We start from the raw sequence: 55847 nt of genomic DNA on the forward strand, positions 1-55847 counted from the left end.
TTGATCTTGCCCATGCGCATGAAGGTCCCCACCACATGGGCGATGGGTTGCTCGGGATCATCCTGGTAGGCGTAACCGCGGGTGAAGATCACGTGCGGCGTAACCCGATAGCACTCGGCAAAACCGAACACGTCCTTGCCTGGCTCGGCCGGGTGCATGTAGTCGATGCGTAGGTCCAGCGTCGGGCAGATTTCGAAATCTGCCAGCACGCACACAGTGGAGATGCCGCAGGTGGTGTCCATCAAGGTGGTGATCGCACCACCGTGGATCACCCCGCTATCCGGGTTGCCGACGATATGCTGGCTGTAGGGCAGGCGCAGGGTCAGGCCTTCGGCGCTGGCCGCATGCACCTGCATGCCGAGCACCTGGCAATGACGCAGGGCCGACAGGAAGCGCTGGGCGCGCTCCAGAACGGGGGAAGTGCTCATCCTCATACCTCGTGATGGCGACGCAAAGTCGCGCATGATAGCGCCAGCCGGCAGATGCGGCACGGCTTGCCGAACGCAACGACAATGAACTTCTGGCGCTCTGCTCTTTCGAAAAAATGTACTGGCATTTTTTCCAAGGAGAACAACATGCAGAAAACATTCGCTTATGCCGTCATGCTAGCCGCCACACTGGGCCTCGCCGCGTGTGACAAGCCCTCCGAGGACGCCGCCGAAGACGCCCGCGAAGCGCGCTCCGAGGCGCAGGAGTCGATGAACGAAGCAGCCGAACACGAGAGAGAAGCGGTTGAAGAGCGTACCGAGGAAAATCGCGAGGAAGCGCTCGAGCAGATGCCGCCACCCGATAGCGAACCGACCAACCCGGTGCCTCCGCCAGCGGCTCCCGCCGGCCAGACCAATCAGTAATACTACTGATTTACCACGAAACGAAACCCGCGCTCTGCCGCGGGTTTCGTTTTTTTCAGGCCCAGGAACTTCGCTTCGCTTGTTCGCTCCAAGTCGCACGGATGGCGCCACACGGCATCATCCGCACTACACATGGAGATGTAACCATGCAAAAATCCCTTACCTATGCCCTGCTGCTCGCGGCCACGCTGGGCCTGGCGGCCTGTGAACAATCCCCTGAAGACAAGCTGGAGTCCGCCAAGGAATCCGTTTCCGAAGCGGCCGAGTCCATGGGTGAAGCGGCCGAACAAGCCGGTGAAGGCATTGAACAGAAAACTGATGAAGTGATGGGCACCGAGCCTACCACTGGCGAGAAGATCGAAGATGCGGCCGACGACGCGGCCGATGCGATCGAGGACGCCGGCGACGAGATCGGTGATGCGGCCGGCCGATAAGCCCCGTCACAGGAACGACAAGGCCCGCTTGAAGCGGGCCTTGTCGTTTCTGCTCGTCGCCTTTTACAGCGCCGGGCTGAGCATCAGCAACAGGCTGCAGACCAGACCCACCATCCAAACCAGACTACGCTGCCAGTGCAGGTCCCACCAGTAGAACAGCAGGTACAGCACACGGCTGACGACGAAGGTGATCGCCAACGCGTCGATCAGAAAGCCGTAGGTCTGGGTGGTGTGCGCCATCAGCACGCCGGCCGCGAATAACGGGAACGCCTCGATGCTGTTCAGATGAGCGGCCAGGGCGCGTGCGCCGAAGCCGGTCAGGCGTGCCTGCTGCGCGCGCGGATGATGGTTGTCGTAGCGCCCGCCACCCTCCGCAGCCATGGCCTTGGCCAGCGGCGCCTTGGCGACGAAGATCAACAAGGCGCTGATGAACACGCACCAGAACGGAATGCTCATTCACTCTTCTCCTTGGCCACATCGGCGGCCGGCGTTGGGGTATAGACCATCACTTCCAGCACATCCGAATGAAACTCTCGGCGATAAAGCACCAGGACCACACCCGAGGTCACCAGCATGAAAAACCACGGATTGATGAACCAGGCCAGCGTCGCCATACCGAAATAATAGGCGCGCAGGCCGAAGTTGAACTGGTTGGCGGCCATCGAGATCACCCGTGCCGTGCGCTCGCCGAAAGCCTTGCGCTCCTGCTCGGTCACGTGCCGCTCCCCCACCATCGGCGCCGAGCCCACCAGCACCGCAGCGAAGTTGTACTGACGCATGCACCAGCTGAAGGTGAAGAAGGCGTAGACGAAGATAATGCCCAGGCACAACAGCTTGATTTCCGACAGCCCACGGCTGGCCTGCTGCACGAAGGGTATATCGGCCAACAGCGAAAGCGCACGGTCGGAGGCACCCAGCACGGTGAGGATGCCGGCCAAAATGATCAGCGTGCTGGAGGCGAAGAACGACGCGTTGCGCTCGAGGTTGCCGATCACGTTGGCATCGGCAATGCGGTTGTCACGCAGCAGCATGCGGCGCATCCAGTCTTCGCGGTAAAGATGCAGGACGCTGGCCAGGCAGGGAGTGGTTTGCGCCTTGACCGAGGCGTAGCGGGTGTAGCCGCCCCAGCAGATGACGAACCAGAGTGCGGCCAGAACATGAGGCAGGTACGGATAGCTGTTGAGCATGCCAACTCCTTGTAAGACTGCTGCCGATTATAGCCAGGCCACCCGTTTTCTTGTTCCACAAAAAAGGCCGCCTTGTGGGCAGCCTTGTTTGTTTCGAGCCTGCGTCAGGCGGTAGCGCCCTGGCGCAGTCCGCGAAGGCGATCGAGCACCACCACCAATGCCAGGGTTATCGCCACCGGCAGCAACCAGCCCAGGCTCTGCCCGGCCAGCGGCAGTTGCCCGAACCAGGCTGGAACCTTGTCGGCCCACGGGGTCGCGGCCACGCCATCGGCAATGCCGAAAACCAGCGTAACGGCCATCACCGGCATGAACACCAGCGATTGGCAACGCCACAGGCGATTGGCCAGGCTCAGGGCGACCAGGACGATCGCCAGCGGGTACAGGCCAACCAGCACGGGAATGGAGAAGCTGATCAACTGCGTCAGGCCCTGATTGGCCACGCCGAGACTGAACAGCCCGAATACGATCACCACGCTGCGGTAAGACACCGGCAGCAGCTTACTGAAGAACTCGCCGCAGGCAGTCAGCAGGCCCACCGCGGTGGTCAGGCACGCCAGGGTGATGACCACGGCCAGTAGCAGGCTGCCAGTGGTGCCGAAGGTGTGCTGTACATAAGTGGTCAGTACCTGCACGCCATTTTGCGCATCACCGGCGATGCCCTGGCTGGTGGCACCCAGGTAGAACAGCGCCAGATAAACCAGCGACAGGCCGGTGGCCGCGATGATGCCGGCAATGACCGAATAACGGGTAACCAGCCCTGCATCGCTGATGCCGCGATCTCGGATGGCGCTGGCGATGACGATGCCGAAGACCAGTGCGCCCAGAGTGTCCATGGTCAGGTAGCCCTGCAAGAAGCCCTGTACCAGCGGCGCCTCGCGATAGCTCTCGGCAACCACGCCGATCTCGCCGGCCGGAGCGAACAAGGCAGCGCCACCGAGTACCAGCAGCGCAGCCAGCAGTACCGGCGTGATGAACTTGCCGATGCGATCGACCAGTTGCCCTGGATTGAGGGAAAGAAACAACACGGCAGCGAAATACACCAGGGTGTAAATCAGCAGCGGCGCGCCTTCGTCACCGGTGAATGGCGCGATGCCCATCTCGAACGACACCACGGCCGTACGCGGCGTAGCGAACAATGGGCCGATGGCCAGGTACACCGCTACCGCGAGGATGGCGCCGGCGATCTTGCCCAAAGGCGCGGTGAGCAGATCCATCCCCCCGCCAACACGTGCCAGTGCAACGACCGTCAGCAGCGGTAGACCGACGCCGGTCAACAGAAAGCCGATTGCCGCGGGAAGCAGGTTCTCGCCAGCGGCCAGACCGGCGCTGGGCGGGAAGATGATATTGCCGGCGCCCAGAAACAGGGCAAAAGTCATGAAGCCGAGGGCCAACAGGTCCGGGCCTTTCAAACGAGTCATAAGAAGAAATACCACAGGCAGGAAATCGAAGAGTTGCGGGGGTTTCCTTGAGGGATTCAGGAAACGTCGCCCGAGCGTTTGGCTCGAACCACTGCATGCATCGCCAGGCGCTTGTGGCGCCACGGACACGGTAAGCCGCGGATATTAACGAAAAGCGTCCTGCATCAGCACAGTTGCCGGGCGAGCTGTCGAACTGGCATAACTGACTGTCGCATGCTCGACAATAGCGCGGCGACGACAGCAACTGACCTGCCCGCCCTCTTTCCACCAAGAGCATGGGCGTCGCTGTGCTTGATTCACGATTTCGCTGCGAGCTTCGCGGAAATTCATGTCTACCCGAGCCTTCACAACCTCAACAGGCACCAAACAAAAAGGCCACCCTAAGGTGGCCTTTCTGCGAGAGTCAGAAACGCTTAGGCGTTCTTGACTTCCCAACCGGTCAGCTCGGCCAGGGCCTTGCCGATGTCAGCCAGGGAACGCACGGTTTTCACACCAGCGTCCTGCAGCGCAGCGAATTTCTCGTCTGCAGTGCCCTTGCCGCCGGAGATGATGGCGCCAGCGTGGCCCATACGCTTGCCGGGAGGAGCGGTCACACCAGCGATGTAGGAAACTACAGGCTTGGTGACGTTGGCCTTGATATAGGCAGCCGCTTCTTCTTCAGCCGAACCGCCGATCTCACCGATCATGACGATCGCTTCGGTTTTCGGATCTTCCTGGAACAGCTTCAGGATATCGATGAAGTTGGAGCCCGGGATGGGGTCACCGCCGATGCCCACGCAGGTGGACTGGCCGAAGCCGGCGTCGGTGGTCTGCTTCACGGCTTCATAGGTCAGGGTGCCCGAACGGGACACGATACCGACTTTGCCTGGCAGGTGGATGTGACCCGGCATGATGCCGATCTTGCACTCGCCGGGAGTGATCACGCCCGGGCAGTTCGGGCCGATCAGGCGTACGCCCAGCTCGTCGCAGATGACCTTGGCATCCAGCATGTCCAGGGTAGGAATGCCTTCAGTGATGCAGACGATCAGCTTGATGCCGCCGAAAGCAGCTTCCAGGATCGAGTCTTTGCAGAACGGAGCCGGTACGTAGATGACCGAAGCATCAGCGCCGGTGGCTTCCACGGCTTCCTTGACGGTGTTGAACACCGGCAGGCCCAGGTGGGTGGTGCCACCCTTGCCCGGAGTCACGCCGCCGACCATCTGGGTGCCGTAGGCGATGGCTTGTTCGCTGTGGAAAGTACCCTGCGAGCCGGTGAAGCCCTGGCAGATGACTTTGGTGTCTTTATTGATCAGGACGCTCATTACTTGCCCTCCGCAGCTTTGACGACTTGCTGAGCAGCGTCGGTCAGGCTGGTTGCCGCGATGATGTTCAGGCCGCTTTCAGCCAGGACCTTGGCGCCCAGCTCAGCGTTGTTACCTTCCAGACGGACGACCACTGGGACCTTCACGCCGACTTCTTTAACGGCGCCGATGATGCCTTCGGCAATCATGTCGCAACGAACGATACCGCCGAAGATGTTCACCAGAACGGCAGCGACGTTGCTGTCGGACAGGATGATCTTGAAGGCTTCGGTCACGCGCTCTTTGGTTGCGCCGCCACCTACGTCGAGGAAGTTGGCTGGCTTGCCGCCGTGCAGATTGACGATGTCCATGGTACCCATGGCCAGGCCGGCACCGTTGACCATGCAGCCGATGTTGCCTTCCAGGGCCACGTAGTTCAGCTCGAAGCTGGCAGCGTGGGCTTCACGAGGATCGTCCTGCGACGGGTCGTGGAAGGTCTTCAGCTTCGGCTGACGGTACATGGCGTTAGCGTCGATGTTGATCTTCGCGTCCAGGCAGTGCAGGTCGCCGTCGGCCTTGATGACCAGCGGGTTGACTTCCAGCAGGGCCAGATCGTGATCTTTGAACAGCTTGGCCAGACCTACGAAGATCTTGGCGAACTGAGCGACTTGCTTGCCTTCCAGACCCAGCTGGAAAGCCAGCTCGCGACCCTGGTACGGCTGAGCGCCGACCAGCGGATCAACGGTGGCCTTGAGGATCTTCTCAGGGGTTTCGTGGGCCACTTTCTCGATGTCCACGCCACCTTCGGTGGAAGCCATGAACACGATGCGACGGCTGGAGCGGTCCACTACAGCGCCCAGGTACAGCTCCTTGGCGATGTCGGTGCAGGATTCGACCAGGATTTTGCTGACCGGCTGACCATTGGCGTCAGTCTGGTAAGTCACCAGACGCTTGCCCAGCCAGTTGGCGGCGAAGGCCTTGGCGTCTTCTTTGCTCTTGACCAGCTTTACGCCACCGGCTTTGCCGCGGCCACCAGCGTGGACCTGAGCCTTGACGACCCACTCGCTGCCGCCGATTTTTTCGCAGGCTTCTGCGGCTTCTTCCGGGGTGTCTACCGCGAAGCCCTTGGATACGGGCAGGCCGTATTCAGCGAACAGCTGCTTACCCTGATACTCGTGAAGATTCATGCTTGTCTACCGTCTTCGTTTAGGTATTGCGCATTCGGCGCTGTACTTGTGATACCGCGCCACCTGTGACTGCCGAAGCAGTCCGCCGGGCCTTCCGCTGCGAGTCGAACTCGACGCGGGCCACCCGACGTGGTTCTGCTTGCAAACACCACCGTAGCGATGAGGCGATTACGTGACGCCCCACCTACCACGGCGGCTTACAACAACTTGAGTGGCCGCACGCGGCGGCCACCTGTGACGCTTAGCGCTTCTTGCGGTTGGCGATATGGATCGCACCACCGTTGACCGCCAGAGCCGCTTCGTGCAGCGCCTCGGACAGCGTCGGGTGGGAGAAGACCATCATGCCCAGGTCTTCGGCACTGGTGCCGAATTCCATGCCGATCGCGCCTTGCTGTACCAGCTCGGCGGCGCTTGGGCCGATCACGTGAACGCCCAGTACGCGGTCGGTTTTCGCATCAGCGATGACCTTGACCAGACCACCGGTATCGTTGGCAGCCATGGCGCGGCCGCTGGCTGCGAACGGGAAGGTGCCGACGTTGACGGCAACGCCTTCAGCCTTCAGCTGCTGCTCGGTCTTGCCGACCCATGCGATTTCCGGGTGGGTGTAGATTACCGACGGGATCAGGTCGTAGTTCATCTGTGCCTTGTGGCCCGCGATGCGCTCGGCAACCATCACGCCCTCTTCCGAGGCCTTGTGCGCGAGCATGGCACCACGTACCACGTCACCGATGGCGTAAACGCCCGGAACGCTGGTTTCGCACTGATCGTTGACGAAGATGTAGCCACGCTCGTCCAGATCCACACCGCTGTCGGCAGCCAGCAGATCGGTGGTCACCGGACGACGGCCTACGGCCACGATCAGCTTGTCGAAGGTCATCTTCTGCTCGCCATTGGCGTCGGTGAAGCTGACAACGACCTGCTTGTCCTTGACTTCCGAACCGGTCACGCGGGCGCCCAGGCGGATGTCCAGGCCCTGCTTGGTCAGGGTCTTCTGGGCTTCCTTGGCGATCTGCTCGTCGGCAGCGGCAAGGAACTTGTCCATGGCTTCCAGCACGGTCACCTGCGAGCCCAGGCGGGCCCAGACCGAGCCCAGCTCCAGACCGATCACGCCTGCGCCGATGACGCCGAGGGTTTTCGGTGCAGCCTGGAATTCCAGAGCGCCAGTGGAGTCGACGATCACGTCCTGATCAACCGGGGCCGGCGGAATCTCGACCGGCTTGGAGCCCGAGGCGATGATTACGTGAGCAGCTTCGACCACCTGAGTATTGCCGTCATTGCCGGTGACTTCGACCTGCTTGCCAGCCAGCAGCTTGCCGTGGCCTTCCAGCAGGGTCACGCCGTTGGCCTTGAACAGGCCGGCAACACCGCCGGTGAGGTTCTTGATGATGGTGTTCTTGCGCGCCACCATCGCCGGTACATCGATGGTCACGTCCTTGGCCTGGATACCGTGTACGGCGAAGCCTTCTTTCGCTTCATGGTACTTCCAGGAGCTGTCCAGCAGCGCCTTGGAGGGAATGCAACCGACGTTCAGGCAGGTGCCGCCGAGGGCGATCTTGCCGTCGCTGCCCTGGTATTTCTCGATGCAGGCGGTCTTCAGACCGAGTTGAGCTGCTTTGATGGCGGCTACGTAGCCACCAGGGCCGGCACCGATGACTACCACGTCGAATTTCTGGGTCATAACGTATTCCTTCTCGAATAAACCGGACGGCCCTGAGAACAGGGCCGTCGTGGAGGAGACTGGCTTTTAGATTTCCAGCAGCAGACGAGCCGGGTCTTCAAGCAAGTTCTTGATGGTCACCAGGAAGGTCACGGCTTCCTTACCATCGATCAGGCGGTGGTCGTAAGACAGCGCCAGGTACATCATCGGACGGATCACCACCTGACCATTGATCGCCATCGGACGCTGGATGATGTTGTGCATACCCAGGATGGCGGCTTGCGGCGGGTTGACGATCGGCGTCGACATCATCGAACCGAAGGTACCACCGTTGGTGATGGTGAAGGTGCCGCCGGTCATTTCTTCGATGGACAGCTTGCCGTCTTTGGCTTTCTTGCCGAAGGTGGCGATGCCGCTTTCGATTTCAGCCAGGCTCATCTGCTCGGCGTTACGCAGTACCGGAACCACCAGGCCGCGGTCGCTGGACACGGCAACGCCAATGTCGGCATAGCCGTGGTAAACGATGTCGTTGCCGTCGATCGATGCGTTGACTGCCGGGAAACGCTTCAGCGCCTCGGTAGCGGCCTTGACGAAGAACGACATGAAGCCCAGGCGCACACCGTTGTGGGACTTCTCGAACAGATCCTTGTACTTAGAACGCAGCGCCATGACTTCGGTCATGTCCACTTCGTTGAAGGTGGTCAGCATGGCCATGGAGGACTGGGCTTCAACCAGTCGCTCGGCGATCTTGGCGCGCAGGCGGGTCATCGGCACACGCTTCTCGGTGCGATCGCCAGCGGCAACGACCGGAGCGGCAGCAGCCGAAGCGGCGGCCGGCTTGGCAGCGGCGGCAGGAGCGTTCTTCTTGGCTTCGACAGCAGCGACCACGTCTTCCTTGGTCACGCGACCACCTTTACCGGTGCCGGCGATGCTGTTCGGGTCGATGCCGTTCTCTTCAGCCAGCTTGCGCGCGGCCGGCGAGAGGATGGAGTCGTCGCCAGCAGCGGCAGCCGGAGCAGCAGCCTGAGCCGGAGCGGCGGCAGCGGCCGGAGCGGCAGCCGGAGCAGCGGCACCAGCGCCACCTTCGGTCAGCTTGCCCAGCAGCTCGTTGGAAAGGACGGTGTCGCCTTCGTTCTTGATGATTTCAGCCAGGACACCATCGGCCTCGGCCAGGACTTCGATCACCACCTTGTCGGTTTCGATGTCGACGATCAGCTCATCGCGCTTGACCGCTTCGCCCGGCTTCTTGTGCCAGGTGGCCACGGTGCCGTCGGCAACCGATTCCGGGAAGGTTGGGGCTTTGATCTCGATAGCCATTGTATGCGTTTCCTTAAATTCGGTTTACCGGTAGGCGGCACCTGCCACCTACCGGATGAAGGCGTTAAACAGTAAAGGCGTCCTGCAGCAGTTTTTCCTGCTGCTCGGCGTGCATCGACGCGTAACCGCAAGCTGGCGCTGCCGACGCATCACGACCGGCATACTCCAGGAACAGCGACTTGTTGTGCGCAGTAGCGACGCGACGCATGTGGTGCTGGCTGCAATACCAGGCGCCCTGGTTCATCGGCTCTTCCTGACACCAGACGATGTGCTTGAGGTTCTTGTACGGCGCCAGTACCTCGGCCAGATCGTCTTCCGGGAACGGATAGAGCTGCTCGATGCGAACGATGGCGATGTCCTCGCGACCCTCGGCGCGACGCTTCTCCAGCAGGTCGTAGTAGACCTTGCCACTGCACAGCACCATACGCTCGACCTTGGCCGGATCCAGCGAGTCGATCTCGCCGATCACGGTCTGGAAGGAGCCTTCGGCCAGATCTTCCAAGGTCGAGATTGCCAGCTTGTGACGCAGCAGCGATTTCGGCGTCAGGACCACCAGCGGCTTGCGCAGCGGGCGGATCACCTGGCGACGCAGCATGTGGTAGACCTGCGCCGGGGTGGTCGGCACGCAGACCTGCATGTTGTGCTCGGCGCACAATTGCAGGTAACGCTCCAGACGCGCCGAGCTGTGCTCAGGCCCCTGCCCTTCATAACCATGCGGCAGCAGAACGGTCAGACCGCACAGACGGCCCCACTTGGTCTCGCCGCTGGAAATGAACTGGTCGAACACCACCTGAGCGCCGTTGGCGAAGTCGCCGAACTGGGCTTCCCAGATCACCAGCGCGTTCGGCGTAGTGGTGGCGTAGCCATATTCGAACGCCAGCACCGCTTCCTCGGAGAGGTAGGAGTCGTACAGCTCGAACTTCGGCTGACCTTCGTACAGGTTTTTCAGCGGAACGTAAGCCGAGGCGTCCTTCTGGTTGTGCAGCACCGCGTGACGGTGCGAGAAGGTGCCGCGGCCGATGTCCTGGCCGGTCATGCGAATCGGGTGACCTTCGACCAGCAGCGTGGCGTAGGCCATGGTCTCGGCGAAGCCCCAGTTGATCGGCAAACCGCCCGCGCCCATCTTCTGGCGGTCTTCGAGGATCTTCGAGACCTGACGCTGAACCAGGAAACCCTCGGGGATCTCCAGCAGCTTGGCGGACAGGTCCTGCAGGGTCTTCAGGTCGAAACGGGTGTCGTGACGCGCGGTCCAGGCATGGCCCAGGTACGGACGCCAGTCGACGAACAGCTCCTTGTTCGGCTCCTTGACCAGGCTCTTGACCACGTGCTGGCCGTTGTCCAGCGCAGTACGGTAGTCGTCGATCTTGGCCTGCACGTCGTCGCTGCTCTGCGCGCCGGATGCAACCAGGGCGTCGGCGTAGAGCTCGCGGGTGGTGCGCTGCTTGGCGATCTGCTGATACATCAGCGGCTGGGTGCCATTCGGCTCGTCGGCCTCGTTGTGGCCGCGACGGCGGTAGCAGACCAGGTCGATGACCACGTCGCGCTTGTACTGCATGCGGTAGTCGACGGCCAGCTGGGTAACGAACAGCACGGCTTCCGGATCATCGCCATTCACATGGAAGATCGGCGCCTGGATCATCTTGGCGACGTCGGTGGCGTACTCGGTGGAGCGCGCATCTTCCGGACGGCTGGTGGTGAAGCCAACCTGGTTGTTGATCACGATGTGGATGGTGCCGCCAGTCTTGTAGCCGCGGGTCTGCGACATCTGGAAGGTTTCCATGACCACGCCCTGACCGGCGAACGCCGCGTCACCGTGGATGGAGATCGGCAGAACCTTGTCGCCACTGGCGTCGCTACGACGGTCCTGACGGGCACGTACCGAACCCTCGACCACCGGGGAAACGATTTCCAGGTGCGAGGGGTTGAACGCCAGCGCCAGGTGCACTTCGCCGCCGGCAGTCATGACGTTGGAGGAGAAGCCCTGGTGGTACTTCACGTCACCGGAGGACAGACCTTCGGTCTTCTTGCCTTCGAACTCGTCGAACAGGTCGCGCGGGTTCTTGCCGAAGGTGTTGACCAGGACGTTCAGACGGCCACGGTGGGCCATGCCGATGACGATTTCTTTGGTGCCGTAGGAGCCCGAACGCTGGATGATTTCGTCCAGCAGCGGGATCAGGCTCTCGCCACCTTCCAGGCCGAAACGCTTGGTGCCCGGGTACTTGGTGCCCAGGTACTTTTCCAGACCTTCGGCAGCGACGACGCGCTCGAGCACGTGCGCCTGCACCTCGGCGGAAAACTGCGGACGACCGCGCACGCTTTCCAGGCGCTGGGCGAACCAGTTGCGCTGACCGGAATCGACGATGTGGGTGAACTCGGCACCGATGGTGCGACAATATGTCTGCTGCAGCGCATCGCGGATTTCGCGTAGCGTTGCCTCTTCTTTGCCGATGTACAGCTCGCCGGTGCGGAAAGTAGTGTCCAGATCCGCGTCGGTCAGGCCGTAGTGATTGATCGACAGGTCAGACGGCGCAGTGCGCACCCACAGACCCAAGGGGTCAAGCTGGGCGGCCTGATGGCCACGCATGCGGTAGGCCTGGATCAGGCGCAGTACTTCCACCTGCTTCTTTTCGTGCTCGCTGCTGACGGCCCCGGCGGAAACCGGCTGGGCGCGACGCGAATTCTTGGCGAGCAGGACGAAATGATCGCGAATGGTCGAATGCGATACGTCCGTTGCAGCGCTGCCGTCGGTCGGCAACTTCTGGAAGTAAGTGCGCCACTCTTCTGGCACAGCGTTGGGATCGTGCAGGTAGAGCTCATAGAGCTCTTCCACGTAGGCAGCGTTGCCACCGGATAGGTGGGCACTGTCCCACATGCGCTGCATCACGCTTTCTTGCATGCTTGGTCACCCTCGGTAAGGGGACACCACCGGCGCGAATACCGCATGGCTCCAATCAAAGTCATGTTGCTGCGACTCGGATGAAGCCACTTGGGTTCCCGCAGATAGTCCGGGTACCAGCCCGGATGCCCCTGCTGGTCGTCATATTTTTCGAGTATGAGCCGCGGCTTTGTGGGCTGCGGCTCTGGCTTTACTGCGAGCCGACCGGAGCCGGACCCGCAGGTGTTACAGGTATAGCAACTTGCGAATCAAGTACCGCTTTGCAGCAGCATGTTACGCACGTGGCCGATGGCCTTGGTCGGGTTCAGACCCTTCGGGCACACGTTCACGCAGTTCATGATGCCGCGGCAGCGGAACACGCTGAACGGATCGTCCAGCGAGGCCAGACGTTCGGCGGTCTTGGTGTCACGGCTGTCAGCCAGGAAGCGGTAGGCCTGCAGCAGCGCAGCGGGACCGAGGAACTTGTCCGGATTCCACCAGAACGACGGGCAGCTGGTCGAGCAGCACGCACACAGAATGCACTCGTACAGACCGTCGAGCTTCTCGCGCTCTTCCGGCGACTGCAGACGCTCGATGGCCGGAGCCGGCGTATCGTTCTGCAGGAACGGCTGCACCTTCTCGTACTGCTTGTAGAAGATGCTCATGTCGACGACCAGGTCACGAATGACCGGCAGACCCGGCAACGGGCGAATCACCAGCTTGCCGCCCTTGAGGCCGGCAGCGGAGATCGGCGTGATACAGGCCAGGCCGTTCTTGCCGTTGATGTTCATGCCGTCGGAGCCACATACGCCTTCACGGCACGAGCGACGGTAGGAGAAGCCTTCGTCCTGTTCCTTGATCAGCGCCAGCACGTCGAGGACCATGATGTCCTTGCCGCCGGTGTCGACCTGGAAGTCCTGCATGAACGGAGCGGCGTCCTTCTCCGGGTTGTAGCGATAAACACTGACTTGCAACATATCAGTCACCCTTAATAAGTCCGAACCTTGGGTTCAAATGCCGGAACGGTCTTCGGCGCGAAGTTCACGTCACGCTTGGCTACGCGCTTCTCGCCTGGGAAGTACAGGGAGTGGCACAGCCAGTTCTGATCGTCGCGCTCCTCGAAGTCTTCACGAGCGTGCGCACCACGGGACTCTTTACGAGCCTCGGCAGCCACAGCGGTCGCTTCGGCGACTTCGAGCAGGTTTTGCAGTTCCAGCGCTTCGATACGCGCAGTGTTGAACGCCTGGCTCTTGTCCGCGATTTTGACTTTCGCGATGCGCTCACGCAGGTCGGCCAGTTGTTGGATGCCCTTCTGCATGTATTCGCCGGTACGGAATACACCGAAGTAGTTCTGCATGCACTGTTGCAGCTCTTTACGCAGCGGTGCCACGTCTTCGCCAGTGCTGCGCTCGTTGACGCCAGCCAGACGCGACAGCGACTGCTCGATGTCGGTTTCGCTGGCACCACGGACTTCCACGCCTTCTTTCAGCGCTTTTTCCAGGTGCAGACCAGCGGCGCGACCGAATACCACCAGATCGAGCAGCGAGTTGCCACCCAGACGGTTGGCACCGTGTACCGATACGCAGGCGACCTCACCGACAGCGAACAGACCTTCGATGATGGTGTCGTTGCCGTTGGCGTCCTGGGTGATGGCCTGACCATGAATGTTGGTGGCAACGCCGCCCATCATGTAGTGGCAGGTCGGGATGACCGGAACCGGCGCGACGACCGGGTCGACGTGGGCGAAGGTCTTCGACAGTTCGCAGATACCCGGCAGGCGGCTGTGCAGCACTTCCTCACCCAGGTGATCGAGCTTCAGCAGTACGTGATCCTTGTTCGGGCCACAGCCGTTGCCGGCGATGACTTCCTTGACCATGGAGCGCGCAACCACGTCACGGCCGGCCAGGTCTTTGGCGTTCGGCGCGTAACGCTCCATGAAGCGCTCGCCATGGGCGTTGATCAGGTAACCACCCTCGCCACGGCAGCCTTCGGTAACCAGTACACCGGCGCCGGCAATACCGGTCGGGTGGAACTGCCACATCTCGATGTCCTGCACCGGCACGCCGGCACGCAGGGCCATGCCCACGCCGTCGCCGGTGTTGATCAGAGCGTTGGTGGTGGAGGCGTAGATACGGCCAGCACCGCCAGTGGCCAGAACCACGGCCTTGGAGCGGATGTAGACGGTCTCGCCGGTCTCGATGCAGATGGCGATGATGCCGACGATGGCGCCGTCCTGGTTCTTCACCAGGTCAACGGCGTACCACTCGTTGAGGAACGAGGTGCCGGCCTTCAGGTTGGCCTGATACAGGGTGTGCAGCAGCGCGTGACCGGTACGGTCGGCAGCAGCGCAGGTACGGGCAGCCTGGGTCGGATTGTCCGGACCTTTCGACTGACCGCCGAACGGACGCTGATAGATGCGCCCCTGCTCGGTACGGGAGAACGGCAGGCCCATGTGCTCGAGCTCGAACACGGCTTCCGGGCCGACGGAACACATGTACTCGATAGCGTCCTGGTCACCGATATAGTCGGAACCCTTGACGGTATCGTACATGTGCCAACGCCAATCATCGTTCGGGTCGGCCGAAGCGATGGCGCAGGTGATGCCACCCTGAGCGGAAACGGTGTGCGAACGAGTCGGGAACACCTTGGTGACCACGGCAGTCTTGTGACCACCCTGAGCCAGTTGCAGCGCAGCACGCATGCCGGCGCCGCCGCCACCTACGATGATGGCGTCATAGGAAAGAGTACGGATGCTAGCCATGAATCAGAAACCCCACAGAATCTGCACGCCCCAGACGAACATCGCGAACATGGCGATGCCACACACGGCCTGGAACAGGAAACGCACACCAGTCGCCCACTTGCCCAGCGCCATCGGCGTCAGGTAGTCGGTGGAGATGGTCCACATGCCAACCCAGGCGTGCACGCTCAGTGCAACCAGGGCCAGCAGGCTGAAAATGCGCATTGCGGTATGCGAGAACAGACCGTGCCATTCGGCGTAGCCCATGCCCGGATTGCAGATCACATAGCCCAGCAGAAACAGCGTGTAAGCCGCGAGAACGACCGCAGAAACGCGTTGCGCCATCCAGTCATAGAGGCCCGAACGCGAGAAATTCGTGACATTAGTTACCATATCCACACCCCCAGCAGCACGATCACGACCGCCGCAACGGCGATGACGATTTTCGAGCCCAGCTTGCCGCCTTCCAGCGTCTCGCCGATGCCCATGTCCATGATCAAGTGGCGCACGCCGGCCACCAGGTGATACAGCAGAGCGGACAGAAGACCCCAGATCACGAACTTGGCCAGCGGACTGGCCAGGCATTCTTTCACCTGGGCGAAGCCCTCTTCGGAGGTCAGCGACTTGTCGAGGCCGAACAGCAGGATGGCGATACCGACAAAGAGGATGACACCGGAGATACGGTGGAGAATGGAGGTGTAAGCGGTGACTGGGAGCTTGATAGTCCTAAGGTCTAGGTTTACAGGTCGTTGGCTATTCACGGCTTTTTATCACACTGAGAGCCCCTAACTATCAGGGCAAAGTTGTTGGGAAGTGCACTGGTCAGGTACCCATCACCCAAGGAGTGACGACCGCCATGATATGGCCGCAAAGCCCCTGGCGGTCGGGCGCAGAGTATAGACAGTTAGCAGACTAATGACAATGCAATGCCCTACCCCAAAAAGCGCATTGCAGCCTTTATTCAAATGGCGTAAATAGCGGCCTTTTTTCGTTGATAATCCCGCGCAAACCCTTCTACTGCCTGGGTTCTCGCAAATTGACTTTCGGATTTATCCCACTATAGTGGTGCGGGCCCTGCGTGGGGGGCCGTCTGATGATTTCAAGCATAACTAGGAGGCCACATATGGCTGACAAAAAAGCGCAGTTGATCATCGAGGGCAATGCCCCCGTCGAACTGCCCGTTCTGACCGGCACTGTTGGTCCCGATGTAATCGATGTGCGGAACCTGACCTCCACGGGTCGGTTCACATTTGATCCTGGTTTCATGTCGACCGCCTCTTGCGAGTCGAAGATCACCTACATCGACGGCGACAAGGGTGTTCTGCTGCATCGCGGCTACCCCATCGAGCAGCTCGCCGAGCAATCCGATTACCTGGAAACCTGCTACCTGCTGCTTAACGGCGAACTGCCGAGCAAGGAAGAGAAGGCCAAGTTCGTCAGCACCATCAAGAACCACACCATGGTTCACGAACAACTGAAGACCTTCTTCAACGGTTTCCGCCGCGATGCCCACCCGATGGCCATCATGTGCGGCGTGGTTGGCGCCCTCTCCGCCTTCTATCACGACTCACTGGACATCAAGAATCCGCAGCACCGCGAAGTATCGGCCATGCGCCTGGTGGCCAAGATGCCGACCATCGCCGCCATGACTTACAAGTACTCCATGGGCCAACCCATGATGTACCCGCGCAATGACCTGAATTACGCGGAAAACTTCCTGCACATGATGTTCAACACCCCGTGCGAGATCAAACCGATCAGCCCGGTGCTGGCCAAGGCGATGGACAAGATCTTCATCCTCCACGCCGACCATGAGCAGAACGCCTCCACCTCCACCGTACGCCTGGCAGGCTCTTCGGGTGCCAACCCGTTCGCCTGTATCGCTGCCGGCATCGCCGCGCTGTGGGGCCCGGCACACGGCGGCGCCAACGAAGCGGTGCTGACCATGCTCGACGAGATCGGCAGCGTGGAGAACATCGACAAGTTCGTGGCCAAGGCCAAGGACAAGGACGATCCGTTCAAGCTGATGGGCTTCGGCCACCGCGTCTACAAGAACTTCGACCCGCGCGCCAAGGTCATGAAGCAGACCTGCGACGAAGTACTGGCCGAACTGGGCATCAACGACCCGCAGCTAGAACTGGCCATGAAGCTGGAAGAGATCGCGCGCAACGATCCTTACTTCAAGGAGCGCAACCTCTACCCGAACGTGGATTTCTACTCGGGCATCATCCTCAAGGCCATCGGCATCCCGACCTCGATGTTCACCGTGATCTTCGCCCTGGCGCGTACCGTAGGCTGGATCTCGCACTGGAAGGAAATGCTCTCCGGCCCTTACAAGATCGGCCGTCCGCGCCAGCTGTACACCGGCTACGAGCAGCGCGACCTGCCCGCCGACCGCGACTGATAGCGCCGCGAAACCAAGAAGGCTGCCAATCTGGCAGCCTTTTTTATTGCCGAACGACTTGCCTCAACGCCCTTCCACTTTCGCCCGCAAGCCTTGCAGCGTCTGCAACGGCGCATCGACGACGAAACTGTTGGCCAACCACGACGGCACGCTGCCGCCCGGCTCGGTATGCGCCTCGTACGTCACTTCCACCTTGCCGCCGTCCAGCGGCTTCAGGTGCCACTGGCCATCGACACGCTGCACGCGCACGAAATCCTTTTCCTCCGGCAAGCGCTCTGGCACTGCCTTGAGCAGACGGGTAACGCTGCCATCGGCTTCGGTTCGCGTCTTCACCTGAATCACCGAATCTCGCGCCTTCACCGGCCAGGGCGTCTCGAAGCGAGCGTACAACTCGCTGACATCGCCCCTGGTCTCGAGCAAACGCTGCTGCTGGCAACTGAAGATCCAGGCGCAGGAGCCCTCGACATCTTCCTGAGCGGCCTGCACCGCGGCCAGATCGCCATCGATCGTCACGACACCGCGATAGGCCTTGTATTTCGACCCCGGCACATCAGCCAGATACACGCTCACGCCATCCTCTTCACGCTCCAGCTGCCACTGCCTTTCGGCAGCCTGGGCGGTGATTGCAGTCAGCATCATGAGCAAAACGGAAAAACGCATCATCGTCAGGCAACTCCCGTCAGGACTGTTTGCTTTTCGACCGGCGCAGAACGCAGCCGGTTCAGATCCTCAGGCCGTCGCCTGCTCCAGCCAGCCCAGCATACGAATGGCGCTGTCGCGATCGTCGGCGCACAGGTCCACGTCTGCCTTGAAGCCACCACACACGGCGGGGCGTTCCGGGCGACCAAAAATGGCGCAGAGAAACTCGGCAGTGAGATGAATGCAGCGCACGCCGGCCGGCTTACCGTTCGGCATGCCTGGAATCGGCGAGCTAATGGAAGGCGCGATGCAGCAGGCACCGCAACCGGCACGACACTCCATGAAACGACCTCGACAACAAACGAACGGCGGCGATCCTAATGAGGCGCGCGCCGTCCGTCGAGACCTTTCGTGATCAGCGGTTACGCTGCAAACGCGCCAGCAGGCTGGACGTATCCCAGCGCCCGCCGCCCATGCCCTGAACGTCGGCGTAGAACTGATCGACCAGCGCCGTCACCGGCAGCTGCGCACCATTGCGACGCGATTCCTCAAGCAGGATCGACAGATCCTTGCGCATCCAGTCGACCGCGAAGCCGAAATCGAACTCGCCGGCAAGCATGGTCTTGTAGCGATTCTCCATCTGCCATGACTGCGCGGCCCCCTTGCTGATCACATCGACGACCGCATGGCCATCGAGCCCCGCGCACTGGGCGAAATTCAGCGCCTCAGCCAGCCCCTGCACCAGGCCGGCGATGCAGATCTGGTTGACCATCTTGCTCAGCTGGCCGCTGCCGGCCGGCCCCATCAGACGCATCATGCGCGCGTAGCACTGGATTACCGGCTCGGCGACCGCATAGGCTTCGGCTTCACCACCGACCATCACGGTCAGCACGCCATTGACCGCACCGGCCTGGCCACCGGACACCGGCGCATCGAGAAAACCCAGGCCACGCTCGGCCGCGACGGCAGCCAGTTCACGCGCCACGTCGGCCGAAGCGGTGGTGTGATCGACCAGGATGGCACCCGGCGCCATGCCGGCGAAGGCGCCCTGCTCGCCGAGAATCACGCTGCGCAGGTCATCGTCGTTACCTACGCAGCACATCACCAATTCGGCGCCCGCCGCCGCCTCGCGCGGGGTTGGCGCGCTGCTGCCGGCATACTCCCCCATCCACTGCTCGGCCTTACCCGGTGAACGGTTATAGACCGTCACCTGATGACCCTTGCGGGCGAGATGCCCGGCCATCGGATACCCCATAACGCCCAAGCCGATAAATGCGACCTTTGCCATAACAACCTCCTGCGGACATAGGTCGCAGAGCCTAACACGACGTTTGCCCCGGCCGGAAAGGCCTTCCATACTGCCTGCCAATCGGCCCCGAGCAAGGCCTTGCGAACGATTAGGAGCACCAATGGGACATTGGTTGGTCATCGACCTGGAAGCCACCACCGACGAAGGCGGCTGGCCGATGGAAGAAATGGAAATCATCGAGATCGGTGCCAGCCTGGTTGGCGCTGACGGCCATGAGCGCGATCACTTCCAGCGCATCGTCAAACCGCAGCGGCGCCCGTGCCTGACCGATTTCTGCCGCGAGCTCACCCACATCACCCAGGCTGACGTCGACGGCGCCGCATCGATGCCGCAGGTCTGGAGCCAGTTCGAGCGCTGGCTGTCACAGCATGCGCCGCGCCTGATCGGCTGGAGCAGCTGGGGCGACTATGATCGCCGCCAGCTGGAGCAGGAATGGCGTCAGCATAGGCTCGATAGCCTGCTGGCTGACGTACCCCACCTGAATCTGAAGCAGGCGTTCGCCAAGGCCCGCCAACTGCAACGCCCGGTCGGCCTGCACAGTGCCTTGCAGTTGGCCGGCATGCAGTTCCAAGGGCAACAGCACCGTGCGCTCGAAGACGCACGCAATACCGCGCGCCTGCTGCCACTGGTACTTCCTCTCAAAGACAGATGACGAAGAAAAGCCGCTTGGGCATACTGGCGACCCTTTTATCGCCTGCCATCCGTAGCGACCGCCCCTCGGGCCGTCGCCGCGCGACGCGAAACATGGCTCTCGGCGACTTTTCCAACCCTCCAAGGAATCGCAGATGTTCAAGGTCAACGAGTACTTCGACGGCACCGTCAAATCCATCGGCTTCGCCATGGCCGAAGGCCCCGCCACAATCGGTGTGATGGCTCCGGGCGAATATGAGTTCGGCACCAGCCAACTGGAAGTCATGCATGTCGTCGCCGGCGCCCTGACCGTCAAACTGCCGGGCAGCGACAGCTGGAACACCTATGAGGCCGGCAGCCAGTTCACCGTTGAGGCCAACAGCAAGTTCCAGCTCAAGGTCGCCGTCGACACCGCGTACCTGTGCGAATACCACTGACGGACCAGCGCCCGTTAAAACACCGGCCCTGGCAGCCAACGCCAGGCCATCAGGAAAGAAGCCGCGACTGTTTTGCCCGATTGCGGCTGTTCTTGACCCAAGGGTAGCGAAAGCTGCCCATTTCGCGGACAAGTCCGCTCCTACAGAAGCGCTGCTCGTGGTAGCGGACTTGTCCGCAAAGTTTTACCCGTCGCATCCCTTGCAGCAGTCATGCTTCCACACAAGCCGTTACTGACCGGTATCTGCCCCTAGCAGGGCACTTAACGCGGCCAGGGCAGAAAAAAAGCCGTCCTCACGGAAAACGGATAGCCCGGCCACCTAACAGCCCCCTGCGATTTCATCAGGACACCTTCATGCCACGCTCCGCCCTTCTTGTCCCCATCGCTCTGCTGGTGGTGGCCATGGTCTCTATCCAGAGCGGCGCCTCGCTGGCCAAGAACCTGTTCCCGCTGGTCGGCGCCGAGGGCACCACAGCCCTGCGCCTGGTGCTCGGCGCGATCATTCTGTCGCTGGTGATGCAGCCCTGGCGTGCCCGGCTCGACCTGCGCAAATGCCACGCTCTGCTGGCCTACGGCCTGGCGCTCGGCGGCATGAACCTGATGTTCTACATGGCGCTGCAGAGCATCCCGCTGGGCATCGCCGTAGCGCTGGAATTTACCGGTCCGCTGGCCCTGGCGCTGTTTTCCTCGCGTCGCCTGCTGGATTTCGTCTGGGTGATTCTGGCCATCGCCGGCCTGTGGATGCTGCTGCCGACAGGCGCCACGCAAAGCGCCATCGACCCGCTCGGTGCGGCTTTGGCGCTCGGCGCCGGCATCTGCTGGGCGCTGTATATCGTCTTTGGGCAGAAGGCCGGCGCCCAGCATGGTCGCCACACCGTCGCACTGGGCACCTGGGTCGCCGCGCTGCTGGTCTTGCCCATCGGCGTCTGGCACGCGGGCAGCGACCTGCTCAGCCTCGACCTGCTGCCCATCGCCCTTGGCGTCGCGGTGCTGTCGTCGGCCCTGCCCTACAGTCTGGAGATGGTCGCCCTGACACGCCTGCCAGCGCGCACCTTCAGCGTACTGATGAGCCTGGAACCGGCAGTCGCCGCAATGTGTGGCCTGGCCTTTCTCGGCGAGAAGCTGCTCTGGGGCCAGTGGCTGGCCGTGGGCGCCATCATCGTCGCCTCGGCCGGAGCGGCCGCCACTATCAGACCCAAGAGCTAGTTGCTGAACTGCAGCTCGGCCAAGCGCGCATACAAAGGGCTGCTTTCGATCAGCTCGGCATGATTGCCAATGGCAGCGACACGCCCCTGTTCGACCACGGCGATGCGGTCTGCCTGCTTCACCGTGGCCAGGCGATGGGCGATCACTAGCGTGGTGCGCCCGGCCATCAGCGATGGCAGCGCCTGCTGGATCAGGTGTTCACTCTCTGCATCCAGTGCGCTGGTGGCCTCGTCGAGCAGCAGGATCGGCGCATCGGCGAGCAATGCCCGGGCAATCGCCAGACGCTGGCGCTGCCCGCCGGAAAGTCCCAGACCTGCTTCGCCCAGGTGGGTCTGGTAGCCCTGCGGCAGACGCTGGATAAATTCATGCGCGTGCGCTGCCCGCGCGGCGGCTTCCACCTCGGCCTGACTGGCATCGAGGCGGCCATAGCGAATGTTGTCCTCCACCGAGCCAAAGAACAGCGCCGGGTTCTGCGAAACCAGGGCGAAGCAGGCACGCAGCTCACGCGGGTCCAGTTGGTCGATCGGCACGCCATCGATGAGGATGCGCCCGGCCTGCGGGTCGAAGAAGCGCAGCAGCAGATCGAACAGCGTCGACTTACCAGCTCCGGACGGCCCCACTAGCGCCAGCGTTTCCCCGGCCGCCACCTGCAGGTCGATACCATCGATGGCGTAACTGTCCGAACGCGACGGATAGGCGAAACGCACGCCCTGCAGCTCGATACGGCCCTGTACCGGCTGCGGCAGATGTTGCGGCTGCTGCGGCGCGACGATGGCGTTGCTGGAGCGCAGCAGCTCACCGATACGCTCGGCTGCGCCTGCCGCACGCTGCAACTCGCCGATCACCTCGCTCAGGGTGCCGAAGGACGAGCCGACGATCAGGCTGTAGAACACGAAAGCCGCCAGCTCACCGCCGGAAATGCGCCCGGCGATCACATCCATGCCGCCGACCCAGAGCATTACCCCCACGGCACCGAGCACCAGCACGATGACCACGGTGATCAGCCAGGAACGCTGGGCAATGCGCTTGCGCGCCACATCGAAAGCGGCCTCGGCGGACTCGCCAAAGCGCCGCTTGTCCTCGTTCTGGTGGTTGTAGGCCTGCACCGTCTTGATCTGCCCCAGCACCTCACCGACGTAGCTGCCGACATCGGCCACGCGATCCTGGCTCTGCCGCGACAGCGCGCGCACGCGGCGGCCGAACAGCAGGATCGGCGCAACCACCAGCGGCAAGGCCAGCAGGACGATACCGCTGAGTTTCGGGTTGGTGATCACCAGCAGCACGCTGCCGCCGATCAGCATGATCAGGTTGCGCAGCGCCATCGACAGCGACGAGCCGATCACCGACTGTAACAGCGTGGTATCAGCCGTCAGTCGCGACTGGATCTCCGAACTGCGATTGCGCTCGTAGAAACCAGGGTGCAGCTCGATCAGGTGATCGAACACTCGCCGGCGGATGTCGGCCACCACCCGCTCGCCGATCCACGACACCAGGTAGAAACGCGTGTAGGTGCCGACGGCCAGAGCCATTACCAGCACGAAGAACAGCAGCAGCGACTGACGCAGCGCAGCCGGCGATTGCGTGGCCAGCCCCTGATCCACCAGCAGCTTGATACCCTGCCCCATGGACAGCGTGATCGCCGCCGTGAACAGCAATGCCAGCAGCGCACCCAGCACCCGGCCGCGATAAGGCACGATGAAACGCCAGGCCAGGCGCATCGCGCCGCGCTGACGAGAAGACAGCAACGAGATCATACGGGCCTCAGGAGTCGGTAGCCGTGGGCGCCTCGGCCAGCCAGGCCACCGCGCATAGCGCCAACGCAGCCAGGTTGGTAGAAAGCGGATTGAACGCCTGGATCAACAGATGGGGGCTGAGCAGCGCCACATCAAGCAGCAGCGCCAGCAATGCTGCGCCGGCGACCAGCAGAGGCCAGCGCTGCCGGCGTAGGAGCAGCAACACGATGCCCAGCAGGATCTCGGCGACACCGCCGACAGCCGCGATCAACTGCGGCGCGAACAGAGGATGGTCCGGCAGGCCGTGGGCAGCGATCATCGCCACCTCGTCGGGGCTCAGCCAGAGTATCTTCGGCGCCAGGCCATGCCAGATGAAGACCGCTGCCAATGCCAGCCGTGCAAGCCAGGCGATATGCGCCAGGCGCCGCTCAGTCATGCAGAAAACGCTCGGCATGATCGGCCGTGGGCAGCATGCATACGTCATGTCGACCGAATAGGCGATAGCGATTCAGCGCAATGCGGTCATAACACCAATCGCGCAGCGGCCTGGGCACCAGGCGCAGCATCCTCAGCGCACGCCAGGGTAGCGGCAAGCCCGAGAGAATGCGCAGCAGCGCCGTGGAGCGCACATGCAGCCCCGCCTCGTCGATCAGGGCCATGGTGTCGAAACGATCGGTCGGCAGCCCGTACCAGGCCAGCAACGCCTGCCCCTGGGCGGACTGCACGGACGCCAGGCGAAACTGCCTGGTACGGTCATGGCGGATAAGAAACGTCGCCCAGCCATTGCACAGTTTGCACACGCCGTCGAACAGCACGACGCGCTCGCCAGCGGCGAGACCAGGCGCCCGTTCGGTCATTGGCCGGCACTCACCTGCTGGGCGACTGGCCGATAGTGCCCCGTGATGCGGTAGGCGAACAGAATGTCTTCTTCCTGCGTGCCACGGCCGATGTTGTGCAGGATCAGCGGTGCTGCACCGGGCGCCTGGCGATCACTGACGATGCCGATATGAGTCAGGCCGCGCCCCAGATCCCAGGTGACGATATCGCCAGCCCGGTAAGCCGCAGCGTCCTGACTGACCGGCAGCGACCAGCCCTGGCGCTTGAACCAGGTCATCAAATTGGGCACGCGGCGGTGGTCGATATTGCTGTCCGGCCGGCTCAGCCCCCAGTTTTTCGGGTAGACGGCAAAGTTGCCACGCATATCGCGATGCACCGCCTCCTGCAGATCCAGTCCCTGCTGACGCAGCGCGCGGACCACCACGTCGGTGCACACGCCGGTAGCCATGGGCACGTCGCCACCGGGGTAACTTAACTGGCGGTAGGCAGGGTCATAACCCAGAGTCACGCCGACCTGCTTGCGTGCATCCAGCACCAGCCTGTCAGCCTCGATGGCCTGCGCGGCAAGCGCCAGCGACCAAGCCAGCAATAGAACCAGTATGCGCATTCGCTCTCCTATCGGCTCAGGGGATAGAGCAACTCTTCCTTGTAACCCGCCCAGACCCGCACGGCATCGGGGAAGGCATCATCCAGCGCCACGTCACCACTATCGACCAACAGCGGCCGGCCCTCCAGCGTCGCCAGCTTGCGCTTGGTGGCGACTACGCGCAGGCGCTCCAGGCCGACGGCGCGCAGCACACGCGGGCTGATCTGCTGATTGCCGCGGCCGATGATATGCCCCTGGCCGCCGATTGCGGTCACCAGCAGGTAAGTCGGGTGCCCCTCGACCAAGGCGAACAGTTGGGCTTCGTTGACGTCGCGGGCAATCACCTGGCCGCCCTCGATCACATCGACACCGAGCAGGGTAGTTTCCAGCCCGAGATTCTGCGCCAGACCGTGCAGGGTCGAACCGGGACCGAACACGTAGCGAGCATCCGGCTGCCACTCGCTCTCCAGCCAGGCAGCCAAATCGGCTAGCACCAGTTCCTCGGATTCCATCCCACCTTGCTTGACCGCCTGCACATAACCGCCCTCTTGCGGCACGCACAGCTCACCATACCAGCGCGCGGTGACACGCCCTTCGCGCAGCGCGGCCTCGTCGATATCGCGCACTTCACCGCTGGCCAGGCGCACCAGGCCACCTTCGACCAGTCGCGCGGTCAACTCGCCCGCCGCACGTGGGCTGATGGCGTAAACACCGGACTGGATCTTTACCCCGGCCGGAATGCCCAGCACCGGCTGCGACGCGTTCACCACCGTGCAGACGTCACGCGCGGTGCCGTCGCCACCGGCGAACAGAATCAAGGCCACGCCGGCGTCCTGCAGTTGCCGCACCGCACGCTGAGTATCTTCGGCGCTTGTCGCGCCCTCGCCCAACTCACCCAGCAGACGATGCGCGAAGCCCATCTGCGCTAATAGATCTCCACCCATCGCCCCTGGGTAGCTGACGAACTCGACGCGCTCGCGCAGCGGCAGCAATTGTTCAAGCGCGGTGCGCGTACGTTGCGCGGCCTTTGCTTCGACACCCAGAGCCAGCGCCTGCTCGGCCATGCCGTCGCTGCCCTTGAAGGCGGCCGGGCCGCCCAGCCCGGCCAGGGGGTTGATGATCAGACCAATATGAAAACGCGCCATGTATTCCTCGTTCCAGGCAAGCTGGCACGCAGCCTGCACTACGACTTTCGCCAAATGTTATGTGACGGAGTTCCGCCGTTGCAGTTGTCACCGCGCCTTCATCTGATCGATCTAGACTGGCGCGCACTACTGATGAGGAGACAGGCCATGAGCTTGCAGAACAATGCCCAACACCACCCCGCCACCACCCAGCAACGGCAGCAACCGGTGGGCGGTTTTATCATCGATGGTCAGGGCCGCGAAGTACCAATCACCGAAGACATGATTCAGCAGGCCTGCAATGCCCTCGAGGAGAGCCGCCAGGGCTCGCCTCTACAGGGTTGAGCGGCGTGCGCCAGGCACGCAAGGTGCCTGGCATGCCATATCAATCGCGCGGTAGCAGCTTCAGCGACAGCGAATTGATGCAGTAACGCAGCCCGGTCGGGCGCGGGCCATCCGGAAACACGTGCCCCAGATGAGCATCGCACTTGGCGCATTTGACCTCGATGCGGTGCATGCCATGGCTGTAATCGTCGAGGCTGGCGATCACCTCGTCGTTGATCGGCTGGAAATAGCTCGGCCAACCACTGCCGGAATCGTACTTGGCGTCCGAATCGAACAGGGCTTCGCCGCAGCAGGCGCAGTGGTAGATACCTGGGGTCTTTTCGTCATGGTAAGCGCCAGTGAACGGTCGCTCCGTGCCGCCCAGGCGACACACATGGAACTGCTCGTCCGTCAGTTCCTCACGCCAGCTGTCCAACGACTTGTCGACTTTATCCACGAACGGATACCTCCTCGGTAATAGGCAACACGGGGCTTCGCATACGACGTCAGCATCACATCAGGCGCTCGCCCCGCAAACTGCGACTGCTAGTTTTCCGGGCCGCGACACGAATGTGCGCAGCGTGGCAGGCCAGAAAAAAGCAGGCCCGGCACCTTTGCCGCGCCCAGGTCGCCACGTATGATTCGACCCCAGTCTGTCACCCACGTTAAGGGCTGCCAAGATTCCCCGCCGGGAGAATTTTGCAGCGTGCTTCAGTGGGTTCTCCTTAGCTCGGGATTTCTTACATGCAGGTCAGCAAATCGAACAAGCTCGCCAACGTCTGCTACGACATTCGCGGGCCGGTGCTCAAGCACGCCAAGCGTCTGGAGGAGGAAGGCCAGCGCATCCTCAAGCTGAACATCGGCAACCCGGCACCGTTCGGTTTCGAAGCGCCCGAGGAGATCCTCCAGGACGTCATCCGCAACCTGCCTACCGCCCAGGGCTACAGCGACTCCAAAGGGCTGTTCAGCGCGCGCAAGGCGGTGATGCAGTACTACCAGCAGAAGCAGGTCGAAGGCGTCACCATCGAGGACATCTACCTCGGCAACGGCGTGTCCGAACTGATCGTCATGGCCATGCAGGCGCTGCTCAACAACGGTGACGAGGTGCTCATCCCGGCGCCCGACTATCCGCTGTGGACTGCCGCCGTGGCGCTGTCCGGCGGCAAGCCGGTGCACTACCTGTGCGACGAGCAGGCCGGCTGGTTCCCCGACATCGCCGACATGCGCGCCAAGATCACGCCGAACACCAAGGCACTGGTGCTGATCAACCCGAACAACCCCACCGGGGCGGTGTATTCCAAGGAAGTGCTGCAGGATATCGTCGAACTTGCGCGCCAGCACAACCTGGTGATCTTCTCCGACGAGATCTACGACAAGATTCTCTACGACGAAGCCGTGCATATCAGCACGGCCTCGCTGGCACCCGACGTGCTCTGCCTGACCTTCAACGGCCTGTCCAAGAGCTACCGCGTGGCCGGTTTCCGCTCCGGCTGGGTGGCGATTTCCGGGCCCAAGCACAAGGCGCAGAGCTATATCGAAGGCCTGGATATCCTCGCCAACATGCGCCTGTGCGCCAACGTGCCGAGCCAGCATGCGATCCAGACCGCGCTCGGCGGCTACCAGAGCATCAACGACCTGGTGCTGCCCAACGGCCGCCTGCTGGAGCAGCGCAACCGCACCTGGGAATTGCTCAACGACATCCCTGGCGTTAGCTGCGTGAAACCCATGGGGGCGCTGTACGCTTTTCCGAAGATCGACCCGAAGGTTTGCCCGATCCATAACGACGAGAAGTTCGTCCTCGACCTGCTGCTCTCGGAAAAGCTGCTGATCGTCCAGGGCACCGCCTTCAACTGGCCGTGGCCGGACCACTTCCGCGTGGTCACCCTGCCCCGCGTCGACGACCTGGAGCAGGCCATCGGCCGTATCGGCAATTTCCTCAAGACCTACCGTCAGTAGGCCGGCATGGACCTGCAGATCGACGACTTCTACAAGGACGCCGCCAGCGGCCTGCTGATGCTCTATCAGGCCTTCCCGCGCAAGATGGCGCTGTACGTGGAAGACCTGATCGGCCGTGAGGAGCCGGATGAATTCGGCCTGCCCAGCAAGCGTCACCAGGCCTGCCTGGGCGCGTTGCTGTGGCTGGCCGAGGAAGGTTATCTGCGCTTCGAATCGACCATCGCCTACGACGCTCTCGATCAGGCGGTGCTCAGCGAGAAAGGCTTTCTGCGCCTGTCGCGCGCCATTCCTCACGCCCTCGGTGATGGGGAAACGCTGCCGGCGAGCGTGCGCCGCGTGCATGCCACGCTGGCCTTCCAATTGCGCGAGGCGCTCGCTCAGCAGCACGGGGAACGCACCGCTCGGCTTACCCGTCTATTGTTTGGCGCCCAGCCCGCCGGCACAGGCGACATAGTTTGAAATAGTCGCCAGTTGAAAGCCCCTGGGGGGCGCCCTTATATAGCCGGCATTAGTAAAAGTCTTTCCCCGTGAGGAGTCCGTTCACACATGATGCGCATTATGTTGTTCCTGGCCACCAACCTGGCAGTGCTGGTTATCGCCAGCATCACCCTCAAGTTGCTGGGGGTTGATCGCTTCACCGGCCAGAACCATGGCAGCCTGCTGATCTTCTGCGCCGTGTTCGGTTTCGCCGGCTCGCTTGTGTCGCTGTTCATCTCCAAGTGGATGGCGAAGATGAGCACCGGCACTCAGATCATCACCCAGCCGCGCACCCGCCACGAACAGTGGCTGCTGCAGACCGTCGAAGAGCTGTCGCGCGATGCCGGCATCAAGATGCCGGAAGTCGGCATCTTCCCGGCCTACGAGTCCAACGCCTTCGCCACCGGCTGGAACAAGAACGATGCGCTGGTCGCCGTCAGCCAGGGCCTACTGGAGCGTTTCTCCCCCGACGAAGTGCGCGCGGTGCTGGCCCACGAGATCGGCCACGTAGCCAACGGCGACATGGTCACCCTGGCGCTGATTCAGGGCGTGGTGAACACCTTCGTGATGTTCTTCGCGCGCATTTTCGGCAACTTCGTCGACAAGGCGATCTTCAAGAATGAAGACGGCCACGGCATCGGCTACTTCATCGCGACCATCTTCGCCGAATTGGTACTGGGCATTCTGGCCAGCATCATCGTCATGTGGTTCTCGCGTAAACGTGAATTCAAGGCCGATGAAGCCGGGGCTCGCCTGGCTGGCACCAACTCGATGATCGCCGCCCTGCAGCGCCTGCGTGCCGAACAGGGCGTACCGGTGCAAATGCCCGACAGCCTGACCGCGTTCGGTATCAACGGAGGCCTGAAGAACGGCCTGGCCGGCCTGCTGATGACCCACCCGCCGCTGGAAGATCGTATCGAGGCGCTGCGTCGCCGCGGCTGATCGATAGCAAACGAAAAAGGCGACCTGCGGGTCGCCTTTTCTTTCTTAGCGCCGTCGCTAGCGGCGCGTCAGATGGAAAACTCGCTCATCCACTGCGGCAAGGCCACTGTCGGTGAAGCGCGGATTGCCCGCCAGCACGTCCTTTTCCTCGACCATACGCAGCGCCCAGCCGGCCGCGAAATGCTGCGTCACTTCGGCGTCCTCGACCGAAAATGGCGGGCCGTCCATGCGCTGCTGGTCATACACCAGAGTCACCAGCAGCCCCTGGCAGCGCGCCGGCAATATCGCCTGCAGGTGGGCGACATAGCGCTCGCGCATTTGTGGCGGCAGGGCGATCAGTGCGGCGCGATCGTAGAAGGCCTGGCAATCGGCGACGTCATCGGTGCTCAGGGCGAAGAAGTCGCCGCAAAGAACCTCCAGCTTGCCCGCCTGATAAACCTTGAATGCACCGCGCTGCGATACCTGCGGCTGCACCTCGCGCTCGGCGAAGAAATCCTCTACCGCCCGCTCGGCCAGCTCGACGCCAATCACCCTGTGGCCCTGCTCCGCGAGCCAGGCCAGGTCCAGGCTCTTGCCACACAGCGGCACTAGGACTGCCGCATCGCTGGCCAAGCCAAGCGTGGACCAATGGCGACGCAGATAGCCGTTGACCTTCTCTTGATGGAAACCGATTTGGCTACGCGCCCATCGATCCTGCCAGAACGCTTCGTGCATGGATCAAACCTCCATTGATTCGATAGGAATGCTCAACTATTTATGCTGGAAGTCGATAGATCCAGCAACGAACATGGCAACATCCTAATTCAGGAGCTGATCGCCATGTTGCCCTCGCTGTTCATTTCCCACGGCTCGCCCATGCTGGCATTGGAGCCGGGCGCCAGTGGCCCGGCCCTGGCCAAACTGGCCGCCGAGCTGTCGAGACCCAAGGCCGTTCTAGTGGTGTCGGCGCACTGGGAAAGCCAGCACCTGCTGCTGACCGCTGGCGAGCAACCGCAAACCTGGCACGACTTCGGTGGCTTTCCGGCCCGTCTCTATGCGTTGCAGTACCCCGCGCCCGGAGCGCCGCAACTGGCCGGCGATATCGCCCGGCAATTGAACGAGGCCGGGCTGCCGGCCGAGCTCGATACGCAGCGCCCGTTCGACCATGGCGCCTGGGTGCCGCTGTCGCTGATGTATCCGCACGCCGACATTCCCGTGCTGCAGTTGTCGCTGCCCAGCCACGCGGGCCCTGAACTGCAGACCCGTATCGGGCGGGCGCTGGCCAGTCTGCGTGAGCAAGGCATCCTGCTGATCGGCTCCGGCAGCATCACTCACAACCTGGGCGAACTGAACTGGCGCGCCGGCCCAGACGTCATCACGCCTTGGGCCAAGGAGTTTCGCGACTGGGTGGTGGAAAAGCTTGAAGCGAACGATGAACAGGCCTTGCACCAGTATCGTCGCCTGGCACCGAATGCCGTACGCAATCACCCCAGTGAAGAGCACCTGCTGCCGCTGTTTTTCGCCCGCGGTGCTGGCGGCACCTTTTCCGTGGCGCACAGTGGTTTCACCTATGGTGCGCTGGGTATGGATATCTATCGCTTCGACTAGCCGCTGCTTTTCACGCTGTCCCAGGCGATCTGCGCCAGCAGCTCGCGGCAGTCTGCCAGCTCGCTCAGGGTGCGGCCAGCTAGCCAATTGCGCGCCAGATCCTGGGTAGGCCCAATCACCACCGAGGCGAAACAGTCATCCGGCAGCGCCTTGAACAGCCCCTGCAGACGGTACTCGGCGAGCGCCGAGAGAATCTGCGCAAAATGTTGGCGATTGGCTTCGCGCAGGGCATCACCCATTTCCCCAGCTTCGACCCGGCTGCGACTGTGCAGGATAAAGCGCGCCCAATCCGGATTGGCCACCACCCAGTCGATATAGCTGGTCACCAGCAGCTTGACGCAGGCTTCGGCGCTGGCTGCGTCGGCGAAACCGCGCTGTAGCAGCTCGGCGTATTGCGCAGTGCCGGCCAGATAGAGTGCGGCGATGATCCGCTCCTTGTTGCCGAAGTGGTGATACAGGCTACCGATGCTCGCGCCAGAACGGTCACGAATCATCTCGATAGTGGTGGCGTCAACGCCATGCTCGGTGAAACAGGCCAGCGCAGCCTGCAGGATCTCGTCTTTGCGTGATGGACGGGCCATGTCGCTCTCCATGACTAGAATATTTTTCTAGAATAAATTTCTAATGCTCGTATACTGCCTCGGCGCGCGCTCATCTTCAATCGCCAATACGCAGGAGAGAGTCATGAGTCAGATGTTGCAGATGTTTCAGCAGGCCGGCGCTGCCCAGTTCAGCGCGATGATCGGTCAAGTCGCCCCCTATTTCGCCAGCATCGCACCGCAGATGGTCGAACTGCGCCCAGGCTATGCCGAGGTGCATTTCGCCAAGCGCCGTGAGGTGCTGAATCATATCGGCACGGTACATGCCATCGCGCTGTGCAATGCCGCCGAGCTCGCCGCCGGCAGCATGACCGACGCCTCCATTCCTGCTGGGTGCCGCTGGATTCCCAAGGGCATGACGGTCGAGTACCTGGCCAAGGCCGATGGCGATATCCGCACGGTGGCCGACGGCAGCGAAGTAGATTGGGGTCAGACCGGCGACATCAAGGTGCCGGTGATGGCGTACGTCGGTGACAAACCGGTACTGCGCGCAGAAATCACCATGTACGTCAGCCAGGCCTGAAAATGCAGAGGCCCGTCATCGACGGGCCTCGCTCAGTGCTCAATCGAGCCGCACCAGGATGCGCCCGACCATGCCGCCAGCCAATATGCGCTCGATGGCCTCGGGCAGCTCCGCTAACCCGACTTCCCGGCGCAGCGGGGAAAGATCGAGTTTCCACTGCAGCGACAGCTTGTCCCACATCGATGCCTTGACCACCAGCGGCAGTTCCACCGAGTCCACGCCCAGCAGGTTGACCCCGCGCAGGATGAACGGCAGTACGCTGGCCTGGAAGCCGACGCCAGCGGTCAACCCGCAACAGGCCACGCTGCCGCTGTGGCGCAGCGACTTGACCACGTTGAACAGAATGTCGCCGCCCACCGTATCCACCGCAGCCGCCCAGCGCTCCTTGAGCATCGGCCGCTCGCTGCCCTGCTGCAGCTCTTCACGACTGATGATTTCCTCAGCACCCAGGCCGCGCAGGAACTCAGCCTGTTCGGCCTTGCCGGTCGCGGCGGCGACGCGATAGCCCAACTGCTTGAGCAGCACCACGGCAATGCTGCCGACACCGCCCGTGGCGCCGGTGACCAATACGGTTCCGGCCTCGGGCGTGACGCCAGCCTGCTCCAGCTTGTCCACGCACAGTGCAGCGGTCAGCCCGGCAGTACCGAGGATCATCGCCTCGCGCAGCGGCAGGCCTTGCGGGCGCTTGATCGCCCAGGCCGCCGGCACGCGGATGTACTGGCCGAAGCCGCCTGCGGTGTTCATGCCCAGGTCGTAGCCGGTGACGATGACCTCATCACCAACGGCGAACTCGGCCACGCTGGAAGCCTCGACTACACCCGCTGCGTCGATGCCGGGCGTATGCGGATACGCCTTGGTCACGCCGCGATTGCCACTGGCGGACAGCGCATCCTTGTAGTTCAGCGATGAATAGCGCACGCGAATAAGCAGTTCGCCTTGCGGCAGTTGCTCGACGTTGCGCTGAACGACTTCACGCTGGAAGCTGCCGTCGGTGCCTTCACTGACCAGCAAGGCCTTGAACTCGGTCATCACCCTCTCCTCTTGTCGTGGTTCGCTGCGCAGCGCGAGTCGGCCACGCAACCCGTCCTGAACGAAGCGTTACCAGAAGCGCTGCTGGTTGAGCCGGCTCAACCAGGTCAGCACGAAGCGATCCAGCGCCATGCTCGCGGCCAGCCCGACACGTTCCTGCAGGCTCTTTTTCTGAGCGAAGTGCAGGTGGAACAGTTCAGCTTCGGCGGCACGTTCGGCCAGGTACTGGTCGCTGGTCTTGAGCTCGTCCACCAGCAGCCGCTCCTGCGCGGCCATGCCCAGCCAGACTTCGCCAGTGGCGATGGCGTCGATATCCAGCTGCGGGCGATAACGCGCGACGAAGCCCTTGAACAGCTCGTGCGTGGTTTCCAGGTCTTCCTGAAACTTCTCCCGGCCCTTTTCGGTGTTCTCGCCGAACACGGTCAGGGTGCGCTTGTATTCACCAGCTGTCAGCACCTCGAAATCGATTTCGTGCTTCTTCAGCAGGCGATGCACGTTGGGCAGCTGCGCCACCACGCCGATGGAGCCGAGAATGGCGAACGGCGCACTGAGAATTTTCTGGCCGATGCAGGCCATCATGTAACCACCGCTGGCGGCCACCTTGTCCACGCACACAGTCAATGGGATGCCGGCATCGCGGATGCGCACCAGCTGAGAGGATGCCAGACCATAGCTGTGCACCATGCCACCACCGCTTTCCAGGCGTAGCACCACTTCATCTTCGGCCTTGGCCATGGACAGCAGCGCAGTCACTTCATGGCGCAGGTTGTCGGTAGCCGAAGCCTTGATGTCGCCATCGAAATCCAGCACGAACACGCGCGATTTACTCGGCGGTGCTTTTTTGTCCTGCTTGGCGGCCTTGGCCTCCGCCTTGCGCGTTGCCTTGAGCTGATCCTTGGGCAGCACGCTCTGTTCCAGGCGCTCGCGCAGGTCCCTGTAAAAATCATTGAGCTTGTCCACTTGCAGCTGGCCGCCTGCGCGCCGCCCTCGGCCACGGGTGGCGGCGATGGCCACCAGCGCCACGACGATGGCGACCACCAGGGTCAGGGTTTTCGCCAGAAAGCTGGCGTACTCGCTAAGAAACTCCACGGATCCCCCTCGGACATTGCAGTAGCGCCTGGGCGCACGAAGGCTCAAGCATACCGGCGCAGCGCCTCGGCGGCCAAGCGCGTCAGCGCTACAGAAAGGCCACACGAGCGATTCAAACAAGCGTATGTTTTTTCGTTGACAGCCCTCGAGCTTCCTCATAACCTCGCGAAACATTCAACGTGCCGGGATCGATACGGACGTGGGCAGCATCTATCTGATTCGACATGGCCAGGCCTCATTCGGTGCAGACGACTACGATGTCCTGTCTCCTGTCGGCGTGCGCCAAGCCGAAGTGCTGGGCGAACATCTCGAACGCCTCGGCATCACCTTCGATCGCTGCATCAGCGGCAGCCTGCGCCGCCAGCAGCACACGGCCGACGCGGCGCTGCAACGCATGAGCAGCCCGCCGGCACTGGATATCGACGAAGCCTTCAACGAATTCGATGCCGACGCGGTGATCCGCACCCTGCTGCCGGATATGCTGCCGGAAGAACCCGAAGCGCTGCACATCCTGCGCAATGGCGCGCAAAACCGAGCCGAGTTCCAGCGTCTGTTCGCCAAGCTGATCCATCGCTGGATATCCGGCGAACATGACAAGCCCGGCCTGCAAAGCTGGCAAGCCTATGTCGAGCAGGTCGAAGGCGGCCTGCGGCGCATCCTCGAGCAGGCAGGCAGCAAACAGAATATCGCCGTGTTCACTTCCGGCGGCACCATCACCGCCCTGCTCCGCCTGATCACCGGCGTGCCTTCGGCAAAGGCCTTCGAACTGAATTGGCAAATCGTCAATACCTCGCTCAGCCAGCTGAAATTCCGCGGCCACGAGGTGAGTCTGGCTTCCTTCAACAGCCATGTGCATTTACAGCTGCTGAAGGCGCCGGAGCTCATCACCTATCGATGAGCTCCAGCCCAATGCGGCCGCGAGGCTGCGCGAAAAAACCGAAAAAAGGATAAGACCATGAGTGTTGCTGACATCGCCCAAACCATGCAATCCAAGTTCAACGCCAGCGCCGCTGCAGGCCTGGATCTGGTGTTCCAGTTCAACATTGAAGATGGCGAGAACTACGCGCTGATCGTCAAGGACGGCACTTGCGCCCTCGAGCAAGGCGACAACCCGAACGCCAACGTGACCCTGATCATGGACAGCGAAACCCTCAAAGGCATCGTCAGCGGCGAAACCGACGGCATGCAGGCTTTCATGGCCGGCAAGCTGCGCGCCGAAGGCGACATGATGCTGGCGATGAAGCTGGGCGAGCTGTTCCCGGTCTGATTGGTTAGCTGATCGCATCAACAAAAAACCGGAGTCCTGGCACTCCGGTTTTTTTTGCCCTGCGCATTGCTGACAGCCCCGCTCCAGCAGGCTGAAAGTGACTGATCAGGCAGCTTGATTGTGGTGCAACACGCCCGCCTATATCGGCGCGTATTGCTTGTGACGGCTTGGGTGCAGCATTAGATTAACCAATTATCTAGGGCACCCATCATAAGTAGAAGGGATAAGTATGGCGCTCACCGACCAATCCACCCGCATCCGCACAGGCGAAGAGCTCGACGCCAGCGTCATCGACAGTTACCTGAAGGCCAACATTCCCGGCCTGAGCGGCGAAGCGAAGATCAGCCAGTTTCCCGGTGGCGCATCCAACCTGACCTACCTGATCGAATACCCCGAGCAGGAATTCGTGCTGCGCCGCCCGCCGTTCGGCCACAAGGCCAAGTCCGCTCATGACATGGGCCGCGAATACCGCATTCTCAATCAGCTCAACGCCGGTTTTCCCTACTGCCCCAAGGCCTACGTGCATTGCACCGACGAGTCGGTGATTGGTGCCGAGTTCTACGTCATGGAACGGGTCAAGGGCATCATCCTGCGCTCGGACATGCCGGCCGCGCTGAACTTCAGCGCCGAGCAGACTACCGCGCTGTGCAAGAGCTTCATCGATAAACTGGTGGAGTTGCACAACGTCGATTACGACGCCTGCGGCCTGGGCGATCTGGGCAAGCCCGAGGGCTATGTCGAGCGCCAGATCAGAGGCTGGAGCGACCGCTACGAGAAGGCTCTGACCCCGGATGCGCCGACCTGGGAGCAGGTCAGGGCCTGGCTGAACGACAAGATGCCGGCCGACCACCACAAGCCGGGCATCGTGCACAACGACTACCGCTTCGACAACGTGATCCTCGACCCGAACAACCCGATGCAGATCATCGGGGTGCTCGACTGGGAGATGACCACCATCGGCGATCCGCTGATGGACCTGGGCAACACCCTGGCCTACTGGATCGAGGCCAGCGACCCGGCGCCGGTACAGCTGATGCGGCGCCAGCCGAGCAACGCACCGGGCATGCTCACGCGTCAGCAGTTCGTCGACTACTACGCCGAGAAAGCCGGCATCAAGATCGACAACTTCGACTTCTACTACACCTACGGCCTGTTCCGCCTGGCCGGTATCGTCCAGCAGATCTATTACCGCTTCTATCACGGCCAGACCCAGGACAAGCGCTTCGCTCAGTTCATTCACATGAACAAGCTGCTGGAGCAGATGTGCCTGCAGGTCATCGGCAAATCCACTCTCTAACCCCGGGGTAATTACAATGTCCAAGACCCAACTGTTCGACCTCGATGGCAAGATCGCCTTCGTCTCCGGCGCCAGCCGCGGCATCGGCGAGGCCATCGCCAAGCTGCTGGCCCAGCAAGGCGCGCACGTGATCGTCTCCAGCCGCAAGATCGACGGCTGCCAAGCCGTGGCCGATGCCATTACCGCCGAAGGCGGCAAGGCCACCGCCATCGCCTGCCACATCGGCGAGATGGAGCAGATCACCAATGTCTTCGCACAGATTCGCGAGCAGTTCGGCCGCCTGGACATTCTGGTCAACAACGCCGCTACCAACCCGCAGTTCTGCAACGTGCTGGACACCGATCTGGGCGCCTTCCAGAAGACCGTTGACGTGAACATCCGCGGCTACTACTTCATGTCCATCGAAGGCGGCAAGCTGATGAAGGAAAACGGCGGCGGCTCGATCATCAACGTCGCCTCGATCAATGGCATTTCGCCGGGCGAGTTCCAGGGTATCTACTCGGTGACCAAAGCGGCGGTGATCAGCATGACCAAGGTATTCGCCAAGGAATGCGCCCAGTTCGGCATTCGCTGCAACGCCCTGCTGCCAGGCCTGACCGACACCAAGTTCGCCTCGGCGCTGACCAAGAACGACGCCATCCTCAAGCACGCCCTGCAGCGCATCCCGCTCAAGCGCGTGGCCGACCCCAGCGAGATGGCCGGCACCGTGCTGTACCTGGCCAGCGACGCCTCCAGCTACACCACCGGCGTGGCGCTGAACGTGGATGGCGGCTTCCTCTCCTGAGGCCGGATGACACAGGCGACAAGGTATTAAGTCGGTTAATGCCCGTCAGCTACAGAAGGCCGCGACCGCGTTGCAGGATCGCGGCTTTTTTGCTTGATAGAGGTGAACGCTGACAGTTTTCGCGGACAGGTCCGCTCCCACAAGAGCAACTGTGCCAGTCGCGTTTACGCTGATCGCCTGTGGGAGCGGACTCGTCCGCGAAGCTTTTTACCCCTAAGGCCGGCTATAAAAATGGCATCCGCCCTGCTGCCCCACCGCCGCTACCGGCTTTGTAGGGTGGGCTTCAGCCCACCAATCACTCTGTGGGCTAAAGCCCACCCCACATCTACCTGCCTGCTGGCCGCTACCAGTCCTTCAACGCTGCTTCCGCCGCCGGATTCATCGGTTCGGCCAGCAGCCCGGTTGGTGTAAGGCTGACGCTATACACCGCATCAGCGGCAATCGGCAGGTAGGTGACGCGCAGCGCCTGCGGGTCGAACAGCAGCAGGTCGCGCTGGTTCAGGCGCAGCCAGCGCCACAGGTCGACACCATAGGGGCTTTCGGCCAACTGCACGCGGCCATGTTGCGCCAGCGCCTGCTGTTCGATGGCGAGAAAACGCCCGGACAGGCGCTCGAGACGGTAACCCGGCTCGAGACCTATCAGTTCGGCCAGGCCTTTCCAGCGGATCAAGCGGCCATCGAGTTGCCACATGTCGCCCTCGAGCGTGACCGTACGCTCACGGCTACCTTCGAGCAGCGTCACCTGATAACGCTGCGGACCATCGGCCTTGAAGCTCAGCGTGACCAATGGCTTGCCCACCTGCAGCGGCTCATACGCATACAGGTCGTAGGCCACCAGGCCGACCAGCCCGGCCAGGGCGAGAAATGCCAGACCACAGGTGCCACGCAACCAACCGAGGAACCAGCCCGTATTGAGCAGAATGCGCAATGCCACCAGCAGCGCCAACACGGCCAACAGCGCCACGGCCCAGGCCAACCCGTCGTATTGCATTGATTGCGTTCCTTCTCTGACGAAATCCCGGCATTATGCGCAGCTCTCTCCACGACGAACAGCCGGCAGGCTGCGCACTCGCCCACAAGTCGACACTTTGATATGCCTTTCGCCCTCGAGCTCGCCATCGATCCCAGCACACTCGCCATTCTCGCCCTGGTCGCCTTCGCCGCCGGCTTCATCGACGCCATTGCCGGTGGCGGCGGTCTGCTGACCATCCCCGCACTGCTGACCGCCGGCCTGCCGCCGCACCTGGTGCTGGGCACCAACAAGCTGTGTGCTACCTTCGGCTCGGGCACCGCTGCCCTGACCTTCTACCGGCGCAAGCTGTTCGACCCCAGGCAATGGCGCAACGCACTGCTGGCGACCCTGATCGGCGCCCTGCTCGGCGCCGTCATCGCCCACTGGATGCCGGCTGCCTGGCTCAACCAGATGTTGCCGGTGATCGTCTTCGCTTGCGGCATCTACCTGCTGTTCGGCCGCATGCCGGAAGCGCCAGCCGAGCACGATCTGCCGATCGCCCGCGGCCGGCAGTGGCCGCAGGGGCTGGGCCTGGGACTCTACGATGGCGTGGCTGGCCCTGGCACCGGCGCGTTCTGGACGGTCAGCAGCCTGCTGATGTATCCGCTCGATCTGGTGCGCGCCAGCGGTGTGGCGCGCACCATGAACTTCGTCAGCAACGCCGCGGCGCTGGCGGTATTCATCGCCTTTGGCCAGGTGGCCTGGGTGCTGGGCCTGAGCATGGGAGCGGCGCTGATGGTCGGTGCCTTCCTCGGCGCGCGCACGGCGATCAAGGGCGGCTCGAAGTTCATTCGCCCGGTGTTCATCACCGTGGTTCTGGCGCTGACTGCACGCCTGGTCTGGCAGCACTGGTTTGGCTGATCCGGCGGACTATCCAGGATCCTGTAGGAGCGGCTTCAGCCGCGAAATGGTCGGTGAGATTCGCGGCTGAAGCCGCTCCTACATAAGGTTCTTTACACCGACAGCGTCGGCTCGGGCAGGCCCAGGCGCCTGGCGACGTAGAGATCGATCAGATGGCGGGCGATGGAGCGCGATGCCGGCAGCGGCGGCAGGTCATCGACACGGAACCAGCGCGCATCCTCGATTTCGTCTTCCTGCATGACGATATCGCCACCGGCATATTCGGCGTGGAAGCCGAGCATCAGCGAATGCGGGAACGGCCAGCCCTGGCTGCCGATGTAGTGCAGGTTCTTCACCTCGAGGCCGACTTCCTCGCGCACCTCGCGCGCCACGCAATGCTCCACCGACTCGCCCGGCTCGACGAAGCCGGCCAGCGTGCTGTACACGCCGGTCACGAAGCGCGGCGAGCGCGCCAGGAGGATCTCGTCGCCACGGGTGACCAGCACGATCATGCTCGGCGCCAAGCGCGGGTAGTGCTGCGACTCGCAGCTGTCGCAGCGCATCGCCCGCTCACCGGGAAGCTGGCGAGTCGGCGCCCCGCAGCTGCCACAAAAACGATGGTCGGCGTACCAGGTGCCGATCTGCGCGGCATACGTAAGCATGCGGAAGGTTTCCGCCTCGCCCTGCAACATGAACTGGCGCAGGCTCTGCCAGGTGCAGCCCTCCAGAGTGGCAGAGGGCTTGAGCTGCAGAAGGTAAACGGCATCCTCGCCAAAATGGCCGATGCCCTGCTCACCGATGATCGGCAGATCCTGGCGCTTGATCCAGTCGCGCGGGAACAGCACGCCGTTGCTGTCGACAAGAAAGTGCTGCTGGCTGTAGAGCACTGCCCAGCCGCCGGGCTGGGCCGGGTCGAGAAAGGCGTTGCGCCAGACCATCAGGCCGCCACCGGCATGCCCAGCGCCTTGACGCTGTCTTCAGCCAGGTCGAGCACGCTGGGACGGGTTTCCGGACGCATCACCGCGCCCGCTTCCAGGTAATACTCCAGGCTGCTGAGCGCGTCGGCCAGGGTTTCCAGCATCTGCTCCGAAGGCATCTGCCCCGATTCGAGCATGCGCGTCTGGATATAGTCGGCGCAGGCGCCGACCAGCATCGCTGCACGGCGCTGTTCGAGGAACCACAGGCCGCCGCGTACCGCCTGCAGGCTGAACGGCACATTGGACAGGTGCATCTTGTCGCCGCCCGACTCCAGATAAGCCGTGATGGCGCGCTTGGCCAGGGCCAGGCCGGCCTGCGCTTCATCGACCACGACGATACGGGCTTCGTTGAGCTGGTGGCTGGCGAAGGAATCGGCCTCGTTGCCGGGCTCAACGGCAGTTGGCCGGCTTTCGCGCCCTTCGCCACGCTCCAGACTGGCGACCATGCCTTCGACGTAAAGCACCGCATCGGCCAGCTTGTGCAACTGCTCAGGTGCGGGCGGCGAGTCTTCGCTCCAGGCGGCGACCTGCGGCAGTTGCGCGTTGAGCGAGTTACCGGCGGAGCTCAGGCCGACCATGCCGAGGGTCTTGGCCAATTTGCCCAGCAACGCATGCAGCGTCCCCAGGGTTTCGCCTTGCAAGGTGCCGCGCTCGAGCAGATCGAGCATGTCCTTGACGCTGGCCAGCTCTTCGCGGATCGCCGTGGACAGCGAACGCATCACCGCCTGGCCGGGGCCCGCCAGGCGCTGGTATTCCTCTTGCAGCAGGTGGTCGGTAAACGGCAGCGGCGTGAGGCCGAACACCTCGCGCATGGCAGTAGCCAGCGGCCCGTGACTGTCGGCCAGCGCGACCAGGTACAGCAATTCCTTGAGCAGGCTGCGCGGCGCCTCGTACTGGGAGTTGCCGAGCATCAGCTTGAGTTCGCGGTCGAGTCGCGAGAACAGCTGCTTGCGCGCCTTGCGTGGCAACAGTTGACCGTCGCACTGCGCTTCGATGGCGGCCGCGCCGATCCAGCACATGCGCCCGCGCGGCTCGTTGGCGAACAGGCTGTCCAGACGCGCCATGGCGCGCACCATCAGCTTGAGACTGGCCTGCGGATTCTGCTCGCGGATGAAGCCGAGCAAACCGACCTGATACATATGCCGCAGGCGCTTGCCTTCGGCCAGCTTGGCGGCGCCGTCGAGCGGCTGAGTCGCGCTGTGCGGCCGTGCATGATCCAGGCGCACGCTGAAGAAGAAACTCTCCGGCAGCGGCTGTTGCGCGCCAGCCTGACGCAGATCATTGATCGCCGGCAGCAGCAGCTCGGGCATTTCCTGCCGATGGGCATCAACGCTTTCCAGATAGCGGCGCAGCACATGCAGCGCATTACTCAGCGCGGCCAGCTGTACGTCGCGCTCTTCACCGGCACCCGCGGGGATGTCGGTGGCCTGATCGAGCACTTCCTGCGCCAGCAGCTCGGCGCCAGCCAGTTCGATCAGGTTGAGCGTACCGCGCACCTGATGCAGGCTTTCCACCGCCTGTTGCAGCAGGCTGCCGTTATGCCGCTCGGCGATGAAGTGTTCAAGGCTCTGCTCGGCCTCTTCCATGGTGACGAACAGCTCGTCGCGCACCAGGTTCAGCGATGTAGCTCCACTTACCATGCTCTAGGCCTCGCAACGAACATCAGCGAATACGGCATCAGTCGACGAACTCCGGCTTCTGCTTGGTCATGTGCGCCGCCATGGCCAGGCGCAGGTCTTCGGATTGCAGCATGGCGGCGTTCCAGGTGGCGATGTACTCCAGGCCATCGTCGACGCGGTGGTCGCGCATGTAGCGAATCATTTCCTTGGTACCGCGCACGGCAATCGGCGACTTGGCAGCGATCTGCCCGGCCAGTTCCATCACACCGGCGAGCAAGCCTTCCTGATCGTCGTAGGTGCGGTTGACCAGGCCGATACGGGCCGCCTCGTGACCGTCGATGCTGCGCCCGGTATAGGCCAGCTCACGCATCATGCCGTCGCCGATGATGCGCGGAAGGCGCTGCAGGGTGCCGACGTCGGCGGCCATGCCCATGTCGATTTCCTTGATCGAGAACTGCGCATCGACCGTGCAATAACGCATGTCACAGGCGCTGATCAGGTCGATGGCGCCGCCGATGCAGTAACCCTGGATGGCCGCCAGCACCGGCTTGCGGCAATTGTCGACCGCGTTGAACGAGGCTTGCAGTTCGAGAATCTTGCGGCGTAGCGCCGTGGCATTGCGACCGACATCCTTGCCCAACTGGGCGCCAACCGAGGCCAGCAGCATCAGGTCGATACCCGACGAGAAGTGTTTGCCCGCGCCGGAAAGCACCACCACGCGCACCGCATCGTTGTCATCGACCCACTGGAAGATCTCGATGATCTCGCGCCAGAAGTCGGCATTCATCGCGTTGATCTTGTCCGGGCGGTTGATCTGTACGTGGGCGATCTTGCCCACCAGCTCGACGCGGAAGGCTTGGTAGTCGGACATGGCAGGCATCCTTGGCCGCGGCTTGGCAGCGCAGTAACTATTTTGTGATTAATAACCGAGCAACTATAACAAGCACGGCATAAAAGTCGATGCTTGCCACTGTGACGCAGGGCACGCCCCAGCACGTTAGCAACTGCTTTGAATGACAGAGATAAGGGATTGATCTGTCGAGGATCTTGCGCCTCGACAGATCCGCACACGCTTATTCGACCAGGCAGTCCACGCAGTACTCGCCCGTTTCGGTTTGCAGGCCGTGCACATCGATATCGAAACCCGGAAACGCCTGATCGAAGGTCCTGGCGAACGCCAGGTAATCGAGAATCGAGCGCGTGGCGGCGGTAAAGCGCTCACCCGGCATGATCAGCGGAATGCCAGGCGGGTAAGGCACCAGCATCACCGCGGCTATACGCCCCTGCAACTGGTCGATGGGCACCGCTTCCACCTCGCCGCGCACCAGGCGGTCGTAGGCATCGGCGGGCTTGATCGCCAGCTCCGGCAATGCCGTGTACATGCTCCTCAGCGCCTTGGCCGTGGCATTTTCGCGATAGCAGCCATGCAACGCGTCGCACAGGTCACGCAGGCCCATGCCCTGATAATGCCCGCCGCCAGCGTGGGCAATGGAGGGCAATACGTCGATCAGCGGCAGATTGGCGTCGTAGCTGCGCTTGAACTCCAGCAGCTCGGTCAGCAGCGTGCTCCACTTGCCCTTGGTGATGCCCATGGAGAACAGCACCAGGAAGGAGTACAGACCGGTCTTTTCCACCACCAGGCCACGCTCCCAGAGAAACTTGCTGACCACCGCGGCGGGAATGCCCTGCTGTTCCAGCTTGCCGGCGGCATTGAGGCCGGGCATCACCAGGGTGACCTTGATCGGATCGAGCAGCACGTAATCGCTGGCCACTTCGCCGAAGCCATGCCAGTCGGCGTCCGGCTGCAACACCCAGTCCGCGGTCGACAGACTGTCGGCGCCGTCCGCCTCGCCCGGTTGCCAGATGCTGAACCACCAGTCCTCGGCTTCGAGGTTGCGCCGTACGTTGGCCAGGGCGCGACGGAAGCTCAGCGCCTCGTCGAAGGTCTCCTGAATCAGCGAGCGCCCGGCCGGGCCTTCCATCATGGCCGAGGCTACGTCCAGCGAGGCGATGATGCCGTACTGCGGCGAGGTGGAAATGTGCATCATGAAAGCTTCGTTGAAGCGGTCGCGGTCCAGCTGGCGCTGGCCACCATCCTGCACGTGGATCATCGAAGCCTGACTGAAGGCCGCCAGCAGCTTGTGCGTGGAATGGGTGGTGAATACCAGCGGCGAATGCTCGTCGCACTGCGTACCCATGCCATAACGGCCGGCGTAGAACTCATGGAATGCCGCGTAGGCATACCAGGCTTCATCGAAATGCAGCACCTCGACCGAGTCGCCAAGGGCCTGCTTGACCATCTCGGCGTTGTAGCAGAGCCCGTCGTAGGTGGAGTTGGTCACCACCGCCAGCTTGACCTTGGGCGCCCGGCCGCGGGCCAGCGGGCTGGCATCGATCTTGGCCTGGATCGATTCGCGGCTGAACTCCGACAGCGGAATCGGCCCGATGATGCCCAGCTCGTTACGCTCGGGGCACAGATAGAGCGGGATCGCGCCGGTCATGATGATCGAGTGCAGAATCGATTTGTGGCAGTTGCGGTCCACCAGCACCAGGTCATCGCGCCCGACCATCGAATGCCAGACGATCTTGTTCGCCGTCGAGGTGCCGTTGATCACGAAGAAGGTGTGGTCGGCGCCGAAATTGCGCGCCGCACGGGCTTCGGCCTCGGCCAGCGGGCCGGTATGGTCGAGCAGCGAGCCCAGCTCCGGTACCGAGACGGACAGATCGGAACGCAGGGTGTTCTCGCCAAAGAACTGGTGGAAAGCCTGGCCCACCGGGCTCTTGCGGTAGGCCACGCCACCGCCGTGGCCCGGCGTGTGCCAGGAGTAGTTGGACTGGGCGGTGTGCTGCACCAGCGCCTTGAAGAACGGCGGCAACAGACCATCGAGGTAGTTGTGCGCCGCGCGCGCCACCTGCCGGGCCAGGAAGGACACGGTGTCTTCGTAGAGATAGAGAATACCGCGTAGGTGGTTGAGATCAGCCATGGCCTCGGCCGGCGCATTCTCGATGGTGACCTGCTCGCCCAGGGCGAAGATCGGCAGCTGCGGCGCCCGCACCCTAGCCACGCGAATCAGCTCGACCATGTCCTGCAGCAGCCGACTGTTCTCCCCCGCGCCCTCGGCAGCCACCAGAATGCAGGCCAGGCCATGGTGGGTGGAGGCGACGATACGCCCCTCGGCGGCACTGGCCGTGGGCAGGATGCTGAAGCCGTCCTGGGTGAGTTCCTGAGCGATGGCGCGCACACGATCACCGGCCACGGTGTCGGCCTTGATGTCGCGGTGCACGATTAGGACGGGGAACTTGAGATCTTTATACATTGTGACGTCCTGAAGGCTGGCAGGCCGGGCCTGCCCATCGCTTCAGGTTAGAGGCTCGCCCTGATCGGCGGAACCCCCTGCGCATCACGCTATAAGAAAAGGTCGCAATTGCGCTGTTCGGTTATTCAGGCGCCTCCATCTGCGCCCAAAGCGAGGGGCCGCCAGCGGCTTTTTCGATCACTGCCAGACGCGCCAGGTGCGCCGCCAGCTCTTCCTCGCTGGCACGAATGACGCGAGTACGCGGGCGTGCAGGGTCCAGGCGACGAATCGGCGTGGCCTGCTGACGCCCGCTGCCATCGCCATCAGCACCCTCTCCCGCCAGCGACAGATTGGTCTGCCCACCGGTCATCGCCAAGTAAACGTCGGCGAGGATCTCCGAGTCGAGCAAGGCGCCGTGCAGTTCGCGGTTGGAGTTGTCGACGCCGTAGCGCTTGCACAGCGCATCGAGACTGTTGCGCTGGCCCGGATGACGTTCGCGCGCCATCATCAGGGTATCGAGCACCGAGCAGTAATCGCTGACGTCGGCGCGCTCGCTCTGCCCCAGCAGGGCGAACTCGTTGTTGATGAAGCCGACGTCGAACGCCGCGTTATGGATGATCAGCTGGGCGCCCTTGATGAACTCGTAGAATTCATCGGCGACCTCCTTGAACCGCGGCTTGTCGGCTACGTACTCGTTGGTGATGCCGTGAACCGCGATGGCGCCTTCATCGATCTCGCGATCAGGGTTGAGGTAGACGTGGAAATGACGCCCGGTCAGACGACGCCCCAGCAACTCGACACAACCGATTTCGATGATGCGGTGCCCGTCGGTGACCGGCATACCGGTGGTTTCGGTATCCAGCACCACGTAGCGCTTGACGGTGTTCTCGGTTGTCACGCCTTGCCTCTCTCATCTATTCGGGTTGTCGCACATTCAAGCGCGGCATATTAACTCATGTAGCTCAGCGCGCCGAACGCACCTCGTCGACCCCGCGATTGGCCAACTGGTCCGCCCGCTCGTTGCCGGGGTGGCCGGTATGGCCGCGCACCCACTGCCAGCTCACCTGATGACGATTCACTTCCTCGTCCAGCTTCTGCCAGAGGTCGGCATTTTTCACCGGCTCTTTGGCGGCGGTCTTCCAGCCGCGCTTCTTCCAGTTCGGCAGCCATTCCTGGATGCCCTTCATCACGTACTGCGAGTCGGTCACCAGCTTGACCGAGCAGGGCCGCGTCAGTGCGATCAGGCCGGCAATCGCCGCCATCAGTTCCATGCGGTTGTTGGTAGTGCTCGGGTCGCCGCCCCACAATTCCTTTTCCACACCTTTATAGACCAGCAACGCCCCCCAGCCTCCGGGGCCAGGGTTGCCCTTGCAGGCGCCGTCGGTGTAGATCACCACTTCATCGGTTTCGGACATTCATAAGCTCTGTTACAGAATTGACGGGCCGGGGGATGGCCTTCAGTTGTCGACGTCACGCCGGCTGACCTTGGCCACTGGCATTGGCAGCAACTTGCCCATCGGCTCGCGGCGCGATTGCCGCAAGGGGCGCAAGCCGACCACCAGTTTGCGCGCCACCAACAGGTAGAAACCGGCCCCAGGCAACTGCCAGGCGTCACCCCAACCCTCCATTCGCCGCAGGCGCATTTGCCAGGCCAGCGAAGCGAGCGGCGGACGATAGCACCCGAAGCGACGTTTCTCCAACGCGAAACCCAGCAAGCTCAACCAGTCACCGACGCGGCTCGGCGCGATGCAACGCGCCCTGGCCAAGCCGTCCTGAGCGAACAGCCTGCGCACGCCCCAGGTACTCCAGGGATGGATGCCCAGAATCAACAGATGTCCGCCAGGCCTAACGCTGCGGGCCGCTTCACGCAAAAGCCCATGCGGCGACAGGCTGAAATCGAGGCCGTGCTGCAGCACCACCACATCGGCAGCGTGCTCGCCCAAGGGCCAGGATTGCTCCTCGCAGACGATCTGCACCCCGGGCATCGGTGCGCCGAGGCGCACGTTGTGCTGAATCTGCCCGGCCTCGGGCGGGCCTTCGGCACCGGGCCCGTAACTCACCAGATACCCGCCGAAGAAACGTGCCAGCTCTTGCTCCAGCAAGCGCCGTTCTTCTTCGAGCAACAGTTGCCCGAGTGGCCCGGCAAGCCAGTCGCGCGCCTCGCCGATAAGCTTGAGCCACTCCGGGTCGGCCTGGGCGAATGCCTGATCAGTCATCGCTGCCTCCGCATGACAGGTTCTGCATGTCGTGTCTAAGATGCACCTTTATCACCAGCTTAGCGACCCGCAATGATTCAGATCGACGCGCTGCCCGCCTTCAATGACAACTATATCTGGCTGCTGCAGGATGCCGACACCAGGCGCTGCGCCGTGGTCGATCCCGGTGATGCAGCGCCGGTACAGGCATGGCTGCAGGCTCATCCGGATTGGCAGCTCAGCGATATCCTGATCACCCATCATCACTTCGATCATGTCGGCGGCGTCGAGACGCTGAAGAACGCCACCGGCGCACGTGTCGCCGGCCCGGCCGCGGAGAAGATCCCGGCCCGCGACCTCGACCTGAGCGACAACGATGAGGTCGAGGTGCTCGGCCTGCGTTTCCAGGTCATGGCCGTGCCGGGCCACACCCTCGGCCACATTGCCTACTACCAGGCGCAGCAGAATTTGCTGTTCTGCGGCGATACGCTGTTCGCTGGCGGTTGCGGCCGCCTGTTCGAAGGTACGCCGCAGCAAATGCACCAGTCACTGAGCCGCCTCGCTGCCCTGCCCGCCAGCACGCAGGTGTACTGCACCCACGAGTACACCCTGAGCAACCTGCGCTTCGCCCATGCAGTCGAGCCAGACAATACGCGCCTGAGCGAACGCCTGGCCGAAGTGACTCGCTGGCGTGAAGAAGGCCGTATCAGCCTGCCATCGAACATCGAACTGGAGCTGGCGACCAACCCCTTCCTGCGCACCGGCGAGCCTTCGATCATCGCTGCGGCAAAAGGACGCGAGAGCGGACAATCGAGCGAGCCGAGCGGCGTATTCGCTTGTCTGCGCTCCTGGAAAGACAGCTTCTGATCCCTGCAAAGACCCGGCGATGATGTCGCTGGCTCACTTCGCTCGCGGCATCGCCGTGCCAACCTGAATGCAGGTCACAAAAGGCTGGCGAAAACTTGACCACCCCCGCTTCGGTTCCTAGAATCGCCCGACCTTTTCGCCGGGACAGCCCCCTCGCCCAATGCCTGCATCATCACCTAAACCATTGAAATTAAAGGCATTGGTGCGAAGCGCTCGAGCGCTCGCGGTGATGTGCAGCCTGATCCTGGCCGGCTGTCAGAGCCTACCCAGCGACTCGCCGGATCGCTCTACCGACACCTCCCGGGCCGTGGGCTTGCAGCCTGAGCCTGAGTGGCTCGACAGCGAAGTCAAACCGCACGAATACAGCGACATTTGGGATCGGGTGCGCGACGGTTTCAAGCTGCAGGATGAAATCGGCATCAACCCGCGCATCGAACGCGTGCGCCTGTGGTACGCCAGCAACCCGAAGCATGTCGACACCGTGAGCGAGCGCAGCGCGCCTTATATTCACTACATTGTCGAGCGCCTGGCCGAACGCGACATGCCGATGGAGCTGGCGCTGCTGCCAGTGATCGAAAGCGCCTACGACCCACAGGCCTACTCCTCGGCCCACGCCGTCGGCCTCTGGCAATTCATTCCCTCCACCGGCCGCCACTTCAACCTGCGTCAGACCAATTGGTACGACGGCCGCCGAGATGTCACCGCCTCGACCGAGGCTGCACTCAACTATCTGAGCCGCCTGCACGAAATGTTCAATGGCGACTGGCTGCTCGCCCTGGCGGCCTACAATGCCGGCGAAGGTCGTGTCAGCCGCGCGATCGAGCGCAACGAGAAGCTCGGCCTGCCCAGCGACTACTGGAACCTGTCGCTGCCCAAGGAAACCGAGGACTACGTGCCCAAGCTACTGGCGCTGTCGCAGGTGATCCTGACGCCCGAAGCCTTCGGCGTGAGTCTGTCACCGATCGCCAACGAGCCCTACTTCGAACAGATCGCCATCAAGCAACACATGGATCTGGCCCGCGTGGCCAAACTGGCTGACCTGGAGGAGCAGCAACTGCTGCAGCTCAACCCCGCCTACAAGCGCGGTATCACCCTCGACGGCCCACAGCACCTGCTGGTACCGACCGATAAAGCCGAGCTGCTCAGCGCCAACCTGGCTCTGATGAAGCCGCAGGAACTGGTCGATTGGCAGAGCTACAGCGTACGCTCCGGCGACAGCCTGCACGCCATCGCCAACCGTCATCACCTGTCGGTGAAAATAATCAAGGACGTCAACCGTCTGAGCAGCAACAACCTGAGAATCGGCCAGGTGCTGACCATTCCCGCCAAGCCCGGCAGTATGCCGAACGAGCCGCTGTACCAGCAGCGCAACGTTGCGCAAAGCGCTGCCAGCCGTACCTATCGGGTGAAGAATGGCGACAACCTGTGGCAAATCGCGCGCAGCAATCAGGTGGCTGTGCATGACCTCAAGCGCTGGAACAAGCTGCAAGGCAATCAGCTGAAAGTCGGCCAGGTGCTCACCCTGGCGGCCAACGCCCCTCAGGCTCCCGCCACAACGCGCAGCAGCGCCAGCTCGCGGGACAAGGCCACCTACTATCGCGTGCAGAGTGGCGACTCGCTGTACGTGATCGCCAAACGCTTCAAGATCGATCTCAAACGCCTGCAGGCCTGGAACCCGCGCAGCAACAAGCTGCGTCCCGGGCAGATGCTGACCCTCTATCTGCCCTGATCAGCGCTTGCTGATGGCCTCCAGGCAGCGCCCCGTCAACTGGGTGAAGCGCTGAAAGGCGACGAACTGCTCGTGTCGTAGCGCTCGCCCGGAAAGCCGACTGTCGGCGTAAAGCACGCCGATCTCCCGCGTGCCGGCGATGATCGGGGCGATGAAGAACATGCCATTGCCCAGGCTGCGCCGAATAGGCTGGGTCACCAGCTCGGCGAGGTTGTAGCTGGCAGGCACCCCCATCCAGATCGCTTCACGATGGCGCAGCGCATAACTGAAGATATGCGGCTGCTCTGCCTGCTCGGCCGGCAGCACGAAATCCTGCAGCCATTGCTCGCTCTTGTCGCCAATCACGCGCTTGGCGCGAAAGCGGCTTTGCCCTTCGGCCAGCACCGTGAGCATCACCCGCTCCAGGCCAGCGCCACGGTGTAAGCCCTTGAGCAGGGTATCGAGCACCAGGCCGACATCGGCCCGGGCGCTGATCATCAGGCCCAGGTCCTGCAATGCCTGCTGCATCACCAGCAGGTCGGGTTGCAGCAGACGCGCCTTGCGTTCTTCCTGCTGCAGGCGGATCTGCTCGGGATCGGTATTGGGAATAAGCCGGCACAGCTTGCTGGCGCCAAAGGTCGAGGCCACCTTGACCGCTTCCTCGGCGCTGGCCAGCACCTGCTGTAGGGCGTCCTCGGCGCTGAGGTCGACGAATGCCGCCATCTTCGCCAGCACCGCCTCCATCTCCGGCGACTCCCAGCCCTGCAGCGCGGCCTCGCTGATGCGTACCCCCAGCTGCACAGCGTATGCCGCCGGGTCGTGCTGGTTGGCGCCGGCATGGGCGAGGCTGACCGTCTCACCGAGGTTCCAGCTTTTCACCAGCCCTTGGGTGAGCTGCCGGAAGCTGGTGCCGAGCACCTCGCGCACCACCTCCTCGACCTCGACTCCGGGCTGCGCCAGGGCTGCGGCCAACTCGTCCGCCTGCTCGCCGCCACAGCCCCAGAATGCCAGCTCGCCCAGATGATGGAGCAAGGCGGCAATGAACACTTCCTCGGCATGCCTGGAGAGCACGTAGCCGGCAATGTTGCGCGCCTGCACGGCGGCGTGAAAGGAGCGTGCAAGCAACTCCTGCAGTTGCTCGCGCGGGGCGCGCGTGAGCAAGCCGTCGATCAGGCTCACCGACAAGCCGATCAGGCGCACGTTGTCGAAGCCGATCAGCACGATGGCCCGCGAGATGGTCTTGATGGTTTCCTGGGACGGGTTGTAGTAGACGCTGTTGCCGACTCGCAGCACCTTGCTGGTCAGCGCCGCATCACGCAGCAACACCTCGGCCAATTGCTGCACCGAGGCAGAATCCTGCTGCGCGAGGCGTTGCAGATCCTGCACCACGGCAGCCAGTGCGGGCAGTTCTGCTTGGTTCAGGCGATCGATCCATGACTGCAAACCATGGCTTCGTTCCGACAATTTCGTACCCTCATGGCGTGTCCGTGAAGTGTATGCCAAAGTGCCGCTACTGCTCACTCGCCACGGCGCTCTTTTTCCTGCCCAGACAAGCTGTTACTGTACGGCCCCAGAAGCCCAAACGCCGCCAAGGATCGGATCTCACGCCCGATGCGTCCCCTCCTCCTGCTGTTCCTCAGCCTGGCCTTGAGCTTTCCCGCCTCTGCGACTATCAGCGAGAGCCACGGCTACGCCCAGTTCGGGACACTCAAGTACCCCGCCAGCTTCAGTCATTTCGACTGGGTGAACCCCGATGCGCCCAAAGGTGGCACGTTGCGCATCATGGCGTCCGGCACGTTCGACACGCTCAACCCCTACACGCTCAAGGGCAGCAGCCCGATCTCGACCGCACATTTTCTGCAGTACGGCGTCAACGAGCTGAACGAACCCCTGATGGTCGGCACCGGTGCCTACGATCCGTCGGGCGACGAGCCCGCCTCCAGTTATGGCCTGATCGCCGGGAGTGTCGAGTACAGCGAGGACCGCAGCTGGGTGGTGTTCAACCTGCGCCCCGAGGCGCGCTTTCACGATGGCAAGCCGATCACCGCCTACGATGTAGCCTTCTCCTATCGCCTGCTGCGCAACGATGGCCATCCGCAGTACCGCACCAACCTGCAGGAAGTGAAGCGCGTCGACATCCTCGGTCGTCACCGCATCCGCTTCGTCTTCAAGCGCGCCGGCAATCCGCTGCTGATTCTGCGCCTGGGTGAACTGCCGGTGCTGCCGCAGCACTACTGGAAAGACCGCGACTTCAAGACCACCACCTTCGATGCGCCGCTGGGCAGCGGCCCGTATCGCATCGTCCAGGTGGTACCGGGCCGGCGTCTGGTGTTCGAGAGGGTGAGGGACTGGTGGGGCAAGGACCTGCCGGTCAATCGCGGCAAGTACAACTTCGACCGTATCGAAGTGGAGTTCTACCGCGACAACCATGTTGCCTTCGAAGCGTTCAAGGCCGGCGAATTCGACTTCTACATCGAGAACCAGGCGAAGAACTGGAGCAACGGCTATCGCTTCCCGGCCGTTGCCCGTGGTGAGGTGGTGCGCGCCGAGATACCGCACCAGATCCCGACCCAGACCCAGGCGCTGTTCATGAATACGCGCCGCGCCCTGTTCAGCGACCGCCGCGTGCGTGAAGCGCTAGGGCTGATGTTCGACTTCGAGTGGACCAACCGCACCCTGTTCAACAACGCTTACGTGCGCGCCGCCAGCTACTACCCCAACAGCGACTTCTCGGCCACCGGCAAGCCCGAGGGCGCCGAATGGCTGCTGCTTTCGCCGCACCGCGACAAGCTGCCGGCACGCCTGTTCACCGAGGCGCCGACACAACCGGTAACCGACGGCCGCGGCATTCCCCGGGAAACCTTGCGCCGCGCCCTCGGTCTATTGGCCGACGCCGGCTGGAAGCCCTCCGGCCAGGAGCTGCGTAATGCGCGTGGCCAACGCCTGGAGTTCGAGATCATGCTGGTCAATCCCAGCCTCGAACGCATTCTCCAGCCTTACGTCGCCAACCTAGCCAGCCTCGGCATACGCGCCAATCTGCGTACCGTCGACCGCGCGCAATACAAGCAACGCCTCGACCAATTCGACTACGACATGATTCTGCTGACCCTGCCACAAACCCTCAGCCCGGGCCTGGAGCAATCGCTGTACTTCCATTCCAGCCAGGTGAATCTCAAGGGCGGCAAGAACTACGCAGGCGTCAAGGATCCGGTGGTCGACGAGATGATCGACAAGCTGCTCTCGGCACAGACCCGCGACGAACAGATCGCCGCCACACGCGCCCTGGATAGGGTGCTGCTCTGGCAGCACTACAGCATCCCCAACTGGTACATCAATTATCACCGCCTGGCGTACCGTAACCGGTTCGCCTTCGTCACCACGCCGCCCTACACCCTGGGCCTGCGCACCTGGTGGCTGAAGCCCACGGAGAACGCTCGATGATCCACCCGCTGCGCAGTTTCCTGCTCCACGGTAGCAGCCTCATCCTGCTTGGCCTCACCGGCCTCGCCCTCGCAGCCCCGCAGCATGCCGTCACGCTTTATGACGAGCCGCCCAAGTACCCCGAGAACTTCACGCACTTCGAATACACCAATCCCGAAGCCCCCAAGGGCGGGACCTTTCGCGAGGCGGGCTTCGGCGGCTTCGACAGCCTCAACCCGTTCATCAGCAAGGGCGTTGCCGCCGACGATATCGGCCTGATCTACGACACCCTGGCCGTGCAGAGCATGGACGAGCCGTTCACCGCCTACGGCCTGATCGCAGAGAAGATCGAAAAGGCGCCCGACAATGCCTGGGTACGCTTCCTGCTGCGCAAGGAAGCGCGCTTTCACGACGGCACGCCGATCACCGCCGAGGACGTCAAGTTCACCTTCGATACGCTGATGGAAAAAGGCGCGCCGATGTACCGCGGCTACTACGCCGATGTCGAGCAGGTGGAGGTGGAATCACCGCACAGCGTGCGTTTCGTATTCAAGCATGCCGGCAATCGCGAGTTGCCGCTGATCGTTGGCCAGCTCCCGGTCCTGCCCAAACACTGGTGGGCAGAACGCGACTTCGCCAAAAGCAATCTCGAAGCGCCTCTGGGCAGCGGCCCGTACAAGGTCGGCCGCGTCCAGGCCGGTCGCAGCATCCGCTACGAGCGGGTCAAGGACTGGTGGGCCAAGGACCTGCCGGTAAGCCGCGGCTTCTACAACTTCGATACCATCCAGATCGACTATTACCGCGACAACACCGTAGCACTGGAGGCGCTGAAGGCCGGCCAGTTCGACTATTGGCTGGAAACCAGCGCGAAGAACTGGGCCACCGCCTACAACACCCCGGCCGTCGCCAACGGCCAGTTGATCAAGGAAGAGATTCAGAACCGCAACCCGACCGGCATGCAGGGTTTCATCTTCAACACCCGCCGGCCACAGTTTCAGGATCGCCGCGTACGTGAGGCGCTGGGCCTGCTGTACGACTTCGAATGGGCCAACAAGCGCCTGTTCAACGGCGCCTACTTCCGAACTCGCAGCTACTTCGACAACTCCGAGCTGGGTTCGCGCGGCCTGCCCGGTGAAGACGAGCTGGCGATTCTCGAGCCGCTGCGCGGCAAGATTCCGGCCGAGGTGTTCAGCGAGGAATTCCGCGTACCGGTCACCGATGGCAGCGGCATCATCCGCGAGCAGCAGCGCCGCGCCTACCAATTGCTGCAGCAGGCGGGATGGCGCATCGAAGGCGATCGCATGCTCGACGCCAATGGCCAGCCGGTGAGTTTCGAGTTCCTCTTGGCGCAGACCGAGTTCGAACGCGTGCTGCTGCCTTTCAAGCGCAACCTGGCCGACCTCGGCATCGAGATGGTGATTCGCCGCGTCGACGTTTCGCAATACATCAACCGCCTGCGCTCGCGTGATTTCGACATGATCGTCGGCGGCTTCGGCCAGTCCAACTCGCCGGGCAATGAGCAGCGCGAATACTGGCACTCCTCCAGCGCCGACAACCCTGGCAGCCGCAACTACATCGGCCTCAAGGACCCGGCCATCGACCAGATCGTCGAAGAGCTGATCAATGCCGACTCGCGGCAGGATCTGATCGCTCATACCCGCGCTCTCGATCGCGTACTGCTGTGGGGCTACTACGTGATCCCCAATTGGCATATCAAGACCTGGCGCGTGGCCTACTGGAACCATTTCGAGCATCCGAAAGGGACGCCGCTCTACGATATCGGCCTGCATACCTGGTGGGTGCGTCCGGACCTCGAGAAGCCAGACGACGCGCAGCAACAGGCGACCGAAGAGGCGCAGCAATAACATGCTGGCCTACATCATTCGCCGCCTGCTGCTGATCATCCCGACCCTGTTCGGCATCCTGGTGATCAACTTCGTCATCATCCAGGCCGCGCCCGGCGGCCCGGTGGAACAGATGATCGCCAAACTCGAAGGCTTCGATGGCGCCACCAGCCGCATTGCGGGAGGTGGCAGCGAGGTTTCCGTAGCCGGCTCCAACTATCGCGGCGCGCAGGGCCTCGATCCCAAGCTGATCGAAGAAATCGAGAAGATGTACGGCTTCGACAAGCCGGCGCCGGAACGCTTCTGGATCATGCTGAAGAACTACGCCCAGCTGGACTTCGGCTC

57 protein-coding genes (2 of these 57 running past the window's edge) are annotated in these 55847 nt (G+C 62.6%); 22 read left to right on the forward strand and 35 right to left on the reverse strand.

The annotated features are described in order from the left end of the window. A protein-coding gene (locus B2U07_RS01595; protein WP_197856435.1) for a PaaI family thioesterase crosses the window boundary here: on the reverse strand, positions 1-428 show its 5' portion. Its footprint begins 25 nt before the window's first position; the window shows 428 of its 453 coding nt (coding positions 1-428); its start codon is at positions 426-428; its stop codon lies off the left edge, out of view. 84 nt (positions 429-512) lie between these two features. Between B2U07_RS01595 and B2U07_RS01600 the strand changes: the two genes are divergently transcribed. Both B2U07_RS01600 and B2U07_RS01605 read left to right on the forward strand, forming a co-directional pair. After that, positions 513-851 carry a hypothetical protein gene (locus B2U07_RS01600; protein WP_275544930.1) on the forward strand — a complete coding sequence of 113 codons (339 nt, stop codon included), beginning with the start codon at positions 513-515 and terminating at the stop codon, positions 849-851. A gap of 146 nt (positions 852-997) precedes the next feature. Further along, positions 998-1285, forward strand: coding sequence for a hypothetical protein (locus tag B2U07_RS01605; protein ID WP_275544929.1), 288 nt, complete (start codon positions 998-1000; stop codon positions 1283-1285). Between the two features lie 63 nt (positions 1286-1348). Here the strand turns inward: B2U07_RS01605 and B2U07_RS01610 are convergent, their stop codons facing one another. The 12 genes from B2U07_RS01610 to sdhC form a co-directional block, all read right to left on the reverse strand. Then, positions 1349-1741 (reverse strand): MAPEG family protein, encoded by a 393-nt coding sequence (locus B2U07_RS01610; RefSeq protein WP_275544928.1) that lies wholly within the window; start codon positions 1739-1741, stop codon positions 1349-1351. Further along, on the reverse strand, positions 1738-2472 hold the full coding sequence (locus B2U07_RS01615; protein ID WP_275544927.1) for a DUF599 domain-containing protein: 735 nt from the start codon (positions 2470-2472) through the stop codon (positions 1738-1740). The genes B2U07_RS01610 and B2U07_RS01615 overlap by 4 nt, the downstream gene beginning before the upstream one ends. 104 nt (positions 2473-2576) lie before the next feature. After that, positions 2577-3890, reverse strand: a complete 1314-nt coding sequence (brnQ, locus tag B2U07_RS01620) for a branched-chain amino acid transport system II carrier protein (RefSeq protein ID WP_275544926.1) — start codon at positions 3888-3890, stop codon at positions 2577-2579. A gap of 413 nt (positions 3891-4303) precedes the next feature. Continuing rightward, complete coding sequence (gene sucD, locus B2U07_RS01625) at positions 4304-5191, reverse strand: succinate--CoA ligase subunit alpha (protein WP_275544925.1); 888 nt, start codon at positions 5189-5191, stop codon at positions 4304-4306. Continuing rightward, positions 5191-6357: an ADP-forming succinate--CoA ligase subunit beta gene (gene sucC, locus B2U07_RS01630; RefSeq protein ID WP_197856428.1), complete on the reverse strand. Its 1167-nt coding sequence runs from the start codon at positions 6355-6357 to the stop codon at positions 5191-5193. Before sucC ends, sucD begins: the two co-directional genes overlap by 1 nt. Positions 6358-6598: 241 nt before the next feature. After that, entirely contained in the window at positions 6599-8035 is a 1437-nt protein-coding gene (gene lpdA / locus B2U07_RS01635; RefSeq protein ID WP_275544924.1) for a dihydrolipoyl dehydrogenase, read from the reverse strand. Positions 8036-8101: 66 nt separating this feature from the next. After that, on the reverse strand, positions 8102-9331 hold the full coding sequence (gene odhB, locus B2U07_RS01640; protein ID WP_275544923.1) for a 2-oxoglutarate dehydrogenase complex dihydrolipoyllysine-residue succinyltransferase: 1230 nt from the start codon (positions 9329-9331) through the stop codon (positions 8102-8104). A 64-nt stretch (positions 9332-9395) separates the two neighbouring features. Beyond that, the gene (locus B2U07_RS01645) at positions 9396-12227 is read right to left on the reverse strand and encodes a 2-oxoglutarate dehydrogenase E1 component (RefSeq protein ID WP_197856425.1); all 2832 of its coding nucleotides are present in this window, start codon (positions 12225-12227) and stop codon (positions 9396-9398) included. Positions 12228-12475: 248 nt separating this feature from the next. Next, positions 12476-13183, reverse strand: coding sequence for a succinate dehydrogenase iron-sulfur subunit (locus B2U07_RS01650; protein ID WP_013715382.1), 708 nt, complete (start codon positions 13181-13183; stop codon positions 12476-12478). 11 nt (positions 13184-13194) lie between these two features. Next, a complete protein-coding gene (gene sdhA, locus B2U07_RS01655) occupies positions 13195-14967 on the reverse strand; it encodes a succinate dehydrogenase flavoprotein subunit (RefSeq protein ID WP_197856424.1) in 1773 nt (590 codons plus the stop codon). A gap of 3 nt (positions 14968-14970) precedes the next feature. After that, a complete protein-coding gene (gene sdhD / locus B2U07_RS01660) occupies positions 14971-15339 on the reverse strand; it encodes a succinate dehydrogenase, hydrophobic membrane anchor protein (protein WP_024308045.1) in 369 nt (122 codons plus the stop codon). Then, positions 15333-15707 carry a succinate dehydrogenase, cytochrome b556 subunit gene (sdhC, locus tag B2U07_RS01665; protein WP_161865465.1) on the reverse strand — a complete coding sequence of 125 codons (375 nt, stop codon included), beginning with the start codon at positions 15705-15707 and terminating at the stop codon, positions 15333-15335. The genes sdhD and sdhC overlap by 7 nt, the downstream gene beginning before the upstream one ends. Positions 15708-16069: 362 nt before the next feature. Here sdhC and gltA point away from each other — a divergent pair, with 362 nt between their 5' ends. Continuing rightward, positions 16070-17350: a citrate synthase gene (gltA, locus tag B2U07_RS01670; RefSeq protein ID WP_275544921.1), complete on the forward strand. Its 1281-nt coding sequence runs from the start codon at positions 16070-16072 to the stop codon at positions 17348-17350. A gap of 63 nt (positions 17351-17413) precedes the next feature. Here gltA and B2U07_RS01675 read toward each other — a convergent pair whose 3' ends face one another. The 3 genes from B2U07_RS01675 to B2U07_RS01685 form a co-directional block, all read right to left on the reverse strand. After that, positions 17414-18013 (reverse strand): START domain-containing protein, encoded by a 600-nt coding sequence (locus B2U07_RS01675; RefSeq protein WP_275544920.1) that lies wholly within the window; start codon positions 18011-18013, stop codon positions 17414-17416. Between the two features lie 66 nt (positions 18014-18079). Continuing rightward, on the reverse strand, positions 18080-18331 hold the full coding sequence (locus B2U07_RS01680) for a YkgJ family cysteine cluster protein (RefSeq protein WP_197856421.1): 252 nt from the start codon (positions 18329-18331) through the stop codon (positions 18080-18082). 73 nt (positions 18332-18404) lie between these two features. Next, entirely contained in the window at positions 18405-19277 is an 873-nt protein-coding gene (locus B2U07_RS01685) for an NAD(P)-dependent oxidoreductase (protein ID WP_197856420.1), read from the reverse strand. 121 nt (positions 19278-19398) lie between these two features. Here B2U07_RS01685 and B2U07_RS01690 point away from each other — a divergent pair, with 121 nt between their 5' ends. The 3 genes from B2U07_RS01690 (at position 19399) to rhtA (ending at position 21570) form a co-directional block, all read left to right on the forward strand. Continuing rightward, positions 19399-19950, forward strand: coding sequence for an exonuclease domain-containing protein (locus B2U07_RS01690; protein WP_275544919.1), 552 nt, complete (start codon positions 19399-19401; stop codon positions 19948-19950). A 133-nt stretch (positions 19951-20083) separates the two neighbouring features. Beyond that, positions 20084-20365: a pyrimidine/purine nucleoside phosphorylase gene (locus tag B2U07_RS01695; protein ID WP_275544918.1), complete on the forward strand. Its 282-nt coding sequence runs from the start codon at positions 20084-20086 to the stop codon at positions 20363-20365. 353 nt (positions 20366-20718) lie between these two features. Continuing rightward, positions 20719-21570 carry a threonine/homoserine exporter RhtA gene (gene rhtA / locus B2U07_RS01700; RefSeq protein WP_197856417.1) on the forward strand — a complete coding sequence of 284 codons (852 nt, stop codon included), beginning with the start codon at positions 20719-20721 and terminating at the stop codon, positions 21568-21570. Here rhtA and B2U07_RS01705 read toward each other — a convergent pair. The 5 genes from B2U07_RS01705 to B2U07_RS01725 are packed head-to-tail and all read right to left on the reverse strand — an operon-like array spanning position 21567 to position 25871. Beyond that, positions 21567-23324 carry an ABC transporter transmembrane domain-containing protein gene (locus B2U07_RS01705; protein ID WP_275544917.1) on the reverse strand — a complete coding sequence of 586 codons (1758 nt, stop codon included), beginning with the start codon at positions 23322-23324 and terminating at the stop codon, positions 21567-21569. The genes rhtA and B2U07_RS01705 overlap by 4 nt on opposite strands. 7 nt (positions 23325-23331) lie before the next feature. After that, positions 23332-23739 carry a DoxX-like family protein gene (locus tag B2U07_RS01710; protein WP_275544916.1) on the reverse strand — a complete coding sequence of 136 codons (408 nt, stop codon included), beginning with the start codon at positions 23737-23739 and terminating at the stop codon, positions 23332-23334. Then, a complete protein-coding gene (locus B2U07_RS01715) occupies positions 23732-24160 on the reverse strand; it encodes a thiol-disulfide oxidoreductase DCC family protein (protein ID WP_275544915.1) in 429 nt (142 codons plus the stop codon). Before B2U07_RS01715 ends, B2U07_RS01710 begins: the two co-directional genes overlap by 8 nt. Then, the gene (locus B2U07_RS01720; protein WP_275544914.1) at positions 24157-24747 is read right to left on the reverse strand and encodes a DUF1287 domain-containing protein; all 591 of its coding nucleotides are present in this window, start codon (positions 24745-24747) and stop codon (positions 24157-24159) included. Before B2U07_RS01720 ends, B2U07_RS01715 begins: the two co-directional genes overlap by 4 nt. 8 nt (positions 24748-24755) lie before the next feature. After that, positions 24756-25871 (reverse strand): ATP-NAD kinase family protein, encoded by a 1116-nt coding sequence (locus B2U07_RS01725; protein ID WP_275544913.1) that lies wholly within the window; start codon positions 25869-25871, stop codon positions 24756-24758. A gap of 147 nt (positions 25872-26018) precedes the next feature. On the opposite strand from B2U07_RS01725, the gene B2U07_RS01730 reads away from it, so the two are divergent. Next, entirely contained in the window at positions 26019-26195 is a 177-nt protein-coding gene (locus B2U07_RS01730; protein ID WP_275544912.1) for a PA1571 family protein, read from the forward strand. Positions 26196-26235: 40 nt separating this feature from the next. On the opposite strand, the gene msrB is transcribed toward B2U07_RS01730, so the two are convergent. After that, complete coding sequence (gene msrB, locus B2U07_RS01735) at positions 26236-26631, reverse strand: peptide-methionine (R)-S-oxide reductase MsrB (protein WP_275544911.1); 396 nt, start codon at positions 26629-26631, stop codon at positions 26236-26238. A 287-nt stretch (positions 26632-26918) separates the two neighbouring features. On the opposite strand from msrB, the gene B2U07_RS01740 reads away from it, so the two are divergent. From B2U07_RS01740 to htpX, 3 genes are all read left to right on the forward strand, one after another. Next, complete coding sequence (locus tag B2U07_RS01740; RefSeq protein ID WP_275544910.1) at positions 26919-28130, forward strand: pyridoxal phosphate-dependent aminotransferase; 1212 nt, start codon at positions 26919-26921, stop codon at positions 28128-28130. Between the two features lie 6 nt (positions 28131-28136). After that, a complete protein-coding gene (locus tag B2U07_RS01745; RefSeq protein ID WP_275544909.1) occupies positions 28137-28589 on the forward strand; it encodes a hypothetical protein in 453 nt (150 codons plus the stop codon). Between the two features lie 87 nt (positions 28590-28676). Continuing rightward, a complete protein-coding gene (gene htpX / locus B2U07_RS01750; protein WP_275544908.1) occupies positions 28677-29549 on the forward strand; it encodes a protease HtpX in 873 nt (290 codons plus the stop codon). A 57-nt stretch (positions 29550-29606) separates the two neighbouring features. On the opposite strand, the gene B2U07_RS01755 is transcribed toward htpX, so the two are convergent. Then, positions 29607-30263, reverse strand: coding sequence for a thiopurine S-methyltransferase (locus tag B2U07_RS01755; RefSeq protein ID WP_275544907.1), 657 nt, complete (start codon positions 30261-30263; stop codon positions 29607-29609). Between the two features lie 105 nt (positions 30264-30368). On the opposite strand from B2U07_RS01755, the gene B2U07_RS01760 reads away from it, so the two are divergent. Then, the gene (locus tag B2U07_RS01760) at positions 30369-31136 is read left to right on the forward strand and encodes a DODA-type extradiol aromatic ring-opening family dioxygenase (RefSeq protein WP_275544906.1); all 768 of its coding nucleotides are present in this window, start codon (positions 30369-30371) and stop codon (positions 31134-31136) included. On the opposite strand, the gene B2U07_RS01765 is transcribed toward B2U07_RS01760, so the two are convergent. Then, complete coding sequence (locus tag B2U07_RS01765; protein ID WP_275544905.1) at positions 31133-31717, reverse strand: TetR/AcrR family transcriptional regulator; 585 nt, start codon at positions 31715-31717, stop codon at positions 31133-31135. The two genes, B2U07_RS01760 and B2U07_RS01765, sit on opposite strands and share 4 nt — an antisense overlap. A 103-nt stretch (positions 31718-31820) precedes the next feature. Between B2U07_RS01765 and B2U07_RS01770 the strand changes: the two genes are divergently transcribed. Beyond that, positions 31821-32258 (forward strand): hotdog fold domain-containing protein, encoded by a 438-nt coding sequence (locus B2U07_RS01770; RefSeq protein ID WP_275544904.1) that lies wholly within the window; start codon positions 31821-31823, stop codon positions 32256-32258. 39 nt (positions 32259-32297) lie between these two features. On the opposite strand, the gene B2U07_RS01775 is transcribed toward B2U07_RS01770, so the two are convergent. Then, positions 32298-33287 (reverse strand): YhdH/YhfP family quinone oxidoreductase, encoded by a 990-nt coding sequence (locus B2U07_RS01775; RefSeq protein WP_275544903.1) that lies wholly within the window; start codon positions 33285-33287, stop codon positions 32298-32300. Between the two features lie 69 nt (positions 33288-33356). Continuing rightward, positions 33357-34376 carry a protease SohB gene (gene sohB, locus B2U07_RS01780; protein WP_275544902.1) on the reverse strand — a complete coding sequence of 340 codons (1020 nt, stop codon included), beginning with the start codon at positions 34374-34376 and terminating at the stop codon, positions 33357-33359. A 199-nt stretch (positions 34377-34575) separates the two neighbouring features. Here sohB and B2U07_RS01785 point away from each other — a divergent pair, with 199 nt between their 5' ends. The 4 genes from B2U07_RS01785 (at position 34576) to B2U07_RS01800 (ending at position 37724) form a co-directional block, all read left to right on the forward strand. After that, positions 34576-35274 carry a histidine phosphatase family protein gene (locus B2U07_RS01785; protein ID WP_275544901.1) on the forward strand — a complete coding sequence of 233 codons (699 nt, stop codon included), beginning with the start codon at positions 34576-34578 and terminating at the stop codon, positions 35272-35274. Between the two features lie 57 nt (positions 35275-35331). Then, positions 35332-35643 (forward strand): SCP2 sterol-binding domain-containing protein, encoded by a 312-nt coding sequence (locus tag B2U07_RS01790; protein ID WP_003459932.1) that lies wholly within the window; start codon positions 35332-35334, stop codon positions 35641-35643. Positions 35644-35872: 229 nt separating this feature from the next. Then, the gene (locus tag B2U07_RS01795; protein WP_275544900.1) at positions 35873-36940 is read left to right on the forward strand and encodes a phosphotransferase family protein; all 1068 of its coding nucleotides are present in this window, start codon (positions 35873-35875) and stop codon (positions 36938-36940) included. Positions 36941-36956: 16 nt separating this feature from the next. Next, positions 36957-37724: an SDR family oxidoreductase gene (locus B2U07_RS01800; RefSeq protein WP_275544899.1), complete on the forward strand. Its 768-nt coding sequence runs from the start codon at positions 36957-36959 to the stop codon at positions 37722-37724. 343 nt (positions 37725-38067) lie between these two features. Here the strand turns inward: B2U07_RS01800 and B2U07_RS01805 are convergent, their stop codons facing one another. Further along, positions 38068-38715, reverse strand: coding sequence for a hypothetical protein (locus B2U07_RS01805; protein WP_275544898.1), 648 nt, complete (start codon positions 38713-38715; stop codon positions 38068-38070). A gap of 102 nt (positions 38716-38817) precedes the next feature. Here B2U07_RS01805 and B2U07_RS01810 point away from each other — a divergent pair, with 102 nt between their 5' ends. Beyond that, entirely contained in the window at positions 38818-39597 is a 780-nt protein-coding gene (locus tag B2U07_RS01810) for a TSUP family transporter (protein ID WP_275544897.1), read from the forward strand. A 92-nt stretch (positions 39598-39689) separates the two neighbouring features. Here B2U07_RS01810 and nudC read toward each other — a convergent pair whose 3' ends face one another. The 7 genes from nudC to B2U07_RS01845 all read right to left on the reverse strand — a co-directional run bounded on the left by nudC (position 39690) and on the right by B2U07_RS01845 (position 47684). After that, positions 39690-40514, reverse strand: a complete 825-nt coding sequence (gene nudC, locus B2U07_RS01815) for an NAD(+) diphosphatase (protein WP_296275594.1) — start codon at positions 40512-40514, stop codon at positions 39690-39692. Beyond that, complete coding sequence (locus B2U07_RS01820) at positions 40514-42193, reverse strand: ferrous iron transporter B (protein WP_275544895.1); 1680 nt, start codon at positions 42191-42193, stop codon at positions 40514-40516. The genes nudC and B2U07_RS01820 overlap by 1 nt, the downstream gene beginning before the upstream one ends. A 37-nt stretch (positions 42194-42230) precedes the next feature. After that, on the reverse strand, positions 42231-43043 hold the full coding sequence (locus tag B2U07_RS01825) for a crotonase/enoyl-CoA hydratase family protein (protein ID WP_275544894.1): 813 nt from the start codon (positions 43041-43043) through the stop codon (positions 42231-42233). 202 nt (positions 43044-43245) lie between these two features. Next, the gene (locus B2U07_RS01830; RefSeq protein ID WP_275544893.1) at positions 43246-45489 is read right to left on the reverse strand and encodes an Orn/Lys/Arg decarboxylase N-terminal domain-containing protein; all 2244 of its coding nucleotides are present in this window, start codon (positions 45487-45489) and stop codon (positions 43246-43248) included. Positions 45490-45610: 121 nt separating this feature from the next. Further along, positions 45611-46366 (reverse strand): DNA polymerase III subunit epsilon, encoded by a 756-nt coding sequence (gene dnaQ / locus B2U07_RS01835; RefSeq protein ID WP_197856393.1) that lies wholly within the window; start codon positions 46364-46366, stop codon positions 45611-45613. 64 nt (positions 46367-46430) lie between these two features. Then, complete coding sequence (rnhA, locus tag B2U07_RS01840; protein WP_197856392.1) at positions 46431-46883, reverse strand: ribonuclease HI; 453 nt, start codon at positions 46881-46883, stop codon at positions 46431-46433. Between the two features lie 42 nt (positions 46884-46925). Beyond that, complete coding sequence (locus B2U07_RS01845) at positions 46926-47684, reverse strand: class I SAM-dependent methyltransferase (RefSeq protein WP_197856391.1); 759 nt, start codon at positions 47682-47684, stop codon at positions 46926-46928. A 72-nt stretch (positions 47685-47756) separates the two neighbouring features. On the opposite strand from B2U07_RS01845, the gene gloB reads away from it, so the two are divergent. Together gloB and B2U07_RS01855 are read left to right on the forward strand one after the other, a co-directional pair. After that, complete coding sequence (gene gloB, locus B2U07_RS01850; RefSeq protein WP_275544892.1) at positions 47757-48530, forward strand: hydroxyacylglutathione hydrolase; 774 nt, start codon at positions 47757-47759, stop codon at positions 48528-48530. A gap of 160 nt (positions 48531-48690) precedes the next feature. After that, the gene (locus B2U07_RS01855) at positions 48691-50259 is read left to right on the forward strand and encodes a LysM peptidoglycan-binding domain-containing protein (RefSeq protein ID WP_275544891.1); all 1569 of its coding nucleotides are present in this window, start codon (positions 48691-48693) and stop codon (positions 50257-50259) included. On the opposite strand, the gene B2U07_RS01860 is transcribed toward B2U07_RS01855, so the two are convergent. Then, complete coding sequence (locus tag B2U07_RS01860; RefSeq protein ID WP_419096304.1) at positions 50260-51681, reverse strand: HDOD domain-containing protein; 1422 nt, start codon at positions 51679-51681, stop codon at positions 50260-50262. A 168-nt stretch (positions 51682-51849) separates the two neighbouring features. Between B2U07_RS01860 and B2U07_RS01865 the strand changes: the two genes are divergently transcribed. The 3 genes in view from B2U07_RS01865 to B2U07_RS01875 are tightly spaced (at most 1 nt apart) and all read left to right on the forward strand, a layout consistent with a single transcriptional unit that may run on beyond the window. Next, entirely contained in the window at positions 51850-53679 is a 1830-nt protein-coding gene (locus B2U07_RS01865; protein ID WP_275544889.1) for an extracellular solute-binding protein, read from the forward strand. After that, entirely contained in the window at positions 53676-55523 is a 1848-nt protein-coding gene (locus B2U07_RS01870; protein WP_275544888.1) for an extracellular solute-binding protein, read from the forward strand. Before B2U07_RS01865 ends, B2U07_RS01870 begins: the two co-directional genes overlap by 4 nt. A 1-nt stretch (position 55524) precedes the next feature. Next, a protein-coding gene (locus B2U07_RS01875; RefSeq protein ID WP_197856385.1) for a microcin C ABC transporter permease YejB crosses the window boundary here: on the forward strand, positions 55525-55847 show its start. 751 nt of this gene lie beyond the right edge of the window; only the first 323 of its 1074 coding nucleotides appear in the window; its start codon is at positions 55525-55527; its stop codon lies beyond the right edge, outside the window.

The organism is Pseudomonas sp. UBA7530, assembly GCF_002479365.1.
Classification (GTDB): domain Bacteria; phylum Pseudomonadota; class Gammaproteobacteria; order Pseudomonadales; family Pseudomonadaceae; genus Aquipseudomonas.

Coding starts and splice junctions, on each gene's coding strand:
- B2U07_RS01705 (WP_275544917.1), bottom strand. CDS start 23,324: ATGATCTCGTTGCTGTCTTCTCGTCAGCGCGGCGCGATGCGCCTGGCC.
- B2U07_RS01730 (WP_275544912.1), top strand. CDS start 26,019: ATGAGCTTGCAGAACAATGCCCAACACCACCCCGCCACCACCCAGCAA.
- lpdA (WP_275544924.1), bottom strand. CDS start 8,035: ATGACCCAGAAATTCGACGTGGTAGTCATCGGTGCCGGCCCTGGTGGC.
- B2U07_RS01830 (WP_275544893.1), bottom strand. CDS start 45,489: ATGTATAAAGATCTCAAGTTCCCCGTCCTAATCGTGCACCGCGACATC.
- B2U07_RS01775 (WP_275544903.1), bottom strand. CDS start 33,287: ATGACCGAGTTCAAGGCCTTGCTGGTCAGTGAAGGCACCGACGGCAGC.
- B2U07_RS01810 (WP_275544897.1), top strand. CDS start 38,818: ATGCCTTTCGCCCTCGAGCTCGCCATCGATCCCAGCACACTCGCCATT.
- B2U07_RS01825 (WP_275544894.1), bottom strand. CDS start 43,043: ATGTCCGACTACCAAGCCTTCCGCGTCGAGCTGGTGGGCAAGATCGCC.
- B2U07_RS01695 (WP_275544918.1), top strand. CDS start 20,084: ATGTTCAAGGTCAACGAGTACTTCGACGGCACCGTCAAATCCATCGGC.
- B2U07_RS01800 (WP_275544899.1), top strand. CDS start 36,957: ATGTCCAAGACCCAACTGTTCGACCTCGATGGCAAGATCGCCTTCGTC.
- B2U07_RS01845 (WP_197856391.1), bottom strand. CDS start 47,684: ATGACTGATCAGGCATTCGCCCAGGCCGACCCGGAGTGGCTCAAGCTT.
- B2U07_RS01645 (WP_197856425.1), bottom strand. CDS start 12,227: ATGCAAGAAAGCGTGATGCAGCGCATGTGGGACAGTGCCCACCTATCC.
- B2U07_RS01685 (WP_197856420.1), bottom strand. CDS start 19,277: ATGGCAAAGGTCGCATTTATCGGCTTGGGCGTTATGGGGTATCCGATG.
- sucC (WP_197856428.1), bottom strand. CDS start 6,357: ATGAATCTTCACGAGTATCAGGGTAAGCAGCTGTTCGCTGAATACGGC.
- B2U07_RS01865 (WP_275544889.1), top strand. CDS start 51,850: ATGCGTCCCCTCCTCCTGCTGTTCCTCAGCCTGGCCTTGAGCTTTCCC.
- sucD (WP_275544925.1), bottom strand. CDS start 5,191: ATGAGCGTCCTGATCAATAAAGACACCAAAGTCATCTGCCAGGGCTTC.
- nudC (WP_296275594.1), bottom strand. CDS start 40,514: ATGGTCTGGCGCAACGCCTTTCTCGACCCGGCCCAGCCCGGCGGCTGG.
- rnhA (WP_197856392.1), bottom strand. CDS start 46,883: ATGTCCGAAACCGATGAAGTGGTGATCTACACCGACGGCGCCTGCAAG.
- htpX (WP_275544908.1), top strand. CDS start 28,677: ATGATGCGCATTATGTTGTTCCTGGCCACCAACCTGGCAGTGCTGGTT.
- B2U07_RS01725 (WP_275544913.1), bottom strand. CDS start 25,871: ATGGCGCGTTTTCATATTGGTCTGATCATCAACCCCCTGGCCGGGCTG.
- gloB (WP_275544892.1), top strand. CDS start 47,757: ATGATTCAGATCGACGCGCTGCCCGCCTTCAATGACAACTATATCTGG.
- B2U07_RS01680 (WP_197856421.1), bottom strand. CDS start 18,331: ATGGAGTGTCGTGCCGGTTGCGGTGCCTGCTGCATCGCGCCTTCCATT.
- B2U07_RS01610 (WP_275544928.1), bottom strand. CDS start 1,741: ATGAGCATTCCGTTCTGGTGCGTGTTCATCAGCGCCTTGTTGATCTTC.
- B2U07_RS01820 (WP_275544895.1), bottom strand. CDS start 42,193: ATGGTAAGTGGAGCTACATCGCTGAACCTGGTGCGCGACGAGCTGTTC.
- B2U07_RS01605 (WP_275544929.1), top strand. CDS start 998: ATGCAAAAATCCCTTACCTATGCCCTGCTGCTCGCGGCCACGCTGGGC.
- rhtA (WP_197856417.1), top strand. CDS start 20,719: ATGCCACGCTCCGCCCTTCTTGTCCCCATCGCTCTGCTGGTGGTGGCC.
- B2U07_RS01740 (WP_275544910.1), top strand. CDS start 26,919: ATGCAGGTCAGCAAATCGAACAAGCTCGCCAACGTCTGCTACGACATT.
- brnQ (WP_275544926.1), bottom strand. CDS start 3,890: ATGACTCGTTTGAAAGGCCCGGACCTGTTGGCCCTCGGCTTCATGACT.
- B2U07_RS01770 (WP_275544904.1), top strand. CDS start 31,821: ATGAGTCAGATGTTGCAGATGTTTCAGCAGGCCGGCGCTGCCCAGTTC.
- B2U07_RS01755 (WP_275544907.1), bottom strand. CDS start 30,263: ATGCACGAAGCGTTCTGGCAGGATCGATGGGCGCGTAGCCAAATCGGT.
- odhB (WP_275544923.1), bottom strand. CDS start 9,331: ATGGCTATCGAGATCAAAGCCCCAACCTTCCCGGAATCGGTTGCCGAC.
- B2U07_RS01720 (WP_275544914.1), bottom strand. CDS start 24,747: ATGCGCATACTGGTTCTATTGCTGGCTTGGTCGCTGGCGCTTGCCGCG.
- B2U07_RS01765 (WP_275544905.1), bottom strand. CDS start 31,717: ATGGCCCGTCCATCACGCAAAGACGAGATCCTGCAGGCTGCGCTGGCC.
- B2U07_RS01600 (WP_275544930.1), top strand. CDS start 513: ATGAACTTCTGGCGCTCTGCTCTTTCGAAAAAATGTACTGGCATTTTT.
- B2U07_RS01795 (WP_275544900.1), top strand. CDS start 35,873: ATGGCGCTCACCGACCAATCCACCCGCATCCGCACAGGCGAAGAGCTC.
- B2U07_RS01715 (WP_275544915.1), bottom strand. CDS start 24,160: ATGACCGAACGGGCGCCTGGTCTCGCCGCTGGCGAGCGCGTCGTGCTG.
- B2U07_RS01870 (WP_275544888.1), top strand. CDS start 53,676: ATGATCCACCCGCTGCGCAGTTTCCTGCTCCACGGTAGCAGCCTCATC.
- B2U07_RS01690 (WP_275544919.1), top strand. CDS start 19,399: ATGGGACATTGGTTGGTCATCGACCTGGAAGCCACCACCGACGAAGGC.
- B2U07_RS01855 (WP_275544891.1), top strand. CDS start 48,691: ATGCCTGCATCATCACCTAAACCATTGAAATTAAAGGCATTGGTGCGA.
- B2U07_RS01760 (WP_275544906.1), top strand. CDS start 30,369: ATGTTGCCCTCGCTGTTCATTTCCCACGGCTCGCCCATGCTGGCATTG.
- B2U07_RS01650 (WP_013715382.1), bottom strand. CDS start 13,183: ATGTTGCAAGTCAGTGTTTATCGCTACAACCCGGAGAAGGACGCCGCT.
- B2U07_RS01745 (WP_275544909.1), top strand. CDS start 28,137: ATGGACCTGCAGATCGACGACTTCTACAAGGACGCCGCCAGCGGCCTG.
- gltA (WP_275544921.1), top strand. CDS start 16,070: ATGGCTGACAAAAAAGCGCAGTTGATCATCGAGGGCAATGCCCCCGTC.
- B2U07_RS01805 (WP_275544898.1), bottom strand. CDS start 38,715: ATGCAATACGACGGGTTGGCCTGGGCCGTGGCGCTGTTGGCCGTGTTG.
- B2U07_RS01790 (WP_003459932.1), top strand. CDS start 35,332: ATGAGTGTTGCTGACATCGCCCAAACCATGCAATCCAAGTTCAACGCC.
- sdhD (WP_024308045.1), bottom strand. CDS start 15,339: ATGGTAACTAATGTCACGAATTTCTCGCGTTCGGGCCTCTATGACTGG.
- B2U07_RS01615 (WP_275544927.1), bottom strand. CDS start 2,472: ATGCTCAACAGCTATCCGTACCTGCCTCATGTTCTGGCCGCACTCTGG.
- B2U07_RS01675 (WP_275544920.1), bottom strand. CDS start 18,013: ATGATGCGTTTTTCCGTTTTGCTCATGATGCTGACTGCAATCACCGCC.
- B2U07_RS01710 (WP_275544916.1), bottom strand. CDS start 23,739: ATGACTGAGCGGCGCCTGGCGCATATCGCCTGGCTTGCACGGCTGGCA.
- sdhA (WP_197856424.1), bottom strand. CDS start 14,967: ATGGCTAGCATCCGTACTCTTTCCTATGACGCCATCATCGTAGGTGGC.